This window comes from Pseudomonas sp. PDM31 (assembly GCF_019218965.1).
Taxonomy (GTDB): domain Bacteria; phylum Pseudomonadota; class Gammaproteobacteria; order Pseudomonadales; family Pseudomonadaceae; genus Aquipseudomonas.
Genome location: NZ_JAHUWS010000014.1, coordinates 1 through 57,315 on the forward strand (window position 1 = coordinate 1; position 57,315 = coordinate 57,315).

Consider the following 57,315-nt stretch of genomic DNA (forward strand, 5'->3'; position numbering starts at 1 on the left):
GAGCATTGGAACCACCTGATCCCATCCCGAACTCAGCAGTGAAACGATGCATCGCCGATGGTAGTGTGGGGTTTCCCCATGTGAGAGTAGGTCATCGTCAAGATTAAATTCCGAAACCCCTATCTGCTTATGCAGGTAGGGGTTTTGTTTTTGTGCTTTAAAAACCTTGAACGCGGTCCCCTGATTTCCTGTAGGAGCGAGCAGTCTCCGGGCGGCGTTCCGACGAAGAACGCCAGGGCACCACGGGGACCCAGACAGCCCGCGTAATCGTTGACGTTCTTCGCGAGCAAGCTCGCGCCTACACACATGAATTGATCCAAACGCCAGTTCCGGCGCAGGTTATCCACAAAGGCATCTCGACTGCCGGCTGCAGGCCCGGATGATGATCGCGAAATACGCCGATCGCTTACCGCTGTATCGCCAGGAGCAGGTCTTGGGGCGGGCGAGTCTTGCGACTCCTCATTCAACGCAGGCCAGTTGGGTCGACGTTGTGGCGTGCAATTGCAGCCACGAATCGATGCGCTGCGCGAAGGCGTACTTGAACGCAACGTGGTGTACGTGGATCTGCACGCCGGTGCAGATGCTCGCGAATGACAGAAATGACAAACCACTAATAAGGATGCAAGCACCTCAGGACGCTTGAGATGCTTTGCACCCATTTTAAAACTACTGCGTAGAGTTAGTTTCTCGTGCTTTATTTTGTTCTGCCAAGGCTATTGCTTTGAAATCATACGTAGGAAAAAACTCGGTCCGGTAACTTCCCCAAGCGGTGTTTTCCAGTGCAAGGTTTACCGCTGCGAGGCGCGAAGCAGGTAACCGTAGAACGATGACCTGACCTATACCCATGGTTATATTCCAACTGATGACCTCTACACCAGCGGGGGGAAATACTTTGTAAAATTCTTGTTTGGCGAGTTGCGCTTTCAGCTCCCCTAATGGTCGTGATTGATCGTGCTTCAGGAAGACAGTCAACATAAGTGCATTGTCTGGTGTGGCACTAGCTTCTTTGGCGACCAGTGGGGCCGAGGGTTGGGCATTGGCGCTCACCGAGTATATTCCTGCCAATAGCAGAGTAGACGCTAATACAGCTTTAAGTGTAATGGTCATATTGCACCTTTTTATTGTTAGGCATTCATGAATGCTATCTCAATATCGCATTATTAGAGGCGGATGCTTGGCAGCATGTAATCTATATAATGCTGGTATATTTATTGTGACATTGAGGTTTTTATGGGACCTTTGTAAGGTTCATGGACCACAAAAATTCGGACAGGGGGGTTGGTTTCTTCCATGTCGCGAGGCACCGTTCGTGAGTAGGTAAACTCTTCGTCATTCAGCGCTTCCAATCTCCTGACCACCGTTCTAACGGTTCCCTTGTCCGGGACTAGAATATGGGTTTTTTTATCGCCGGTAACCATGAAGTAACCGCCGCCGCCATTCTCGTATTTTGATCGCCCAGTATCGGTATAAAAAAACTCATAGCGATTGCGCTCTGGATCCCACATTGATATCCCAACAACACCTGGATATTTCTCCTTTACGTCTACTTCCGGCGTTCCTTCTATATAGACTTTGGTTGTCAACCATTGAGGAGATGAAGCCAACGCTTGAGCGTCGGACTTAGCTTCCATCTGCAGTCCGTAGCTTGTGAGTGGGCTGATTAATCCAGCGAAAAGCAAGCCCTTTAATACAGTATTATATTTCCGCATGAAAATATTCCTTGCTGAGCTTTAGTGGTGACTCTTGCTAGTACTTTCATTTGTGTAGAGCGGCGATTAGCTCGATCCACTCATGGAATATAGGATCAATATCAATTGCTCACAATGCCTTCGTATACTTCTGTAATAATTGCAGTGGGAATTTGTTTGATCTATGATTTTAATGTTTCCTGTAGATTCAACAAAGCAGGGGTGTTTAAAAGAGAAGCCAGACTGTACTGAAATACACACTCATAAACTGATCCGGGCCGTTTACCGGGAACTTGGTGAGCTCGGAAAAATCGTACGCCTGGCTTTTCCGGCCGCGTGAATTTACCGCCCTCCAGAGTGCGATTCTGGCGTATCGCTTGCGGCAGTAGGCCAAGGCGCTAAATGCAGCTTCTTAAAGCAGTTTGATTGCACCGCCTGCTCCGATTTCACTGAAATGAAAGCAGGTAGCGTCGCTGGCGACTGATCCCGATACAGCGGCATCCACTGAACAAGCATGCCGATACTGGCTCAATTGCCTATTCAATTATTTGATGGCGCTTGAGGAGAAGTTCTCAAGGGATTGCCACTGCTGGCCGATAAACCGGGAAGTCAGGGACTTTCCTGGTCCCTTGGCAAAATCCGTGTGTCTAGGGCTGCTGATGGCTCAATGCTACCATCCATCATCAGCACGTATAACCAAGGGCCGGCGAAGCTGCGCTCGTCCACGGATTGTCGTTGCTTGTTCTTCTTAAATTGCCTGGAAGTCTTCGATGCTGTCGTATCACCAAAAGCGTTTTCTGATCGTCGATGATTTCTCCGACTTCCGCAGTTCCATCCGGTCGATGTTGCGGGAGCTGGGCGTCAAGGACGTGGACACGGCCGACACCGGTGAGCAAGCGCTGCGGATGTGTTCGCAGAAGCCATACGATTTCATCCTGCAGGATTTCCATCTCGGCGATGGCAAGAAGAACGGTCAGCAGGTGCTTGAAGACCTGATGGTCGAGAAGCTGATCAGCCATGAAGCTGTGTTCGTGATGGTGACCGCCGAGACCAGCCAGGCCATGGTACTCAGCGCCCTGGAGCATGAACCGGATGCGTATCTGACCAAGCCCTTCACCCGCTCCAGCCTGGCCCAGCGCCTGGAACGCCTGGAGCAGCGCAAGACCCTGCTCAAGCCGATCCTGCAGGCGCTGGATCGCGGCAAGCCGATGGAAGTGCTCAACGCTTGCATTGCCCTGTGCAAGCAGGACATCCGCTACTCGCCGTTGTGCCTGCGCTATCGCGCCGATGCCCTGCGTGATTTGAATCAGCACGAGGCGCTGCAGCGTCTTTACGACAGCATCATTGCCGATCGGCCGTTGCCTTGGGCCTATGCCGGGTTGGGCCAACTGCAATTCAAGCGCGGGCACGTCTCGCAGGCCAAGAGCACTTATGAGAAAGGCCTGAAAGTATTTCCGATGATGCCGGCGCTTTACGACGGTATGGCTGACGTGTTGGTCGCCGAAGGGGACACCAGAGCTGCTCAGCAAGTGCTGGAGGAAGCGATTCGGCTGTCGCCGCTGGCGGTGCGCCGTCAGGCGTTGCTGGGTAAATTGGCGATGGCCAACGAGGATTTCGATACGGCCTCCCGAGCCTATCGCCAGGCCGTGACCCAAGGCGCGCAATCACGCTTCAAGGATGCCGAGAGCAACCTTGGCCTGGCCCACGCCTTGATCAGTAAAGGCAGCGAAAGGGGCCTGGATACCCGCACCCGCCTGGAAATCAATACAACCCTGAGTGCCGTAGTCAAAGAAAACCCCAGCGACCCGGGCCTGCAAATTCGTGCGCGCTTGATGAAGGCTACCAGTCTATTGCTCAACGACGCGGAGACCGCTGACAAGCTCACCGAGCAGGCGTTGCTGCGCCTCGATGGCATGGAACAGTTCATGAGCGCCGAGGCAGCGCTGTTGGTAGCCAAACAGTTGAAAATGCTCGGGCAGACCGAGGCCGGTACCGCAATGCTGAAAAACTGCGTGGAAATCTACGGCGACGACCCTGCGGTCATGAAGGACATCGCCAAGCAGACCGATGATCCGACTATTCTCAACTCCGGAAACGATGCCGCCGAGCTCAACCGTCAGGGTGTGCGCGTGTACAAGACTGGTAACCTGGTCGAGGCTCGGCAGGTGTTCCGCAAAGCCCTGGCGCTGCAACCGAAGAACATCAGTATCGCTCTGAATATGGCCCAGTCACTGTTGCATGGCGCCGATACCCGCGTGGCCTCGGCGGAGATGGAAGAGTGCCGCAAGTGCCTGAAAATGGTTGGCCTGATGCCCGACACCGACGCGCGATACGCGCGCTACGAGAAGCTTAAGAGCAAGGCGTTTGGCGCATGAACGACGAACAGCAATCCCTCGATTTCTCCACGGTGATCGCGTCGACCGTCCACGACATGAAAAACTCGCTGGCCATGCTGATGCAGGCCCATAGCCAATGGCTGTCGCGCTTGCCCGAGCCTGTACGGAAGGCGCCGGAGCAGGGCGTTATCGACTTCGAGTTCGCCCACCTCAACGACATGCTGGTGCAGCTATTGGGGCTGTACAAACTCGGTGTCAACCAACTGCCATTGCAACCGGCCTACCATGAGCTGGACGATTTCATCGAGGCGCAACTGGCCGGCCACCATGACGTGTTCGCCAGCCGCGCGATCGTCGTCAGTTATGACGTGGACCCCTTGAGTCCGTTGGGTTTCTTCGACCGCGAACTGGTCGCGTCAGTGCTGGCCAACTGCATTAACAACGCCGTTCGTTATGCACGTCACGCCATCTTGATCAGTGTCAGCGACGAGGCCGGGCAACTGGTGCTGACCGTCAACGACGATGGCGAAGGGTATCCGGCGCAGATGATCGAGCATCAGGCCGATTATGTGCAGGGCATCAATCAAAGCAGCGGCAGTACCGGGTTGGGTCTGTACTTTGCCGGGCGAATTGCCGCATTGCATCAGCGCAATGGCGTCGCCGGGCGCACTGAAATCAACAATGGCGGCCCTTTGGGCGGCGGTGTGTTCAGACTCTACCTGCCCTGACCCTGTAGAAGCAGCCTGCGGCAGCTGCGGTAAGTTGTTTTTTTTGTTTAGCGCTGCTTGATATTCCGAACACGTGGAGCCTATTTTGTACGGTCGCCGTTCGCGGCTCGCACAATAACAAGGATAGCGTCATGACGACCGTTGGCCTGAATTCACTCGCGCAGCGATTGACGGGCATTGATGAGATTGAATGTGTCACGCCGGATCTCAATGGCGTACCGCGGGGCAAGGTCATGACCGCAGAGGGATTTCTGGCGGGGCGCAGGTTGCAGTTGGCGCGTGGTGTGCTGCTGCAATGCATGATGGGCGGGTATCCACCGGCACGTTTTTACGGCAGCGATGATGGCGACCTGGCGCTGGTTGCGGACCCGGCGCAAATCCACCGCTTGCCCTGGAGCAAGCCGGCAAGAGCCCTGGCTATCTGTGATGCAGATGAGTTGGACGGTTCTGGCTCCGGTCTTTCCACCCGCAGCCTGCTCAAAGCGGTGATCGCGCGCTATACGGCCCGTGGTCTGGCACCGGTGGTGGCCACCGAAGTAGAGTTCTTCGTGTTCGCGCCCAATCCCGATCCGAATCAGGCGTTCCAGCCGCCGTTGGGCCTGGACGGTCGTCGCGAGGACGGGCAGTCGGCATTCAGCGTCAGTTCCAATAACGGCTTGCGGCCGTTCTTCAACGAAGTCTACGAGTCCATGGCAGCCCTTGGGTTACCTCGCGATACCTGCATGCATGAGATGGGGGTCAGCCAGTTCGAGATCAATCTGTTGCATGGCGATCCGTTGCTGCTGGCCGACCAAACCTTCCTGTTCAAGCACCTGCTCAAGGAAGTCGCGCTCAAGCATGGCCTGACGGCGGTTTGCATGGCCAAGCCGCTGGCACATACGCCGGGCAGCTCGATGCACATTCACCAGAGCATCGTCGAAATCGCCAGCACACGTAATGTATTCAGTGACGACGCCGGGCTGGAGACCGCGACTTTCCGCCATTTCATCGCCGGTCAGCAGGCCTGCATGGCGGATTTCACCGCGTTGTTTGCACCCAACGTAAACTCCTATCAGCGCTTGTGCCATCCCTACGCTTCACCGAACAATGCCTGCTGGTCCCACGATAACCGGGCGGCCGGTTTGCGTATCCCGGCCAGTGCGCCTGTCGCGCGTCGGGTCGAGAACCGCTTGCCTGGGGCTGATGCCAATCCGTACCTGGCCATTGCCGCGAGCCTGGCGGCGGGGTTGCATGGTATCGAGAACCAGTTGGAGCCGAGCGAGGCCAGCCAGGGTGAATTCGAGGTACCGGATAATCTTTCATTACCCTGTACCTTACATGCGGCGCTTGAGCGTCTGAAAGGTAGCCAGTTGGCCAAGGAACTGCTCGGCACGGAGTTCATCGAAGGCTACATCGCCTCGAAGACTATGGAACTGTCCAGTTTCCTCGATGAAATTACTCCCTGGGAGCGGCGTGTTTTAGCGGCCCAGGCCTGACGATCTGTCGACATGGGCTATCGTTTAGCGGTAGCCCGAACTTCACTGCAAGGAGTCGCTCGTTGCGCCAAATCTGGAAGTCCTTTCGAGGCCTTTATTTCGCCTCGCTGATGATGTTGATCGGCTCGGGCCTGCTGAGTACTTACCTGGGCCTGCGCCTGGCCGCAGACAATGTCGACAGCCTGTGGGTCGGTGCGTTGATGGCCGCCAATTATTTCGGCCTGGTGCTGGGCGGCAAGATCGGCCACCGCCTGATTGCCCGGGTCGGGCATATTCGTGCCTATTCGGCCTGTGCCGGGATCGTCGGTGCGGCGGTGCTTGGTCATGGCCTGATCGACTGGCTGCCCGCCTGGCTGTTCCTGCGGGTGATCGTCGGCCTGGGCATGATGTGTCAGTACATGGTCATTGAGAGCTGGCTGAACGAACAGGCCGATGCCAAGCAACGCGGCCTGGTGTTTAGTGGTTATATGATCGCGTCGTACCTGGGCCTGGTGCTGGGTCAACTGATTCTGGTCATGCATCCGAGCCTGGGCCTGGAGCTGCTGATGCTGGTCGCGCTGTGCTTTGCCCTGTGCCTGGTGCCGGTGGCCCTGACCCGGCGGATTCACCCGGCCCCGTTGCACCCGGCGCCGATGGAGCCGCGGTTCTTTATCAAGCGTGTGCCGCAGTCGTTGAGTACAGTGCTGGGGGCGGGTCTGATCGTCGGTTCGTTCTACGGTCTGGCACCGTTGTATGCCTCGCAGCAAGGGCTGTCCACGGAACAGGTCGGTCTGTTCATGGGTAGCTGTATTTTTGCCGGCTTGCTGGTGCAGTGGCCGTTGGGCTGGTTGTCCGATCGTTACGACCGGGCGCTGTTGATCCGCAGTTTTGCCTTCAGTCTGGCGCTGGCTGCATTGCCCCTGGCGATCATGCCGCAGGTGCCGCTGGAGGTACTGTTCATTGCCGGCTTCCTCTGTTCGCTGGTGCAGTTCTGCCTGTACCCGTTGGCAGTGGCGTTTTCCAACGACCACGTCGAAGGCGATCGCCGGGTGTCACTGACGGCTATGCTGCTGGTGACCTATGGTGTCGGCGCCAGTATCGGGCCATTGGTGGCCGGCGTGCTGATGAAGCTGTTCGGCAGCCAGATGCTGTATGCGTTCTTCAGTTTCTTTGCCTTGATACTGGTATGGCGGATCCGTCCGAAAGCGGTGACCAACCTGCACCAGGTGGACGACGCGCCGCTGCATCACGTGGCCATGCCGGACAGCATGTCGAGTTCGCCTCTGGTGGCGGCGCTTGATCCGCGGGTCGATGAACAGGTGGTGCAGGATCAGATGTGCAATCCGGTGAGTTCGGAGCCGGACGCTGAAACCGAAACCGAAACCGAAACCGAAACCGAAACCGAAACCGAAACAAAGCCGGAATCGGACCCACCGCCAGAAGACCCGGACTCGGGGCGTGAGCAAAGCTTCACCGAGGCCAGGCCGTAATCGCGATGCATAAAAAACGGGCAGTCACCGCCAGGGACTGCCCGTTTTTCATGAAGCGTTGAATCAGATGTCGTCTTTGTCGAAGCGGCGCGCTTCGCGTTGCAGCTGGTAGACGAACCGCTCGACCTGACGCTGCACCAGCCCGCTCATGTTGTGGAAACGAATGCCGGCGAAGGTGGTGGAGATCTTTTCTTCGAAGTGCAGGTAACGCAGCTCGACCGGTGCCGTCATTTTGCCAAAGGGCAACTCGGCGTTGAATCGGTCATAAACCTGACCCAGTTGCAGGCTGCCAGTAATGTCGCCTTCGAAACGCAGCTTGCAGCCAGTCGCGGAGATATCCAGCAGCTTGCCGGGATAGGCTGTCTTGAGCTTCTCGCCGTCCAGGTTTACGTCTACCAGTTGCGCCAGCTTCAACGCCGCCCGGAACGCATTGCGACGCTGGTGGTAGACCACTTCATCCGGCAGGGTGCCGCGATAGCAGCGACCGCCAGCGGACTCATCGATGCTCAACCGGCCATTGCTTTCCCAGGCAATGCGCACGCCTTCGTGGAAGCCTTCGACCTTGAACGGCTCGCCGGCGAGCAAGTAACGTTCGCCATCGCGAGGGACCATTTCGTCCAGCGCAATCATGCCGCCTTCACGGTCCAGATCAACCAGATAGCTCTGGAAGCGCTGGCTGCGTTCATGAAAGGTGATGATCAGGGGGTCGTGGCTTTCAAGTAACTGGCGCAGGTTGCTGGAGATTTCCAGAGGCGTGGAGAGCACCTTGGGTGGCTGCGGGGAATCATCCACATTTAGGGCATTTGACACGGCTAATCAATCTCCAGGCAAATTTGACTACGGCTGGCTATCATTTTGCCAGTATGTTGCGCGTAGTGATAGAGCGGGCTCAACGTGGAGCTAGGCCTGACTGAGTGCGCGAGGCTTGGCAAGCTTGGAGAAAGTGCCGCTGGCGTCGTAAAGCGCCGGGGTTTCACCGCCATTGAGGATTTTCAACTGGGTGGCCGTGGCCATTTGCTGGGTCAGGATCGACTTGCCGTTGTTGGCGTTGATGGCCTGGCATTGCGCGAGTAGATCGGTCAGCGCGTCACTTTGCGCCAGCAACTGTTCGCCAATGCTTGATTGGCTGGCCAACTGCTCCAGACCCTGGCGGCTGGTCGGCAGATTGAGGCTGGAGAGTATTTCACTGCGCTTGCGGCCATGCTGTTCAAGCAAGACGATCAGGGCCTGTTTCTGCGCCAGAATGTCCTCGAGCAATGGCATGTCGCGGCCATGCAAGGCAAGCGATTCGGTCTGCAGCAACTCCAGCAGATGTTGCGTCGGTGCAAAGTCGTCGGTAATCAGTTGCAGTAAATGAGTGTCGTGCATGGCGGGCCTTGGGTTTTAAGCGTCCAAAAGCCTGGCGCCGGCCGGGGCCTAGCGCTGGGCTTCGAAGTTGAGCAGTTTGCTGGCTACGCGGTTGCTGTCGACTTTATAGCTGCCATCGGCAATCGCTGCTTTCAACTCGGCCACGCGGGCTTTGTCGACGGCAGGCTGATCGCGCAGCTTGTCAGTGACCTTCTGCAACTGCTGAGCCTCTTCGCTGAAATGTACCGATTCCCCGCTTTTGACGGTACCGGCCTGTTCGGCCGCGGATTCCAGCGGCGCGGATTTGCCGGCTTCGGCAGTTTCCCTGGCGGCGCTGGTACGTGTACTGCCCGTAGGGGACGAGGAGCTGTTCAAACGGCTGAAATCGATGACCATGATAAAACCTCTGGGAATTTGGACGCTTGCCCTGTTTTCGGCCATACCCTGGAAAACTTTAGGCTCATTTATCAATGAGTCTGCGCGCGTCAACGCTTGCCGTGCATAGGGCACAGTTTAGGGAACCGCTGGGGCCAGCGCCATGTTTTCGCAATCCAGGCGCTTGATGGGCACAGAACATCGCCAAATCAACTCCCTACATGAATACCTCCACCTGCCCGGGCGCGGTCACCTGCGCCTTGATAACCCGTTGAGAGTTCAGGTTTTTCACCCGTATCTGTTCGCTCAGGCCGCCGTTTGAAAGGGCTTCGCCGGGCATTCGCACACTGAGCGTGCCACTGCGGGCGGTAATCACGACCTGATCGCCCTTGCGTATGACTTCCGCCTGTTCGATATGCACCAGGGTAATCAACTGGTCTGCGACCATTGGTCGGGTCAGTCGCTGCCCGATCGCCTGGTCCAGGGAAGTCAGGTAGCCCTGGTTGATCGAGCTGATGTCGCGTTCGCGCAGGATCACGTCTTCAGGCTCGACGATGGCTGCGCGGCGCAATGGCCGGGCGACGGTCACGACATCGCGGAACAGGCGTACTTGAGCGGGTACGAAGACGGTCCAGGGGGTGGCGCCCTCACAACGGACCTTGACCGTGACGCGCCCCAGTGGCTTGGCCGGGCTTTCGAGTGACGCTGTCAATTCCTTGTCACACATGGGCATGCGCAGTCGCGGATCGAGCTGGTTGACCTGTATCTCGTAGCGACCTTCGGTTTGACTGGTAGCCAGATAGTCTTCTACGGTGAATTCAAGAAACCCCTGGGTGACGCCGATAAGCATGTCAGGCAAGGTAACCGCGTCAGCAAGGGCAGGGCTGCCAGCGTTGAACAGGCAAACGGCCGCGAGCACGCCGAATAATTTGCGGCAGGGCGTGGTCAGGTGTCGAAAAAATGTCGGTTCTGTGTTCATGACAGATAAAAAAGCAAGCGCCGTGCCGTTTAGTGATGAAGGTGCGTCGCAACAACACTTGGCGTTGGTGTAGGAGTCTGGGCATGGCTGGTGTAATGGATTCGGTGAACCAGCGCACGCAACTGGTGGGGCAGAATCGCCTTGAGCTGTTGTTGTTTCGTCTCGACGGTCAGCAGCTGTATGGAATCAACGTATTCAAGGTTCGGGAGGTGCTGCAATGCCCCAAACTGACGTTGATGCCAAAATCCAGTCCTGTGGTGTGCGGTGTGGCAAATATTCGCGGGGCGACCATCCCGATCCTTGATCTGGCGATGGCAACCGGCTCTGGTGCTCTGAAGGACAAGAACAATCCTTTCGTGATCATCACGGAGTACAACACCAAGACCCAGGGTTTCCTGGTGCGCTCGGTGGAGCGCATCGTCAACATGAACTGGGAGGAGATCCATCCGCCACCCAAGGGCACCGGTCGCGATCACTACCTGACGGCGGTGACACGGGTCGACAACCAGTTGGTCGAAATCATCGACGTCGAGAAAGTGCTGGCGGAGGTGGCGCCTACTTCTGAGGTGATTTCGGTTGGCGTAGTGGATGTTGAAACCCAGCACAAGGCGTTGTCCTTGCGTGTACTGACGGTCGACGACTCGTCCGTGGCGCGCAAGCAGGTCACGCGATGCCTGCAAACGGTCGGCGTAGAAGTCGTAGCGCTCAATGACGGGCGCCAGGCACTGGATTACCTGCGCAAGCTGGTCGATGAAGGCAAGAAACCGGGGGACGAGTTCCTGATGATGATCTCCGACATCGAGATGCCGGAGATGGATGGGTACACCCTGACGGCCGAGATCCGCAACGACCCGCGCATGCAGAATCTGCATATCATCCTGCACACTTCGTTGTCGGGTGTTTTCAATGAGGCGATGGTCAAGAAGGTCGGTGCCGATGACTTCCTGGCCAAATTTCGCCCTGATGACCTGGCATCCCGGGTAGTCGACCGGATCAAAGCAGCAGACTTCAGCTAGGGGCTCGTTGCTCCTGGCGGTCAACACGATTTTAGAGGCGGACATCATTGTCTACGGGTAATTTGGATTTCGAACAGTTCCGGGTTTTCCTGGAAAAAGCCTGTGGCATTTTGCTCGGTGAAAACAAGCAGTACCTGGTCTCCAGTCGTCTCAACAAGCTGATGGAGCAGCAAGGCATCAAGTCTCTGGGTGAGTTGGTCCAGCGCATGCAAACCCAGCCACGCAGCGGTTTGCGTGAGCAGGTGGTAGACGCCATGACCACCAACGAAACCCTGTGGTTTCGTGACACTTATCCGTTTGAGGTGTTGAAGAACAAGGTACTGCCCGAAGCGATCAAGGCCAGCCCCGGCCAGCGCCTGCGTATCTGGTCGGCGGCTTGCTCGTCGGGGCAGGAACCCTATTCGCTGTCGATGGCGATCGACGAGTTTGAACGTATCAACCTGGGCCAGTTGCGCATGGGGGTGCAGATTGTTGCCACCGACCTGTCCGGCACCATGTTGAACAACTGCAAGACCGGCGAGTACGACAGTCTCGCCATTGGTCGTGGTCTTTCACCCGAGCGCCTGCAGCGTTATTTCGACCCCAAGGGGCCGGGGCGCTGGGCAATCAAGGCGCCGATCAAGAGCCGGGTGGAGTTTCGTTCGTTCAACCTGCTGGACAGCTACGCAAGCCTGGGCAAGTTCGACATCGTGTTCTGCCGCAACGTGCTGATCTACTTCTCCGCCGAGGTGAAGAAGGACATCCTGTTGCGTATTCACAGCACGTTGAAGCCGGGCGGTTACCTGTTCCTTGGTGCGTCCGAAGCGCTGAACGGTTTGCCGGACCATTACCAGATGGTGCAGTGCAGCCCGGGTATCATTTACCAGGCCAAGTGATGTTGTCGGCGTCATCAACGAACGGGAGTCCTCAGGGGCTCCCGTTTTTTTATGCTTGATGATTACTTCAGTGTCGCTTCGATCCAAAAGTGGGAGCGGGCTTGCTCGCGAAGGCGTCCTGCCAGTCGCCATCAACGTTGATTGATACACCGCTTTCGCGAGCAAGCCCGCTCCCACAAGGTCAGTGTTGTTCTCCACACCGAGTCAGGCGGCAGAAAAGCGGCATGCGCCGGAAAACCGTTGCCGCTTTTCTGGCATTGCCACCTTGCCGCTGCTCGCAAAGCCCCGGTTTACGGGCTTGTTTGAATTGGCATGAGGCTTGCTAACTTCAACGTACGAAAAATCAGGTCACCCAAAGGTTTCCCGACATGAGCATCAGCTTCGATAAAGCGCTCGGTATCCACGAACAAGCCCTGGGCTTTCGCGCCCAGCGTGCCGAGGTCCTGGCCAACAACATCACCAACGCCGATACCCCGAACTACAAGGCTCGGGATCTGGATTTTTCGAAAGTGCTCGCCGAGCAGAACGAGAAAACCAAAAACGGCACCTTCGCCCTGAACATGACCAACAGCCGTCATATCGAAGCCGAGGGCCTGGGCAATGGTGACGGGTCGCTGATGTATCGCACGCCGATGCAACCGTCGATCGACCAGAACACCGTGGACGCCCAGATTGAACAGTCGAACTACGCGGAAAACGCAGTTGGCTTCCAGGCCAGCTTCACCCTGCTCAACAGTAAATTCAAAGGGCTGATGTCAGCCCTGCGCGGAGAGTAAGCCATGTCTCTATCCAGTGTTTTCAACATTGCCGGTAGCGGCATGAGTGCCCAGACCACTCGCTTGAACACCGTCGCTTCGAACATCGCCAACGCCGAGACCGTCTCGTCGAGCATCGACCAGACCTATCGCGCACGTCATCCGGTATTCGCCACCATGTTCCAGGGTGGCCAGAGCGGTGGCAGTAATTCGCTGTTCCAGAACCAGGATGCGGCCGGTCAAGGCGTACAGGTGCTGGGTGTGGTCGAAGACCAGAGCAATCTTGAGGCGCGCTACGAGCCGAATCACCCGGCGGCCGATGCCAAGGGCTACGTCTACTACCCGAACGTCAACGTGGTGGAAGAAATGGCCGACATGATTTCCGCGAGCCGTTCGTTCCAGACCAACGCCGAAATGATGAACACCGCCAAAACCATGATGCAGAAAGTCCTGACCCTCGGTCAGTGATAAGGGGCGACTCAGATGAGTGTTACCGATTCCACCGGTGGTTTGAGCCTCAATGACATCCTGGCCAACTCCTCGGTCAAGGCCACTACCACGCAGGACGGTCTGGGGGCAGCTACCGGCAGCGCCACGGGCAAGAAAGCCCTGGGCAAGGATGCGTTCCTGCAATTGTTGGTGACGCAGCTGAAAAACCAGAACCCGCTGGAGCCCCAGGACAACGGCGAGTTCGTCGCTCAACTGGCCCAGTTCAGCAGTCTGGAAGGCATCACCACGCTCAATGACACCGTGACCGGTCTGGCCAGCAACTACAACTCGTCCCAGGCATTGCAGGCTTCGTCGCTGGTGGGCCGTTCGGTCATTGCCCCTGGCGACAAGGCGGTGGTCGATACCACCAAGAGCCTCAGCGGCACGGTAGTGGTACCGGCATCGGTGGCCTCGGCCACCTTGAAAATCACCGACTCCACCGGCACTACCGTACGCACCATCGATCTGGGCGCGCAGAAAGCCGGCAATGCCAGCTTCATCTGGGATGGCAAGAACGATGCGGGTGAGACGGTACCTGCCGGCACTTATACCTTCGGGGCGACGAGCACCATTGATGGCCAGTCGGTAGCGCTGATCACCAACCTGCCAGCCACCGTCAACAGCGTGACCATCAGCCAGACCGGCGGTGAGTTGATGCTTAATCTGGCCGGGCTGGGCAGCATTGCCCTGTCCAAAGTACAAACCATTGGTATGTAGAGCCGACTAACACGGCACAAGGAGTGGATTATGTCTTTCAATATCGGCCTTAGCGGTCTCTATGCAGCCAACAAACAACTGGACGTGACCGGCAACAACATCGCCAACGTCGCCACCACCGGTTTCAAATCGTCCCGTGCAGAGTTCGAAGACGTGTACTCGGTGACTCGCCTGGGTACAGGCAGCAAGACCGTCGGCAACGGCGTGCGTCTGGCCAACGTTTCCCAGCAGTTTACCCAGGGTGACATCAACAACACCGGTAACGTGCTGGACATGGGCATCAACGGCTCCGGCTTCTTCGTATTGAACAACAGCGGCTCGCTGTCCTATACCCGTGCCGGTACCTTCAAGGTCGACAAGGAAGGTTTCGTCACCAACACCGATGGCACCTCGCGTCTGCAAGGTTACGGTGTGGATGCCGATGGCAAGATCGTCAATGGCGTGTTGACCGACTTGCGCCTCGACACCTCCAACCTGGCGCCAAAAGCCACCACCAGTGTCTCCTCGACGATCAACTTGAACTCCACGGCGCCGATCATTGATCAGGCCGTTGTTTCCAACCAGTTTGATCCGACCAAGACGCAAACCTTCACCAAGCAGTTCAGCACCCCGATTTTCGACACTCAGGGTAACCAGCACACCATGGATCAATACATGGTGAAAACCGGTCCCAACACTTGGGATACCTACACGCTGATCGATGGTCGCAACCCGGATGGCAGCGCGCCGACTGGCCCAACTGCGGTCGACCCGGTTCCTTCGACCATGACGTTCGATACGTCTGGCAAACTGGTTTCGGTCAGCACCCCGGTGCCACCAACCGTTCCACCGACCGTGCCGGCACCTGCGCCAGTTATCGGCAGCGATCTCAAGATCAACGGTTGGGTACCAGGCACCGTGACCGCCGGCGTCTGGGCCGCCAACGGCGCAGCCGCCGACCCGGCAGGGTTGAGCATTTCCATGAGCAACACCACGCAGTTCAACGCCGATACCGCTCGTTCGATCCCGGCGCAGAATGGCTACGCCACCGGCCAGATCACCAACCTGACCATCGACGGCAGCGGAGTGCTGCTGGCCAACTTCAGCAACAACCAGACCAAGCCGATCGGCCAGATTTCACTGGCCAGCTTCGCCAACGAACAGGGTCTGCAACCAGTAGGCGGCACCAGCTGGAAGGAAACCTACGTCTCGGGCATTCCTGGTTATGATGCGCCGCAAACCGGCAGCCTGGGTTCGATCCAGTCCAATTCCCTGGAAGAGTCCAACGTCAACCTGACCAACGAACTGGTTGACCTGATCAAGGCGCAGAGCAACTACCAGGCGAACGCCAAGACCATCTCCACCCAGAGCACCATCATGCAGACCATCATTCAGATGACTTGATGTTGGTTGATGCTGCATAAGGAAGCCCCTCGAGAGAGGGGTTTTTTTATGGGTTTTTATCAGGCACCGGGATTTTGTGTTGTCGCCGATGGCCTCTTCGCGGGCAAGCCACGCTCCCACAGGTTTTGTGTCGGTTTTCGTTAGCGGGCGCGCTGCAAAACCTGTGGGAGCGTGGCTTGCCCGCGAAGGCGTCACGCCGGTAACCACTTTCCCTGGGGCAAAAGAAAACCCCCGACCAGCCAGAGGCTGATCGGGGGTTTCAGGTAGGCGCTTTGCAGCGCTTACCGGCTCAGCTTATTGGCAAGCTTCGCAATCCGGCTCGTCGATGGCGCAAGCCTTCGGTACCGGAGCAGGACCTGCAGGAGCTGCCAGGACCGAGTCGTCACCGTGGTTGCCGCCGCTGGAAACAGCGTTCAGCTTGCCGGTGTTGATGGTCGACTTCTCGGTGCTGGTCGCGGCCAGGGCACGGAGGTAGTAAGTGGTTTTCAGGCCACGGTACCAGGCCATGCGGTAGGTCACGTCGAGCTTCTTGCCCGAAGCGCCTGCGATGTACAGGTTCAGCGACTGGGCCTGGTCGATCCACTTCTGACGACGGCTGGCCGCGTCAACGATCCACTTGGTGTCCACTTCGAACGCGGTTGCATAGAGCTCTTTGAGTTCTTGCGGGATGCGCTCGATCTGCTGAACCGAACCGTCGTAGTACTTCAGGTCGTTGATCATGACCGAGTCCCACAGACCGCGAGCCTTGAGGTCGCGAACCAGGTACGGGTTGATCACGGTGAATTCGCCCGACAGGTTCGATTTCACATACAGGTTCTGGTAGGTCGGTTCGATCGACTGCGATACGCCGGTGATGTTGGCGATGGTCGCGGTCGGTGCGATGGCCATGATGTTGGAGTTACGAATGCCTTTCTGTACACGAGCGCGAACCGGTGCCCAGTCCAGGGATTCGTTCAGGTCGACATCGATGTACTTCTGGCCACGGGCTTCGATCAGGATCTGTTGCGAATCCAGCGGCAGGATGCCTTTGGACCACAGCGAACCCTGGAACGTCTCGTAGGCACCGCGCTCGTCAGCCAGGTCGCAGGATGCCTGGATCGCGTAGTAGCTGACAGCTTCCATCGACTTGTCGGCGAACTCGACGGCAGCGTCGGAACCGTAAGGGATGTGCTGCAGGTACAAAGCGTCCTGGAAGCCCATGATGCCCAGTCCGACCGGACGGTGGCGGAAGTTCGAGTTCTTCGCTTGCGGCACCGAGTAGTAGTTGATGTCGATCACGTTGTCGAGCATGCGCACGGCGGTGTTCACGGTGCGTTGCAGCTTGGCGGTGTCCAGCTTGCCGTCGACGATGTGGTTCGGCAGGTTGATCGAGCCCAGGTTGCAAACGGCGATCTCGTCCTTGTTGGTGTTCAAGGTGATCTCGGTGCACAGGTTCGAGCTGTGGACCACGCCCACGTGCTGCTGCGGGCTACGCAGGTTGCACGGGTCTTTGAAGGTCAGCCATGGGTGGCCGGTTTCGAACAGCATGGACAGCATTTTACGCCACAGGTCTTTGGCCTGGATGGTCTTGAACAGCTTGACCTTGCCCGGGTACTCGGTCAGGGCTTCGTAGTACTCGTAGCGCTCTTCGAAGGCCTTGCCGGTCAGGTCGTGCAGGTCCGGAACTTCCGATGGCGAGAACAGGGTCCACTTGCCGTCATCGAAGACGCGCTTCATGAACAGGTCAGGGATCCAGTTGGCGGTGTTCATGTCGTGGGTACGACGACGATCATCACCGGTGTTCTTGCGCAGTTCGATGAACTCTTCGATGTCCATGTGCCAGGTTTCCAGGTAGGCACACACAGCGCCCTTGCGCTTGCCACCCTGGTTAACGGCTACGGCGGTGTCGTTCACTACTTTGAGGAACGGCACGACGCCCTGGGATTTGCCGTTGGTGCCCTTGATGTAAGAGCCCAGTGCACGGACCGGAGTCCAGTCGTTACCCAGGCCGCCAGCGAATTTCGACAGCATGGCGTTGTCGTGGATCGCGTGGTAGATGCCCGACAGGTCATCCGGCACGGTGGTCAGGTAGCAGCTCGACAGCTGTGGACGCAGGGTACCGGCGTTGAACAGGGTCGGGGTCGAGGACATGTAGTCGAAGGACGACAACAGGTTGTAGAACTCGATCGCACGGTCTTCTTTCTGTTTCTCTTCGATCGCCAGGCCCATGGCCACGCGCATGAAGAAGATCTGCGGCAGTTCGAAACGCACGCCATCCTTGTGGATGAAGTAACGGTCGTACAAGGTTTGCAGGCCCAGGTAGGTGAACTGCTGGTCGCGCTCGTGGTTGATCGCCTTGCCCAGTTTTTCCAGGTCGAAGGAGGCCAGCACAGGGTTCAGCAATTCGAATTCGATACCCTTGGCGATGTAGGCAGGCAGGGCCTTGGCGTACAGGTCGACCATCTCGTGGTGGGTTGCGCTTTCGGCGACGCCGAGGAAGCCCAGGCCTTCGGCACGCAGGGTGTCCATCAGCAGGCGGGCGGTGACGAACGAGTAGTTCGGCTCACGCTCGACCAGGGTACGGGCGGTCATCACCAGGGCGGTGTTGACGTCGGTCAGGGCCACGCCGTCGTACAGGTTCTTCAGGGTTTCGCGCTGGATCAGGTCGCCGTCGACTTCTTCCAGGCCTTCGCACGCTTCGGTGACGATGGTGTTCAGGCGGCCCATGTCCAGCGGCGCCAGGCTGCCGTCGGCACGGGTGATGCGGATCGACGGGTGCGCTTGTACCGGCTCCTCGGTGGTGCGAACGGCACGTTCCTTGGAGCGGGCGTCACGGTAGATCACGTAGTCGCGGGCGACTTTCTGCTCACCGGCACGCATCAGGGCCAGTTCGACCTGGTCCTGGATTTCTTCGATGTGGATGGTCCCACCCGATGGCATGCGACGCTTGAAGGTCGCGGTGACCTGTTCGGTCAGGCGGGCCACGGTGTCATGGATTCGCGACGAGGCAGCAGCGGTGCCGCCTTCAACTGCGAGGAACGCTTTGGTGATGGCGACGGTGATCTTGTCATCGGTGTAAGGAACGACAGTGCCGTTACGCTTGATCACACGCAGCTGACCTGGCGCGGTGGCGGACAGATCCGAATTCGAATCGGCGGCCTGCGGCAAGGTACCCTGCGGGTTCTCGCGAGTTGTGTCGGTTTGCATGGGGGAGTGTCTCCACATTCTCTATGTTTGTTTGGGCACCATCACGGTGCCCACCGTTCTGTCCTGAAGCACTACAACCGGCGTGGGGCCGGGCATAACAACTTCGGGACAGTAGGAAAAAGGCTAATGATGCCGCTTCCTTGCCGAAGTCTTTGGCCGCGAGCCTGGGCTCGAGGCCGGATTCCTTTCTGGGGTGTCAGTGATGACTGCAACACCCGTACCGTTTTGACCCTTCTGGCCAGAAAAAACGGTGCCCTCCGCGCACGCGGTTTGGGCTTGTAAAAACGTGCTTGGTTCAACCATAAACTGGCAATAAAAGCGCTTGAGTTTGTGGTCTGAAATGTGGTTGGGCTTTTAAGCTAAAACCCTACATGTAGGGTTTTTTTAGCGCCGAGGTACAAGATAATGCGTTTTGGAGGGGGTTGCAACGTACTACCTGTGGATAAACCTGTGCGTAAATTGTGTGTGAAAGAGCGAACGGGCGTGTAGGCCGCGACCTAGCTGGAGCGGACTGTTTTTCACTGGTTTTCAATGATCGAAAACAGTCGTTCTGATTTTTAAGGGCGCGAACCCTATCACAAAAGAGCCCGTTGTCCGAACGCATTTGCCCGCTTGTGTTCTCGGCGGGTGGCGTTTATACAATCGGCCAGCATGTACAGCGTTTTATCCTCCCCAATCATTACAAAAAGACGGGCGGATCCTTCCTTATTAGTGTTTTTGGCAAGCAGAGGTCACCGTGGAACAAGAAGCCTGGCAGGTATTGATTGTGGAGGACGACCAGCGACTGGCCGAACTGACCCGCGATTACCTGGAGGCCAATGGCCTGCGTGTTTCAATCGAAGGTGATGGCGCACTGGCCGCGGCACGCATCATCAATGAGCAGCCGGACCTGGTGATCCTCGACCTGATGCTCCCGGGTGAAGACGGTCTGAGCATTTGTCGCAAGGTCCGCGCCCGGTATGACGGTCCGATCCTGATGCTCACCGCCCGCACCGATGACACCGACCAGATCCTTGGCCTGGACCTGGGTGCCGATGACTATGTGTGCAAACCGGTGCGCCCGCGCCTGTTGCTGGCGCGTATCCAGGCTCTATTGCGACGCAGCGAAACCCCTGAGGCAATCCCGGAAAAACAACGGCGCCTGCAGTTCGGTCCACTGATCGTGGATAACGCTTTGCGCGAGGCCTGGTTGCAGGGCAACGGCATCGAACTGACCAGCGCAGAGTTCGACTTGCTCTGGCTGCTGGTGGCCAATGCCGGGCGCATCCTGTCCCGGGAAGAAATCTTCACCGCGTTGCGGGGCATCGGTTATGACGGTCAGGACCGTTCCATCGACGTGCGCATTTCGCGCATCCGCCCCAAGATCGGCGACGACCCGGAGCACCCGCGCCTGATCAAAACCGTGCGTAGCAAAGGCTATCTGTTCGTGCCCGAAGCCTGCGTAGACCCGTCCCTGTGAATTCAATCTTCCTGCGCATCTATGGCGGCATGTGCGCCGCGCTGATTCTGGTGGCGGTGCTGGGCGTGCTGGCCTTGCATCTGCTCAACCAGGTTCGCAGCGAGCAGTACCGCGAGCGTCTGGCCCACGGCACGTTTTCGCTGATGGCCGACAACTTGCAACCGATGAACCAGACCGAGCGCCACCGGGCCTTGCTGGTGTGGGAACGGCTGCTGGGGATTCCGCTGGGGCTGAAAACCTTTGCCGAAACCGACCTTGACCTGACCCAGCGCACTCGTGTGTTACGCGGCCAGGCATTGGTCGAACAGATCGGCCCGCATGCGGCGAAGGTATACAAGCTGGTCAGCGACAAGGAACAGTTGATGCTCACCGGGGAAGTGCAGCAGATCAGCGAACAACTGGCCCGGGCGACCATCTACCTGTTGACCGATGAACTGGTGCGCACCCCGGTAGCCGATCAGCCCATGCGCCTGGCGCAATTGAAGGAAAGCAAGGGGTTCGGCTTCGACCTGCGGCTGGTCACGGTGGATGAAGCGGACATGGACGAGGACCAGAGCCGCCGGGTGTCCGAGGGGGACACCGTGATGGCGCTGGGCAAGGGCGGCGACTCGATCCGCGTGTTCGCCGGCATGGTCGGCACGCCGTGGGTCCTGGAAATCGGTCCGTTGTATCAGATGAATCCTTATCCGCCTGAGTGGCTGGTGCTGATTGCCGCCCTCGGGTTGACGCTGATCGGTTTGATTGTCTACCTGCTGGTTCGCCAACTGGAGCGGCGCTTGCGGGGCCTCGAAGCCGCCGCGACGCGCATCGCCCAGGGCAGTCTGGAAACCCGTGTGCCGACCCGCGGTGCCGACTCCGTGGGGCGCCTGGCGTCGGCATTCAACGGGATGGCCGAGCACTTGCAACAGTTGCTCGCGATCCAGCGTGAACTGGTGCGCGCGGTATCCCACGAGTTGCGCACGCCGGTGGCGCGCCTGCGTTTTGGCCTGGAAATGATCGGCTCGGCCACCACGCCGCAAGCCCTGGAAAAATACTGTCAGGGCATGGACAACGACATCGAGGATCTCGACCGCTTGGTGGACGAGATGCTGACGTACGCACGGCTGGAGCAGGGTTCGCCGGCGCTGAATTTTCAGCGTATCGATCTGGACGCCTTGGTCAATCAAGTGATCGAGGAACTCGCGCCCTTGCGTGCACAGGTCACGGTGCAACGGGGCTTGTGCCTGTCGGCCGCCGATTGCGACGACGCCTGGGTCGAGGCCGAACCGCGCTACCTGCACCGGGCGATCCAGAACCTGGTGACCAACGCCATGCGTCACGCGCAATCACGGGTGACCATCAGTTACCAGGTCGGGCAGCAACGTTGTCGGGTGGATATCGAAGATGACGGGCCGGGTGTGCCGGAGTCGGCGTGGGAAAAAATCTTCACGCCATTCCTGCGCCTGGACGACAGTCGCACCCGTGCTTCGGGTGGGCATGGGCTGGGGTTGTCGATCGTGCGGCGGATCATCCATTGGCATGACGGGCGCGCCTTGGTCGGCAAGAGTAAAAGCCTGGGCGGGGCGTGTTTCAGTTTGAGCTGGCCAAGGAATCAGGAGCGACGTTGATATTTGTGTGCGTTGCGACCTGGGGGGGGGCAGTGCCCTGATAGACTTCAGGCCTTGATGCTTACCAGACTCAACAACTGCCCGTCCCTGACTGCGAACTGCGCATCCAGTTCGGTGCCATTGCGCCATTCATTGGACAGGTCGGTCAACAAGCGCAAGCGTACTTCCCCCGTCTCGTGCCACTCCAGCACTTCGGCATGTTCAAAATAAAAACGCTGCTCAACGATCGGATAAAGCGCCTTGAACAGGCTTTCCTTGACCGAGAAGGTCAGGGTTACCAGCAGGGCCAGATGGTCTCGGGGGCCGGCCGCCATGCGCTGTAGCTCCGCGGGGTTGAGGATTTCCCCGGCCAGGCGCTCGGCCCGTTCGGCATTCAACAGGTTTTCCAGGTCCATGCCCAAGCCGCGCCAATGGCGCTTGTTGGCGACGATTGCAGCTGCCCGGCCGGTGCTATGGGTGATCGAACCTGCGATATGGGCCGGCCAGACCGGAGCGCGGTCCTCACCTATGGCGGGAGTGAAGTTCAATCCTTCCAGTCGCTGCAATGCGGCCCGGGCGCAAACCCGTCCGGCAAGAAACTCCGCCCGGCGTTTGGCGACCGAACGCTGGATGCTCGCCGGCACCTCGACAGCACTGCGCTGAAAGTCATCAGGCGCCAATTGCAAACTGTCGAAATGAGTACTCAACAGCACTGTATCCGGCAGCAGCAAAGGCAACGGCCAATGGTCATCAAGTGGGGTGCAGCAGAGGGGCAGGGCGGGGACATGATTCATGGCGGGTATTTTGCCGGGTTGCCTTGACGGTGGGTAGTTCTGAAATCGTGTACCGCCAAGCTCAATTCTCCTGTTGAAAACTATTGAGACATTCAGGCCGGGTTGGTTCAGCCCAGGTTCAGAGTGCGTTCAGGGGGAGTTCAGGGCTCCGTGGGTAATCTTGCCCCGTACCCAAAAGCAACTACCCCCAACAGGAACGACACCAATGACTACATTGAAGAATCTGCTTCTGGCTTTCACCGTAATGGGCGCCAGTGCCGCCGTTCAGGCCAACGATAACTTCGCGGGCCTTACGCTTGGACAGACCAGTGACAAAGTGAAAAAGTCCCACGCACTGAACGATAACCTCAATAGCCCGAACGCCGATGGCGTGATCGGCAAGGACACCACCTGGGGTGTGCGTGCGGGTCAGCAAAACAGTCAGGGCCGCTACTACGCTACTTACGACAACGTGTCGGGCTCGCACAATGGCATTAAACTGCGTCAGGAAAACCTCCTGGGCAGCTACGACCTGTTCTATCCGGTAGGCAGCGACACCAAGCTGTTCGGCGGTGCCACTGCCGGTCTGACCAAGCTGACACAGGAGTCGTCTGGCTTCAGCCGCGACAGCAACATCGGATACGCCCTGGGCGGACAAGTCGGTGTCCTGCAACAGGTTTCAAAAAACACGTCGGTTGAACTGGGTTATCGTTACCTGCGCAGCAATGCCAGCACCGAGATGGTTCAGCGCAGTGGCAGCAAACAAGGTTCGCTGGATCTGACCAGCAGCGCCCAGACTTACCTGGCAGCCAACTTCGCTTTCTAAAAAGTGTATTGCAATGGTCTGCGCCGGATCGCCTCAGTGGCTGATCCGGCATAGTCCTGTTAGCCGCCGAGGTACACTGTCGCACCTTTGCAGATGTTGATTTGCCTGGAGAGCGTTATGAAATTGCTGGTCGTCGAGGATGAAGCGCTATTGCGTCATCACCTGCAAACCCGCTTGACCGATAGTGGTCATGTGGTCGAGTCCGTTGCCAATGCCGAAGAGGCGCTGTATCAGACACAGCAGTTCAACCACGACCTGGCGGTGATTGACCTGGGCCTGCCGGGAATGGGCGGCCTCGACCTGATCCGACAACTGCGCTCCTCGGGCAAGACCTTTCCGATCCTGATCCTTACGGCTCGAGGCAACTGGCAAGACAAGGTCGAGGGCCTGGCCGCCGGTGCCGACGATTACGTGGTCAAGCCGTTCCAGTTCGAAGAGCTGGACGCCCGGCTGAATGCCTTGCTGCGTCGCTCCAGCGGATTCACCCAGTCGACCATTGTCGCCGGCCCCTTGTTGCTCGATCTCAATCGCAAACAGGCGTCCCTCGACGAACAACCCCTGGCGTTGACCGCGTATGAATATCGCATCCTCGAGTATTTGATGCGCCACCATCAGCAGGTGGTGCCCAAGGATCGTCTGATGGAGCAACTCTACCCGGATGACGATGAGCGTGATCCGAACGTGATCGAGGTATTGGTCGGCCGCCTGCGCCGTAAACTGGAAGCCCCGGCGGGGTTTAAACCGATCGATACCGTTCGAGGCCTCGGTTATCTGTTCAATGAGCGTTGCACTTGATTCGCTCGCTTCGCGTTCGTCTGATGCTCGCCGCCACGCTCCTGGCGGTGTTGTTCATGCTGGCGTTGTTGCCAGCGATGCAGGGCGCGTTCAGTCTGGCGCTGCAGGATTCCATCGAGCAGCGCCTGGCGTCGGATGTCACCACGCTGATTTCCGCCGCCCGGGTTGAAAACAACGGCCTGCAGATGCCGGCGCAATTGCCTGACGAGCGTTTCAACCTCACCGACAGCCGTTTGCTCGGCTACATCTACGACCGCGAAGGTCAACTGGTTTGGCGCTCGAAAGCCACGCAGGAAGAGCACATCAATTACAAGCCGCGTTATGACGGACGTGGCAATGAGTTCGCGCGAATCCGCGAAGCCAACGGCCAGGAATTCTTCGTCTATGACGTCGAGGTCAAATTGCTGGGCGGCAAGAGTGCTGCGTTCAGCATTGTTGCGCTGCAACCGGTTCGCGAGTATGAAATTACCCTCGAAGGACTGCGGGAAAATCTCTATCTGGGCTTCGGCGCTGCATTGCTGGTGCTGCTGGCGTTGCTGTGGATAGGTTTGACCTGGGGCCTGCAGGCGTTGCGTCGCTTGAGCCAGGAACTGGACCAGATCGAAGGCGGTACGCGCGAAAGCCTAAGTGAAGAGCATCCCCGGGAACTGTTGCGCCTGACCGGTTCCCTGAACCGTCTGCTGCACAGCGAACGTGAGCAGCGCAGCCGCTATCGGGACTCTCTCGATGATCTGGCCCACAGCCTGAAAACTCCGCTGGCGGTGCTGCAAGGTGTCAGCGAGGACATGGCTCAGCGTCCGGAAGATCGTGATCAGGCCTGGGTGCTGCAGACCCAGATCGAACGCATGAGTCAGCAGATCAGCTATCAGTTGCAGCGCGCCAGCCTGCGCAAAAGCGGTCTGGTGCGGCATCAGGTGCGGCTACGGCCGGTGCTGCAAAGTCTGTGCGATACGCTGGACAAGGTCTACCGCGACAAACGGGTGAAAGTCGCTTTTGATCTGCCGGAGCCCTGTTATGTGCCGATCGAGCAGGGGGCCTTGCTGGAAATGCTGGGTAATCTGCTGGAAAACGCCTATCGCCTGTGCCTCGGTGAAATTCGTATCAGCGTGCGCCAAACCCTTGGCGGCACCGAATTGTGTGTCGAGGACGACGGTCCCGGTGTACCACAGGATCAGCGCGCGCGAATCCTGCAACGTGGTGAACGCCTGGATCGTCAGCATCCGGGGCAGGGGATTGGCCTGGCGGTGGTCAAGGACATCATCGAGAGTTACAACGCCAAGCTGACCCTGGAGGACTCGTCGATGGGCGGGGCGGCGTTCAGGATCCATTTTCCGGTGGCGTGATTCAGGCGCGAGCCTGTCGCGTCAACCCTCGCAGGAGCCTGGCGTGCAGCGGTGCTCCTACATTTCCTGCGCCCGATAGGCGCCCGGTGTAAGCCCTGTCCACTTCTTGAACGCGCGGTGAAACGCCGAAGGTTCGGAAAAGCCGAGTTGTTCGGCAATCTGTTGCAATGACAAATCGGCGCGGTTCAGGTGATAAATCGCGATATCCCGGCGCAACTGATCCTTCAGCTCCTGAAAACTGGAACCTTCCTCACGCAGGTGCCTGCGCAATGTCTGCGGGCTGATGTGCAGATGTGCCGCCACGGCTTCCAGATCCGGCCAGTGCGAACTGTCGCGGCTGAGCAGGCGCCGCAACTGGCTGGTCAGGCTGTCGCCGTCGTCCGGGCGCGACAACAGGTCGGCGGGGGAGCGCTCAAGGAAGTGCTTGAGCGTACGTTCGTCCTGGAGCAGTGGCATGTTCAGGTAGCGACTGTGAAAGCGCAGGCTGCTGCGGTCAGTGGAAAACTCGAGCGGGCAGGAGAACAGTAAATCGTATTCGGCACCGTGGTCGGGCCTGGGGTAACCGAAGGTGGCCTGCTCCAGACGAATGCGCTGGCCGATCAGCCAGCTGCCGAAGCGGTGCCAGATCACCAGCAGACTCTCGCTAAGGAAGTGGTCCGGGTCCCACAGTTGTGAGTCGTCCAGGCTCAGGCACACCCAATCGTCCTCCTGGCTCAGGGTCAGGCGCGGAGCCCCGGGGAATAGGCTATAAAACAATAAGCCGCGACGCAGTGCCTTTTCCAGATTGCGGCAGTGAATTACGGCATGACACATCATCGCGAAGCTGCCTGGTCTGCTTGGGGCTTGCCCAAACCCCAGGTATTCGTCGTCCAGTGCCAGCCATAACCCTTGTATCAGTTGGGTGAACTGCTCTGGCGCAATGCGCGCCCTGGGCTCCTGGAGCAACTCGGGACTGATCCCCAGTTGCTGCAACAGGCCCGAATAATCGTAGCCGTGCCGACGCGCACCGCCGAGAGCGGCCCGGGCGAAATGACTGGCGATGGTACGTTCGCGCATAACAGGCAGATCCATCCATTGAGCGACGGATGGTAGCTGCTCGGCAGCTGGTGTGAACAGGGCGGATATCCGCCAATTTGCAGGACCGGTTTTAGTGGAAGGGCGGATATCCGCCACCTGGATGTAACTGTCAGGCGACCTGGGAAACCCTGCAACCCTTGATGGCATGAGGCTGGCGGAGTTTTCGCATTAAGTGGCACGGGCCTTGCGATGCCATGAGCAGATGCCTGCCATGGTGCAGCTCGGAAAAACAAATCCCTCCAGTGCAGGAGGGTTCGCAATTGAGGTGTCACGTGCAACAGATGGATGTTGTCACCGGGCACCCTTGAGGAACTTTGCAATGACGACTCGTCAGCCACTGTACAAATCCCTGTATTTCCAGGTGATCGTTGCAATTGTCATCGGTATTTTGCTCGGTCACTTCTATCCACAGCTCGGTGTGGCCGTAAAGCCGCTGGGTGACGGGTTCATCAAGCTGATCAAGATGATCATCGCCCCGATCATCTTCTGTACCGTGGTCAGCGGTATTGCCGGCATGCAGAACATGAAGTCAGTGGGCAAGACTGGCGGGTATGCGTTGCTGTACTTCGAGATCGTGTCGACCATTGCCCTGCTGGTGGGGCTGGTTGTGGTCAACATCGTGCAACCGGGCAACGGCATGCATATCGACGTGACGACCCTGGACACCTCGAAAATCGCCAGCTACGTCGCAGCCAGTGCTGATCAAAGCGTTGTCGGCTTCCTCCTCAATGTGATCCCGAACACCATCGTCGGCGCATTCGCCACCGGTGACATCCTGCAAGTGTTGATGTTCTCGGTGATCTTCGGTTTCGCCCTGCATCGCCTGGGCGCCTACGGCAAGCCACTGCTGGACTTTATCGATCGCTTCGCCCACGTGATGTTCAACATCATCAACATGATCATGAAGCTCGCGCCACTGGGTGCCTTTGGTGCCATGGCGTTCACCATCGGTGCCTACGGCGTCGGCTCGCTGGTGCAACTGGGCCAGTTGATGATCTGCTTCTACATCACCTGCCTGTTGTTCATCCTGATCGTGCTGGGTTCGATTGCCCGTATGCACGGCTTCAGCGTGTTGAAGATGATCCGCTACATCCGTGAGGAACTGCTGATCGTACTGGGTACTTCCTCTTCGGAGTCGGTGCTGCCACGCATGCTGATCAAAATGGAACGCCTGGGCGCGCAGAAGTCCGTAGTTGGCCTGGTGATCCCGACTGGTTACTCGTTCAACCTCGACGGTACGGCGATCTACCTGACCATGGCTGCGGTGTTCATTGCCCAGGCAACCGACACCCAGATGGACCTCACCCACCAGATCACGCTGTTGGTGGTACTGCTGTTGTCCTCCAAAGGGGCTGCAGGCGTGACCGGTAGCGGTTTCATCGTCCTGGCTGCCACCCTGTCCGCCGTGGGCCACCTGCCGGTTGCCGGCCTGGCGCTGATCCTCGGTATCGACCGCTTCATGTCCGAAGCCCGGGCCCTGACCAACCTGGTGGGCAACGCGGTTGCGACCATCGTTGTGGCCAAATGGGTCAAGGAGCTGGATACCGACGTGCTGCAAGCGGAACTGGCTTCCGGCGGTCGCGGCATCGCCGACGAGCGTGAGCAAGACGACCTGGGTGTGGCCGAGGGCCCGACCCCGAGCAACGTCAAGTAAGACAGGCTGCAATGAAAAACCCGCTTCGGCGGGTTTTTTCATGAGCAGGATTTGAGCGTTACGGTCATTGCAACTGGCGCATAAGGTGATTGCCGCAACGCCTTCGGCTGCCTAGGCTGGGGCATCGTAAAGGGAGAATTCTCATGCTCGGTCCACTGGCGTCACTCAAGGTTCTGGATTTCTCGACATTGCTGCCGGGGCCGTTCGCCTCCTTGCTGCTGGCGGACATGGGCGCCGAGGTGTTGCGCATCGAATCGCCGACCCGCATGGACCTGCTGCGGGTCCTGCCGCCCCAGGATCACGGGGTGTCGGCCAGCCATGCCTATCTCAATCGCAACAAACGCAGCCTTGCCCTGGACCTCAAGCAGCCTGAGGCACTGGAGGTGATCAAGCAGTTGCTCGAAGACTACGACATCGTGCTCGAGCAGTTCCGCCCTGGCGTCATGGATCGATTGGGCCTGGGCTATGAAGTCCTGAAGGCGATCAATCCGAAGCTGATCTATGTGTCGATTACCGGTTACGGTCAGACCGGCCCCTATAAGGACCGCGCCGGCCATGACATCAATTATCTGGCGCTGGCCGGGCTGGCGAGCTACACCGGTCGTGCCGACGCGGGGCCGCTGCCATTGGGTATGCAGGTGGCGGATGTCGCCGGTGGGTCGCTGCACGGGGTTATCGGCCTGCTGGCGGCGGTCATCGCCCGGCAGCAAAGCGGTCTGGGGCAGCATCTGGATGTGAGCATGACCGACTGTGCGTTCAGCCTCAACGCCATGTCGGGTGCCGGGTATCTGGCCTGTGGCGTTGAGCCGGGGCCGGAGGAGCAGCTCCTCAATGGCGGCAGTTTCTACGACTACTACCGCTCCCGGGATGGGCGCTGGCTGTCGGTGGGTAGCCTGGAACCGGCATTCATGAAACCGTTGTGCGCGGCGCTGGGGCTGGAGGAACTGGCCAGTCTGGGTCTGTCAGCGCAACCGGCGCAGCAGAAAAAGCTCAAGGACGCGCTGAAGGTCGAGTTCGAAAAGCACGACTTCGCCGATTTATGCGCGTTGTTCGCCGAACTTGATGCCTGCGTCGAGCCGGTGTTGAGTCTGGGCGAGGCAGTGCTGCATCCGCAGTTGCAGGCGCGGGAACTGGTGACGCAAGTGCCGCGAGGTGATGGTTCGAGCCAGGCGCAGATGGCGTGTCCGTTGAAGTTTTCGCAAGGTTTGCCTGAGCCTCGGCATATTGGCGCGGCGCTGGGGCAACATACCGATCAGGTGTTGGGGGAGTTGGGGTTCAGTGCGCAGCGGATTGAGCAATTGCGGCGAGCCAAGGTAATTCTCTAGCGCCTGCTCTGGCCCCATCGCGAGCAGGCTCGCTCCCACACGGGTTCTGCGCCGTACACAAAATTTGCGTCTGATAGAAATCCAATGTGGGAGCGAGCCTGCTCGCGATGGGGCCCGACCAGACACCGCAAATCTGCTTTACTCAACCCGCATCTCCCCACTGAACACCAGCGTATTGCGACAGCGCCGGCACAAATACCGCCGCCCCTTTCTCACCAAACCATGGCGCTGGGCCGAGAAGGGAAAGTCGCTGTCGGCGCACGGGCACTTGTAGATATAGCGGGTCACGCTGCGGCGCTTGACGTCGTAGGTGTGGCAGCGATTGGGCGGCAGTTCATACACGCCGCGCATGATTAATTGCCACTCTTCGCCGTGGGGCTGGATGCGGTCGCCGAACAATTGATGGGCGATCAGGTGCGCGACTTCGTGGGCCACCGTCTGCTTGAGGAAGTCTTCGCTGTTTTCCCGGTACAGCTGTGGATTGAAGCGCAGCAGGTTTTCGTGCAGGTGGGCGACACCGGCTTTTTGCCCGCGCAACTTGAGGCTGACCACCGGGCGTTTGAACGATCGTTTGAAAAAGGATTCGGCTTGTTGGAAGCAGTCTTCGACGCGGGTATTGAGTTGCTCGGGCATGCTTGATGGATCTCCAGAGCAATCGAGTATGCCGCAACCTTGGGGTCTTGCGAATCGTCCGGGCGCCGAATGGTTATTCACCTTGCGATTAACCGGGGAACGAAAAGGCCGCCTTGCGGCGGCCTGTGTCGGCAGATCTGAGTTTTTTGTGGTGAGTTGCTAATTGGTATAGACCGGGCCCACGCCGAGTCCCCAGACAATCACGGTGAATGCCATGATGGCCACCAGCACCACCAGGCCAACGGCGAGCACCGAACTGGAAAACAGGAAGCCCTCGTCGGATGGAATGTTCATGAACGTTGGTAGCCCGACATAGAGCAGGTACACCGTGTAGCAGATGGCCGCGGTGCCGACGATCATCCCCAGCCACAGGTGCGGATACAGGGCCGCGAGGCCACCGATGAACAGAGGGGTCGCGGTATAGGTGGCAAAAGCAATGCAGCGTGCCAGGCTCGGATTGGCGTCATAGGTGCGAGCCATCCAGTGGATGAACGCGCCCATCACCGCGACTCCACCGATCATTGCCAGATACGACATGACCGTCATCCACAGCGCACTCTCCATGGTCAGCATCACCGGTGGCCGATTGCCGATCACCCAGCCGACCTGCGTGGTGCCGATAAAGGCCGACACTGCGGGAATCGCTGCCAGGATGAGGGTATGGGTCAAGTACATGTGGCTGATGCTTTCCTCCTGGTCGCCACGAATATCTTTCCATTCTTGGTCAGGGTGGGTGAAGAGCCCCACTACGTGATGGATCATGCCAGTCACTCCTCTTGTTTTTACCGTCGCCCCCCAGCGGAGCGCCTACGGGCCAAGGTGGCCAAGTAAGTTGCAGGTCTCGTGCGACCTTATGTCGCAGTATAGAAAGGAGTTCCCCCGAGGGCTTAGAGCAAATTGCGCTGTAAAGCCCCCAGGTAATCGCGGTTGTGTCTGTAGAGTCACCACAGGAGCCGGCTGTGTTCGGCAGCTCTGCACAGGTTCGGATTTTTGCGTAAAATGCCGGCCTTTCGTCACACCTCACGGATTTCGCGTCATGGGCACTCTTACGGTCAACCAGAACAAACTGCAAAAGCGCCTTCGCCGTCAGGCCGGTGAGGCTGTCGCCGATTTCAATATGATTGAAGACGGCGACAAGGTCATGGTCTGCCTGTCCGGAGGCAAGGACAGCTACACCATGCTCGATGTGCTGATGCACTTGCAGAAGGTCGCCCCGATCAAGTTCGAGATCGTGGCCGTGAACATGGACCAGAAGCAGCCAGGCTTCCCCGAGCATGTGCTGCCGGCCTACCTCAAGGAACTGGGCATCGAGTATCACATCGTCGAGAAAGACACCTACTCGGTGGTCAAGGAGCTGATCCCGGAAGGCAAGACCACCTGTTCGTTGTGCTCACGCCTGCGTCGCGGCACGCTCTACACTTTCGCCGACGAAATCGGTGCGACCAAGATGGCGCTCGGTCACCACCGTGATGACATCGTCGAAACCTTCTTCCTCAATATGTTCTTCAACGGTTCGCTCAAGGCCATGCCGCCAAAACTGCGCGCCGATGACGGTCGCAACGTGGTGATCCGCCCGCTGGCCTACTGCAACGAAAAAGATATCCAGGCCTATTCGGACCTCAAGCAGTTCCCGATCATCCCGTGCAACCTCTGTGGTTCCCAGGAAAACCTGCAGCGGCAGGTGGTCAAGGACATGCTGCAGGATTGGGAACGCAAGACCCCGGGTCGTACCGAGAGCATATTCCGCAGCCTGCAGAACGTGATCCCCTCGCAATTGGCGGACCGTAATCTGTTCGACTTCACCAGCCTCAAGATCGACGAAACGGCGGCCTCGCGGTTCGTCAATGTTGTAAACCTCTGATCTAACCTGTGGGAGCGGGCTTGCTCGCGAATGCGTAGTGTCTTCAACATATTTGTCGACTGACACTACGCATTCGCGAGCAAGCCCGCTCCCACAAGTTTTTTGCTTCGTTTCAACTTTCAGGAGAGGGCATGCGCGACTACAAGTGGCTGAATGAATACTGCTTGAACCGCTTCGGTTCGGCAGCAGAGCTGGAAGCCCATCTGCCCGTTCCCAAGACGCCCGTGCAATTGCGCAAGATCAGCGACGACCGTTACCTCTCGACCATGGCTTTGCGCGTTTTTCGGGCCGGGCTCAAGCACAGCCTGGTGGACGCCAAATGGCCGGCCTTTGAGGAAGTGTTTTTCCGCTTCGATCCGGAAAAGGTCGTGCTGATGAGCGCCGAGCACCTCGAACGCCTGATGCAGGACACGCGGATCATCCGCCATCTGGGCAAGCTCAAGAGCGTGCCGCGCAACGCGCAGTTCCTGCTGGACATTGCCCATGAAAAGGGCAGTTTTGGTGAGTTGATCGCTGAGTGGCCGGTGACCGATATTGTCGGGCTCTGGACCTTCCTGAAAAAACGCGGTCATCAGCTGGGCGGTCTGTCAGCTCCACGCTTCCTGCGCATGGTCGGCAAGGATACTTTTGTGCCGAGCTATGACGTGGTGGCGGCGTTGAATGCGCAGAAGATCATCGACAAGGTGCCGAGCAGCCTGCGCGACCTGGCGTTGGTGCAGGATGTGTTCAACCAGTGGCATGAGCAAAGTGGCGGCCGGCCGATGAGCCAGATTTCGATGATGCTGGCTTACACCGTTAATCATTGAGACCGGCCAATCGCCAGCAGGCTGGGATCTGCGGCATACACAGGTCCCCTGTGGGAGCCAGCCTGCTGGCGATTGCGTTGTGTCAGGCGACGGAAATTTCGCCCTCGCCAGCCAGCTTGCGGTTCAACTGATACCGCCAGCGCACATACATCAGTGCCGAGCAGAACACCGCCAGGCTCGCGCCCATCTCCAGCAAACCGAAGATCTGCCGGTTCGGATCGTAGGCGGCCAGTGCACCCTTGATGAAATACAGGTTCACCACAAAACACATCCACGAATGCCCCCGGGCACTGCCGACGATCATCCCCGGCGCCAACAGCAGCAGCGGCACCAGTTCGATCAGCAGGATCACCCAGGGGCGCGCGCCATGCAGATCGGCGACCAACAGGTAGTAAACGCAGAGCAGTCCCGCCAGGCCGAAAAAGCACAGCAGGCTGATGATGCGCATCGCCCGCACCCGGGGCTCCAGCCACTCGATGGCGGGCAGAATCTTCGGCTTTTTCGCCACCTCAGCTCTCCAGTTTCTGTGCAGTCTTCGCCAACCGCAGGCCCAGCGCCCGGCATAGCGCCACTTCATGTTCATTCAAACCGAGCTTGCCGTCCGCCCCGGCGTGATGACTGGCGCCATACGGCGTGCCGCCGCCACGGGTTTCCAGCAGCGCCGACTCGCTGTAGGGCAGGCCGGTGATCAGCATGCCGTGGTGCAGCAATGGCAGCATCATCGACAGCAGGGTGGTTTCCTGACCGCCGTGCAGGCTCGCCGTGGAGGTGAACACACCGGCGGGTTTGCCCACCAGCGCGCCAGTCAGCCACAGGTTGCTGGTGCCATCGAGGAAGTACTTGAGCGGCGCCGCCATGTTGCCGAAGCGGGTCGGGCTGCCAAGCGCCAGGCCGGCGCAGTTTTTCAGGTCGTCGAGGCTGGCGTACAGCGCGCCTTCATCCGGAATGTCCGGTGACACAGCTTCGCATTCGGTGGAAATCGCCGGCACCGTGCGCAACCGCGCTTCCAGCCCGGCCTGTTCGACGCCCCGGGCAATCTGCCGGGCCATTTCGTTGGTCGAGCCGTTGCGGCTGTAGTACAGAACCAGAATGTACGGCGCACTCATGGCAACAGTTCCAGGATCTGCTCCGGTGGACGGCCAATGACGGCTTTGTCGCCGACTTCAAGAATCGGACGTTCCATCAATTTCGGGTGGGCGGCGATGGCAGCGATCAATTGCGCTTCGCTCAGGCTGCTGTCGGCCAGGTTGAGGGCTTTGTACTCGTCTTCGCCGGTGCGCAGCAGTTGCCTGGCGCTCAGGCCGAGCTTGCCCAGCAGGCTGTGGATTTGTGCGTCGTTCAGCGGAGTTTCCAGGTAGCGCACCACGGTCGGAGTCAGGCCGCGGGCTTCGAGCAGTTCGAGCGCACCGCGCGATTTCGAGCAGCGCGGATTGTGATAAAGCGTCAGATCGGTCATGAGCGGGTCGCATCTTGCGTAAGGTGGCGGCTATTCTAACTGTGCAGCGCGCATTCCAGAACCTTGAGAGGCGATGGGTCGCAGGCGCATTCAATTTTTCACAAGGAATACGACATGACTAGGCGACTGGCAGCAGCATTGACGATCATCGGGACGTTGATGCTGGGGGGCTGCGGTAATGACTATGGCATCGACCAGAACGGTCAGAAAGTAGTCGCCGAGCGTCTGGACGACAAATGGCTGGTGCTCAATTACTGGGCCGAATGGTGTGGCCCGTGCCGAACCGAGATTCCTGAATTGAACACATTGGCCGAGCAGCTCAAGGACAAGAAGATCGGGGTATTCGGGGTCAATTTCGACAATGTGCAGGGCGAAGAGCTGAAAAGCGCGAGCGAGAAGCTCGGGATCAGGTTCACCGTGCTGGCCCAGGACCCTGCCGAACTGTTCGAATTGCCACGCAGCGAGGCGTTGCCGGTGACCTACATCATCGATGACAAGGGCAAGGTGCGTGAGCAGTTGATGGGTGAGCAGACGGCGGCGGGAGTGATGGCGAAGCTTGAGGCGTTGCAGGCGAAGAATTGACGGGGAAGTGTAAAGAGCCTCCCCTAACCCCAGCCCTCCCGAAACGTCGGACCGCCCGTGGGAGAGGGGGGGGCGTTCGAACCTGAGTTCGACCCGGTCGTTCAGGTCGATGTATAGCGAAAGAACGACTCCGTCGGTCCCCTCTCCCCCTGGGAGAGGGTTAGGGTGAGGGCCAGCGGTCTACCGGCTCAACCCTCTTCCAGCCACCACCTTAACGGCTTGCCTTCAGCCGGCCAGAAGCGCATCTGGTCGATCGACGAGACGTCCCAGCGCTGCACATTCTCCAGCGCTTGCAGGAAACGCTTCTCCTGTTCCATCAGCGCCGGCGCGCAGAGCTTGCGGGTGCTGCCGACTTTGCCGAAGCTCAGCTTGTTGCCTTCAAGGGTGTATGGGGCGAACCAGTGGTTGCAGCCGCCGTTACCGTAGGCCCGGCCGTCTGCACCGAGGGTGATGGTCAGGTGGCTGTAGTCCATCAACGGACGCTCACCGATCCACTCCAGGATGTAGCTGCGGTTCTGTTCGAGCTGCACCGGATCGGCGGCGCAGCCCAGCAGACTGGCGCCGACCATACCGGTCAGAGCGAGGTGTTTCATCACGCGGGCTCCTGGCATTTCGGGCACAGGTGTTTCTCGGCGACGCTGGTCCAGCCCAACTCGGCGATCCGCGCGGTGGCCGCAGGCTTTTCAGCCTTGTTGCCCAGTTTGGCGTCGACCGCAAACTCGAAGCTCAGCTCTTTGGCGCAGCTGTCGCAATTGACTTGCCAGGTGTGGATCGCCAGTTCACCGAACACCGGACCGCTGGCCACCGCGACCCATTGACCGGGCGGGTTGATCAAGTGGCGAACGGTTTCGACGGTCAGGCGCATGGACAGGTCCTTGGCACCTTTGAGGGTCACTACCAGCACGTCGTTGTTGCGAATCGAGCCGCCGTTGCCGGTGACTTGATAACGCCCCGGCACCAGAGCGCGGCATTCAGTGAGGGTGTGTTGCGGGTTCATCAGGCTGTAGCGGAAATCGTGTTCGACCATGGGTCCTCCAAATATGCGCGATATGCTAGCACGGGCTAACACGCGGTATCGCGCAGGAGGATGACCTTCGATCCGTTTCAGTCGTCTGGAACCTGATTTTGTGGCGTGCCCGCCGCCCAGGCCGCGATGTTCTGCAGGGTGGTATCTGCAATCGCTCCCAGTGCTTCACGGGTCAGAAATGCCTGGTGCGCCGTGACGATCACATTCGGGAAGGTCAGCAACCTTGCCAGCACATCGTCTTGCAGCGGCAGGTCGGAGCGGTCCTCGAAGAACAGTTGTGCCTCTTCCTCATAGACATCCAGCCCCAGATAACCCAGGCGACCGTCCTTCAAGGCATCGATCAGGGCCGGCGTGTCGACCAGGCCACCACGCCCGGTGTTGATCAGCATCGCTCCCGGTTGCATGTGGGCCAGTGACTGGCGGTTGATCAAGTGCTTGCTCTGCTCGTTGAGCGGACAGTGCAGGCTGATGATCTGCGACTCGGCCAGCAATTGCGGCAGGCTCAGGTACCGCGCGCCGAGGGCTTCGACCTGTGGGTTGGGGTACGGGTCGTAAGCGAGCAACTGGCAGCCGAAACCGTTCATGATTTTGGCGAAGGTCGCGCCGATCTGTCCGGTGCCGACCACGCCGACAGTCTTGCCCCGCAGATCGAAGCCGGTCAGCCCGTGCAGGCTGAAATCCCCTTCGCGGGTGCGATTGTAGGCGCGGTGCAGGCGGCGATTGAGCGCCAGGATCAGCGCTACCGCATGCTCGGCCACCGCGTGGGGCGAATAGGCAGGAACGCGCACGATGGTCAGCCCCAGGCGCTTTGCCGTCGGCAGGTCGACGTGGTTGAAACCGGCCGAGCGCAATGCAATCAGGCGGGTGCCACCGGCGGCCAGGCGTTCGAGCACGGCGGCACTCAGGTCATCGTTGATGAACGCGCAGACCACTTCATGACCCTGGGCCAGCGCTGCAGTGTCCAGACTCAGGCGTGCCGTCTGAAAATGCAGTTCGATGCCGGCCGGTAGCTGGGCACCGAGGAAGCTGTCCTGGTCGTAGGTCTGGCTGCTGAAAAGAATCGTACGCATGACTTCCTCCTTGTCCGGTTCCTGTAGGAGCGAGTTTGCTCCGGGCGGCGTTCCGACGATGGACGACAACGAAAGTGCGGGCATCCTGAATGCCCGCGGCGCCCTCAGGTTTTTCGCGAGCAGGCTCGCTCCTACAGGGTTTGCGTTGAGTTTACGCGGTTGCGTGGCAACGCCATTGCTGTGAATCAAGCATTCATGCGCGACTGGGCAGCCAGGCGATTGATTGCCCGGTCCAGCTCTTCCAGGGCAATGGCAGCTTTCGGGTCCTGTTGCTTGAGCAGGGTCTCGCTGCGCTGGCAGGCGGCGCGCAATTGCGGTACGCCGCAATAACGCGTCGCGCCATGCAGGCGATGCACCCGTTCGATCAGCGCGTTATGGTCGGCGGCGTGGCGAGCGCTACGTATGGCTTCGCGGTCGGCTTCCAGTGACGCCAGCAGCATTGCCAGCATGTCCGCCGCCAGATCCGCCTTGCCGGCGGCCAGGCGCAAACCTTCTTCGTGATCGAGCACCAGCAGGTCATGGGTTCCACCATGGCTATCACTGGCGCGATCCAGGCGGTGATCGCGCAGCGCCAGGCCACTCCACTTCAACACGACCTGAGCCAATTGCCGTTCGCTGATCGGTTTGGTCAGGTAGTCGTCCATGCCGCTTTGCAGCAGCGCGCGTTTTTCGTTGGCCATGGCGTGGGCGGTGAGGGCGATGATCGGTAGCGGTGTGCAGTGCCGTTCACTCTCCCATAGACGGATCGCCTCGGTGCTCTGGCGTCCGTCCATGCCCGGCATCTGTACGTCCATCAGCACCAGGTCGAATGTCTCGTGCTGAACCGCCTTGATCGCAGCGTAACCGCTGTCCACGGCGAGCACCTTGGCCCCCATGTCTTCGAGCAGGGTCTGCACCAACAGCAGGTTGGCCGGGTTGTCGTCGACGCACAGCACCTTCGGCGCACGGCTGGACAGCGGTTCGCCAGGCTCGCTGCGCGGGGGGCGCGGGCTGACCAGATCGGACAGGGCCCGGCGCAGTTTGCGGGTGCAGGCCGGTTTGGCCTGTAGCTGGCTGTGCGGGTTGGGCACCGAGAGATGGAATAGCGTCTGTTCAGTGGTCGGGCACAGTACCAGCACTTTGCAGCCGAGGTGTTCGAGGTCCCAGATATGCTGGTTGAGGCGCTCCGGCGGCATATCGTTGCTGGTAATTCCCAGCACCGCCAGATCGATGGCCTGATCGGTCTGATGGGCGCTGGTAACCCCGTTGGTCAGACTTTCCAGGGTATTGAACGGGATGACCGAGAGGCCGCAGTCTTCCAGTTGATGCTGCAACGCCTGCCTGGCCAGTTCGTGGTTTTCCAGCACCGCCACGCGGCGGCCGAACAGCGGCGCTGCGGGCAGGTCTTCGGCATCGTCACGGGTTTTGGGCAGGCTCAGGCTGATCCAGAATTCCGAACCTTCGCCCGGCGTGCTGTCTACGCCGATTTCGCCGCCCATCTGTTCGATAAGACGCTTGGAAATCACCAGCCCCAGGCCGGTACCGCCAGGTTGGCGCGACAGTGAATTGTCCGCCTGGCTGAAGGCCTGGAACAGGGCGCGCACGTCCTGGCTCGACAGGCCGATGCCGGTGTCTTGAATGCTGATGCGCAGTTGCACGGTGTCGTCGTGATCTTCTTCGAGCATGGCACGGGCGACGATGGTGCCTTCACGGGTGAACTTGATCGCGTTGCTCACAAGGTTGGTGAGAATCTGCTTGAGCCGCAGCGGATCGCCCACCAGGGACAGCGGTGTGTCGCGATAAACCAGGCTCACCAGCTCCAGCTGCTTGGCGTGGGCGGCGGGGGCGAGGATGGTCAGCGTGTCCTGTATCAAGTCGCGCAGGTTGAACGGAATATGGTCCAGGACCAGCTTGCCGGCCTCGATCTTCGAGAAGTCGAGGATCTCGTTGATGATCCCCAGCAGGCTGTCGGCGGATTTTTCGATGGTGCCCAGATAGTCCAGCTGACGCGGTGTCAGTTCGCTTTTCTGCAGCAGGTGGGTGAAGCCGAGGATGCCGTTGAGTGGTGTGCGGATTTCATGGCTCATGTTGGCGAGGAATTCGGACTTGATCCGGCTCGCTTCCAGGGCTTCCTTGCGCGCCAGGTCCAGTTCGATGTTCTGGATCTCGATGGTTTCCAGGTTCTGGCGCACGTCTTCGGTGGCCTGGTCGATGCTGTGCTGCAATTCTTCCTGGGCGTTTTGCAGGGTGCCGGCCATGCGGTTGATGCCGGAGGCCAGCTCGTCCAGTTCCTGGCTGCCCAGGGGTGGCAGGCGGGTTTCCAGATGCCCGTCCTTGAGCTGGGCCACCGCTTGCTTGATCTGGCCCAACGGGCGATTGATCGTGCGGCCCATGCGTAACGCCAGCAGCGCCGCGCCCAGCAGCCCGATACCGATCAGCAGCAGGCTGGCGAACAGGCTGCGGTAACCGCGTAACAGCATGCCGTTGTGCGACAGTTCGATTTCCACCCAGCCCAGCAGGCGTTCCGCTTCTTCGGGGATCACGTCGCCCGCCAGATTGCGGTGTTTGCCGAACACGGGAAGCAGGTAACGTGTCGCATCGTTGCCGCTGCGGCGCAGCATCTGCGTGCCGTCGCCCGAAGGCGCCGCATTGAGCATCGTCGGGCCGGCATGGGCCAGGAGAGTGCGGTCGGGCGCCAGGAAGGTGACTGCGCGCACATCCGGATGCTCCAGGGCCTGAGTGGCGATACGTTCGAGCAACTCATTGTCCTGGTGGCCCATGGCCGGGGCCACCAACGGGGCGAGTTGCTCGGTGAGCATTTCACCGTGCTTCAGCAGTTGGGTTTGCAGGTCCGATTGCTGCATCCAGGTAAAATAGCCGCCCAGGACCAATGCCATCAGGCTGGTCGGCAGCAAGGTCAGCATCAACACGCGGCCTTTGATTCCCAGTTTCTTGTGCACGCCTCTCTCCTGCATCCGGCTATTCATAGACCTGCACATGCGTCCGGCATGCACCACTTGCGCAGTGTAGCGATTTGCATGCGGGCGATCCTGGCAAAATTAATGTTGTCACGGGTAACGCTGGACCGCTCTTTTGCCATACCGGCAAACCTTGGGTTGCTCCTGGCGAAGCAATCTTGAATAATTGCATAACTGAGAATTATTAGCAGATAGTCATGAATCCCATTGCTGCCGGCCATCCTCGAATCCTGTCCATCGAAGACGACCTCGTGCTGGGCGCCTATGTTCACGAGCATCTGGACCGCAGCGGTTTCCAGGTGACCTGGTGCCAGAACGGCCAGGAAGGCCTGGCCTTGGCCCGCGAGCAATCGTTCGATGTTGTGTTGATGGATATCCTGTTGCCGGGCATGGACGGCCTGGCGGTGCTGACTCAATTGCGCCAGAGCCATTCCACCCCGGTTTTGCTGATGTCCGCCCTTGGCGCCGAGGCGGATCGCATCAGCGGTTTTCGCCTCGGCGCCGATGACTACCTGCCCAAACCCTTCAGCATGGCGGAGTTGCGAGTTCGTATCGAGGCGATTCTGCGACGGGTGGCGCTCGATCGGCGGCCGGCGCCGGCAGTGCCAGCACCCTCGACGGACAGTCTGCGATTCGATGATGAGTGTGGCGAGGTTTTCTACGGCGAGCAGGCGGTTGGCCTGACGCGCAGCGAGTATCGGCTGCTGGAAACACTCAAGCGCGCCGATGAGGTGCTGAGCAAGGCCTTTCTTTACCAGCATGTGCTCAAACGCGGTTATGCAGCGCATGATCGTAGCCTGGACATGCATATCAGCCAGATCCGCCGCAAGCTCAAGGCCGTCGGCTACACCGAGCGCGAAGTGCTTACGGTCTGGGGCAAGGGTTACATCCTGAGCGCAGCCAATGAGTTGTAATCTGCCGGGCCGGCATTCACTGTTCTGGAAGCTGGCCTGCCTGCTGGTGGCGTTCTGTCTGCTGATGATCTGGCTCAGTTGGTCCTGGGGGCGCTACATGGAACAGCGCAACCAGTTTCTGTCGGATGGCGCCCGGGGCACACTGACGCGTTATGCCGCCGAGGCCGAGCAGGCGTGGCGGCAAGGCCAGGAGTCAGGCGTCGATAGTTGGTTGCAGGCGACGCGTGAGCGCGAAGCAGTCTGGGTAGGCGTGATCGACGGGAACTTGCAGTCGTTGAGCAGTCAGCCGCTGACAGACGATGAGATCCGCCACCTGACCTTCCTGCGCGGCCTCGACTGGCCAATCCACAAGAAAGGCCAGCCCTGGATGCGCGTGCCGTTTCCCGGTGACCCCTCCGACGGCAGCCTGGTCATCGAGTTGCCCCAGCGCTTCGTGCCCGGGCAGTACCGGGTGTTCTGGCGCGTGATCACCAATGGTGTCATACCAGGGCTGTTTACCTTGCTGCTGTGCGTCGGGCTGTACCGCCTTCTGGTGGTGCCGCTCAATCACCTGCGTGAACAGGCCAATGCCTGGCGCGCCGATCAATTGAATGTGCGGCTGTCGAGCAGCACTACCAGGCGTTCCGATGAGCTGGGCGAACTGGGCCGGGCGTTCGATCACATGTCCGAACGTTTGCAGAATACCGTGGCGTTACAGCAGCAGTTGCTGCGCGACCTTTCCCACGAATTGCGTACGCCGCTGAGCCGCCTGCGGGTGGCCAGCGAAAGCGAGCAGGGGCTGGAGCAACTACGCGAGCGCATCGGTCGTGAAGTCGATGGCATGCAACGCCTGGTGGAGGACACTCTGCAACTGGCCTGGCTCGACACCGAACGCAAACGATTACCCGACGAGGCGATCCAGATCCAGGCCTTGTGGGAGATGCTCACGGAAAACGCCTGCTATGAATGCGGCTGGCCTTCTGCCCAGTTGCAATGCACGGTGGATGCGTCCTGCTGGGTTCGCGGGAATCTCAATACCCTGGCCCAGGCACTGGAGAACATCCTGCGTAACGCCATTCGACATTCACCTGATGGCGGCATCGTTCACCTCGGTGGGCGGCGTGAGGGCACGTTCTGGCATTTATGGCTGGAGGACCAGGGCGGTGGCGTGGCTGAAGCTGATCTGGAGCGCATCTTTCTACCTTTTACCCGACTCGACGGTTCGCGCCCGGGGGATGGTGGATTCGGCCTGGGCTTGAGCATTGCGAGGAATGCGGTGCGGCGGCAGGGTGGCCGGCTTTGGGCGCAGAACACGGGAGCCGGGTTGCGCCTGAATATGTGTCTGCCGGCGGATTTCGATAGTGCAGGTGACGACGCCTTCGCGAGCAAGCCCGCTCCCACGCTGACCGTGTTCCAGTCGTCGAATGTGTGAGCAACCTGGTCCCGCTGTGGGAGCGGCGGTGCGGCAAGCCGGCTTGCCCGCGAAGCGGCCCTTGCTCCCATCACAATACTCCCCTGTTTTCTTGCCCCCAGAGCCACCTCCAATGTCGCTTGCCGCTCCAGGCTTGCTGCTTATTCCCATAAACCATAAGCACCGCACTTTGCGTGATATGGCCTGCGAACGTTTGCCGGTATGATAGTCGCCCCCGCAGTCTGGATTGCGAATACGCCATGACCTTGCAGTACCCAACCATCGCCGATTGCGTCGGCAACACTCCGCTGGTCCGTTTGCAGCGCCTGCCCGGCGCCACCAGCAACACCCTTTTGCTCAAGCTCGAAGGGAACAACCCGGCGGGTTCGGTCAAGGACCGTCCGGCGCTGTCGATGATCACCCGTGCCGAGTTGCGCGGGCAGATCCACGCCGGCGATACGCTGATCGAAGCGACTTCCGGTAACACCGGGATCGCCCTGGCCATGGCCGCCGCGATCAAGGGTTATAAAATGATCCTGATCATGCCGGACAACTCCAGCGCCGAACGCAAGGCAGCCATGACCGCGTATGGCGCCGAGCTGATCCTGGTCACTCAGGAAGAAGGCATGGAAGGCGCCCGCGACCTCGCTCAGCGAATGGAAGCCGAAGGCCGTGGCAAGGTGCTGGATCAGTTCGCCAATGGTGACAACCCCGAGGCGCACTACACCACCACCGGCCCGGAAATCTGGCGCCAGACCGAGGGCACCATCACCCATTTCGTCAGCTCCATGGGTACTACCGGTACCATCATGGGCGTCTCGCGCTACTTGAAAGAGCAGAGCGAGAGCGTGCAGATCATCGGCCTGCAACCGATGGAAGGCTCGGCGATTCCGGGCATTCGTCGCTGGCCCGAAGAATACCTGCCGAAAATCTACCAGGCCGACCGCGTCGATCGCATCGTCGACATGGCGCAAAGCGAAGCCGAAGACGTGACCCGTCGTCTGGCCCGCGAAGAAGGCATCTTCTGTGGTGTGTCCTCGGGCGGTGCCGTGGCAGCGATGCTGCGCCTGTCCAGAGAAGTTGAAAACGCGGTGATCGTCGCGATCATCTGCGACCGTGGCGACCGATACCTGTCGACCGGCATTTTCGACGCGCCCAACTGATGGCCAAACATGAAAGAGGTCTGCGCTTCCAGCCCACCGGCGGCAGCAAGGCCCCGCAAGTCCCGACCGGCAAAAAGCAGCGCCTGAGCATCGAGCGCCTGGCCAATGACGGTCGCGGTATCGCGTTTTTCGAAGGCCGCACCTGGTTCGTCATCGGCGCATTGGCCGGTGAGGAGATCGAGGCACGCGTGCTCGGTGCCCACGGCAAAGTGGTTGAAGCGCGCACCGAGCGGGTGTTCAAGGCCAGCGAATTGCGCCGCCCGGCGCCGTGCGCCCATGCCGGTCGTTGCGGCGGTTGCAGCGTGCAGCATCTGCCGCATAACGAACAACTCGCCCTGAAACAGCGCATGCTCGCCGAGCAGTTGTCCAAGGTCGCCGGTGTCGAGCCCGAAGAGTGGGCTGCGCCATTGAGTGGTCCGGAGTTCGGCTACCGTCGTCGCGCCCGTGTCGCCGTGCGCTGGGACATGAAGGCAAAGAAACTCGAAGTCGGTTTCCGCGCCGCCGGCAGCCAGGACATTGTTGGTATCAATGAATGTCCGGTGCTGGTACAGCCTTTGCAACCGATCATGACCCGCTTGCCGGAAATGTTGCGGCGACTGAGCAAACCTCAGGCACTCGGGCATGTGGAGTTGTTCAGCGGTTCCTCGCTGGCGGTGTTGCTGCGGCACATGGCGCCGCTGTCTGAAGCCGACCTGACGATCCTCAAGGATTTCTGCGCGTTCCATGAAGCCCAGTTGTGGCTGCACGGCGACGGTGAGCCGCAGCCGGTCGAGGCCGGTCAATCGCTGGGTTATCGTCTGGAGCAGTGGGACCTGGAACTGGCGTATCGCCCGGGGGATTTCATCCAGGTCAATGCCGGCGTCAACGAAGCGATGGTTGCCCAGGCGCTGGACTGGTTGAAGCCGGCGGCGGATGAACGGGTACTGGATCTGTTCTGCGGGCTGGGCAACTTTGCCTTGCCGCTGGCCCAGGCTGCTCGTGAAGTGGTGGCGGTCGAAGGTGTGCAGGTGATGGTCGACCGCGCAGCGGCAAACGCCGCCAGCAACAATCTGCATAACGCGAAGTTTTTTCAGGCCGATTTATCCCAGCCTTTGGCTGACGCCGAATGGGCCGCCGAAGGCTTTTGTGCGGTACTCTTGGACCCACCGCGTGACGGTGCTTTCGAGGCTGTGCGCAAGCTCAAGACCCTGGGCGCCGAACGGTTGGTGTATGTGTCGTGCAACCCTGCAACTCTGGCGCGCGACACGGTCGAATTGATCAAGCAGGGCTACCGGTTAAAACGTGCCGGGATTCTCGATATGTTTCCTCAAACGGCACATGTCGAGGCCATGGCGTTATTTGAAGCGAGCTAGGATGCTCGTCTGGTCCGACTGGCCCGTCCGTGCAGCCGCACTCCAGCCCGGCGTGGCGCACGGGCACCGAAGGTCAGCGATTTGACGCATTGAATCTGCGTCGTAGGGAAGGTAAGCAAGATGGTACAGGTGAGAGCACACCAGCCGATCAACACCGACGGCAGTATCAATCTCGAGGCTTGGCTCGATCATGCGGTCAGTGTCGATCTGGCACTGGATCGCGAAGCCTTGAAGGAAGCCTGCGAGTACGCTCGCGAGGCCGAACAACAAGCCAATGCGGCACAGAATCTGTGGTCGGAAGGCAACTCGACTTTCCGCACCGGCCTTGAGATCGCCGAGATCCTCGCCGACCTCAAGCTCGATCAGGACTCACTGGTCGCCGCGATCCTGTATCGGTGCGTGCGCGAAGACCAGATCAAGCTGCCGGCCGTCAGCCAACGCTTCGGCCCGGTGGTCGCCAAGCTGATCGACGGCGTGTTGCGCATGGCTGCGATCAGCGACAGTCTGAGCCCGCGCAAATCCCTGGTGCTGGGCACACAGGGCCAAGTGGAAAACCTGCGCAAAATGCTGGTGGCCATGGTCGACGACGTGCGCGTTGCCCTGATCAAACTGGCCGAGCGAACCTGCGCGATCCGCGCGGTGAAAACCGCCGACGATGAAAAGCGCAACCGCGTGGCCCGTGAAGTTTTCGACATCTACGCGCCGCTGGCCCATCGCCTGGGTATCGGTCATATCAAGTGGGAGCTGGAAGACCTGTCTTTCCGTTACCTGGAGCCGGACCAGTACAAGCAGATCGCCAAGTTGCTCCACGAGCGGCGACTGGATCGCGAGCGCTTCATCAGCGACGTGATGAGCCAGCTGAAAAACGAACTGCACGCCACCGGCGTTGATGCGGACATCAGCGGCCGGGCCAAACACATCTATTCGATCTGGCGCAAAATGCAGCGCAAGGGTCTGGAGTTCAGCCAGATCTACGACGTGCGCGCCGTTCGCGTGCTGGTGCCGGAAATGCGCGACTGCTACACCGCGCTCGGTATCGTCCACACCCTGTGGCGGCACATCCCGAAAGAGTTCGACGACTACATCGCCAACCCCAAGGAAAACGGCTATCGCTCGCTGCACACCGCGGTGATCGGGCCCGAGGGCAAAGTGCTGGAAGTGCAGATCCGCACCCACGCCATGCACGAGGAAGCCGAACTCGGTGTGTGCGCGCACTGGCGCTACAAGGGCACCGACGTCAAGTCTGGCTCCAATCACTACGAAGAGAAAATCTCCTGGCTGCGTCAGGTGCTCGAGTGGCATGAGGAGCTGGGCGACATCGGTGGCCTGGCGGAACAGCTGCGGGTCGATATCGAGCCTGACCGGGTGTACATCTTTACCCCGGACGGTCACGCCATCGACTTGCCGAAGGGTGCCACACCGCTGGACTTCGCCTACCGCGTACACACCGAAATCGGTCACAACTGCCGTGGTGCGAAGATCAACGGGCGCATCGTGCCGCTCAACTACAGCCTGCAAACCGGTGAGCAGGTCGAGATCATCACCAGCAAGCACGGCACTCCGAGCCGTGACTGGCTGAACCCGAACCTGGGTTATGTCACGACCTCCAGGGCGCGGGCGAAGATCGTTCACTGGTTCAAGCTGCAGGCCCGCGACCAGAACGTCGCGGCCGGTAAAACCTTGCTGGAGCGAGAACTCAATCGCCTCGGTCTGCCGGCGGTGGATTTCGACAAGCTGGCTGACAAAGCCAACATGAAAACCGCCGAAGACCTGTTTGCCGCCCTCGGTGCCGGTGATTTGCGCCTGGCGCAACTGGTCAATCTGGCACAGCAACTGGTCGAGCCGGAGCGCGGAAACGAGCAACTGGAACTGATTCCACGCAAAGCTACCGGCTACAAGCCGGGCAAGCGCGGCGACATCCAGATCCAGGGTGTTGGCAACCTGATGACCCAGATGGCCGGCTGCTGCCAGCCGTTGCCGGGTGATGCGATCGTCGGTTACATCACCCAGGGTCGAGGCGTGAGCATTCACCGTCAGGACTGTGCTTCGGTGCTGCAACTGTCGGGTCGCGAACCGGAGCGAATCATCCAGGTCAGTTGGGGGCCGGTACCGGTGCTCACCTATCCGGTGGACATCGTTATCCGCGCCTACGACCGTTCGGGGTTGCTGCGTGACGTCTCGCAAGTGCTGCTCAACGAGCGGATCAACGTGCTAGCGGTCAATACCCGCTCGAACAAGGAGGACAACACCGCGCTGATGTCCCTGACCATCGAGATTCCGGGGCTGGATGCACTGGGGCGGTTGCTGGGGCGGATTTCCCAGTTGCCGAACATCATCGAAACCCGGCGTAACCGAACCCCCTGAAGAACGACGCCAATCAACTGTGGGAGCGGGCTTGCTCGCGAAGAGGGCGTGTCAGTCGGAATGTGCACTGAATGACACACCGCATTCGCGAGCAAGCCCGCTCCCACATTGGTTTTGTGTAGAGACATGACAGATGTATTCACTCGAAGACCTGCTGCACCTGATGAACCGCCTGCGTGACCCGCAGTACGGTTGCCCGTGGGACATCAAGCAAACCTACGCCACCATCGTCCCGCACACCCTCGAAGAAGCCTATGAAGTGGCCGATGCCATCGAGCGCGGTGATTTCGATCACTTGCAGGGCGAGTTGGGCGATCTGTTGTTTCAGGTCGTCTATTACAGTCAATTGGCTCGGGAAGAAGGGCGCTTCGAGTTTTCCGGCGTGATCGACAGCATCACCCGCAAGCTGATCCGCCGTCATCCGCACGTATTTCCCACCGGTGATCTGTATGCGCCGCTGGATGTGCCGCGCCTGAATGAAGAGCAGGTCAAGCAGCGCTGGGAGGAGATCAAGGCCGAGGAACGCGCCGAGAAATCCATCGCACCGCAGCAACTGTCTTTGCTCGATGATGTGCCTGCCGCGTTGCCGGCGCTGTCGCGTTCGGCCAAGCTGCAGAAGCGCGCAGGGCAGGTCGGTTTCGACTGGCCCGATGCGCTTGCGGTGCTGGACAAGGTGCGTGAAGAGCTCGATGAAGTGCTCGAAGCCATGTCCGAAAACGATCCGCAAGCTGTGGCCGAGGAGATCGGTGACCTGCTGTTTTCCGTGGTCAATCTGGCGCGGCATCTCAAGGTCGACCCGGAAACCGCATTGCGGGGCGCCAACGGCAAGTTCGAAAGGCGCTTCCGTTTTATCGAACAGGCATTGCGCGATACCCTGCGTCCCATACAAGATTGCACCCTCGAAGAGTTGGACGCCCTGTGGGGCGAGGCCAAACGACAGGAAAAGAATTTGCCCAGCTGCGGTTGAGCAGTTGCCTAAGTGAGTAATAAGCACCATGAGCATTTCCCTTCGCGACCAGTTGCTCAAAGCAGGGCTGGTCAACCAGAAGCAGGCCAAGCAGGTCAGCAAAGACAAACAGAAACAACAGCGTCTGGCTCACAAAGGCCAGATCGAACTCGATGACTCCCAGCAGCGTGCTGCACAGGAAGCCATGGCCGAGAAGGTCAAACGCGACCAGGAGCTCAACCGCCAGCAGCAGGAGAAAGCCGAGGCGAAAGCCCGCGCCGCTCAGGTCAAGCAACTGATCGAAGTCTCGCGCCTGCCGAAACTGACGACCGAGGACTACTACAACTTCGTCGACGACAAGAAGGTCAAGCGTATTTGCGTCAATACGCTGATGCGCAACAAGCTCAGCAGCGGCTCGCTGGCCATCGTGCATCATGCCGGGGGCTATGAAGTGATTCCCCGTGAAGCTGCGCTGAAGATCCAGGAGCGCGACCCGCAGCGTATCGTGCAGCTGAATGTGCAGACCGAAGAAGTCATCGCCGAGGACGATCCGTACGCGGCGTACAAGATTCCGGATGATCTGATGTGGTAAGCGGCCAATGACAACACCCCCATTGTAGGAGCGAGCCTGCTCGCGATGGACTCAAGAGCACCGCGGGGAATCAGACTTCCCGCGTTATCGTTAGCGACCATCGCGAGCCTGCTCGCTCCTACAGGGGGGCGTTTTTTATGCAGGTTGTGCCGATTGCAGCTCGCGTTGCCACTCCTGTACTTCCAGTTCGGCCTTGTAATTGTGGGCGTCGATCTCGTTGTGGAACATCCCCACCAACAAATCCTGTTGATGCACATCCCAAATCCGTACCCCGGCGGCTACGCCTTCATGGGACATGTGTGAATCGTCGCGTTCAGTCACTTTTACAGTCATCTGCTAGCTCCAATCTCTGATATCTGCAGCAAGGCGTGTGCAGGACTCAGTTATAGAGTTTGTTAGCTTGCTAAGTAAACCTTCGCTTTGTGCAATGTATTTTTGCGAAAACCGCAACAGTGCTGCAGCCCGCTAAATCCGCGACATTCGGTCACAGGGCGATTGGTTGCATGACAGAAGTTTCATTTTCAGCACGCCACAGACCCTTGTAGGAGTGAGCCTGCTCGCGATGACGGAGTGTCAGACACCGATGATGGTGGCTGATCCACCGCTATCGCGAGCAGGCTCACTCCTACAGGGGGTTTGTGTTGGGGCATGATGTTTTCGCAGACCAAAAAAAACGCCCCGAACCAGTCGGGGCGTTTTCATGTGCGGCTCAGCGGCTGGGAATTACTTGCCTTCCCAGCGCTTCAGTACCAGCGTGGCATTGGTGCCACCGAAACCGAAGCTGTTGCTCATCACTGTGTTGATGGTGGCGTTTTCGCGGGTCTTGGTCAGCACCGGCAGGTCAGCCACTTCCGGATCCAGCTCGTCGATGTTGGCGGAGCCGGCAATGAAGTTGCCTTCCATCATCAGCATGCAGTAGATCGCTTCGTGAACGCCGGCGGCGCCCAGGGAGTGACCCGACAGGCTCTTGGTCGAGCTGATGGCTGGAGCCTTGTCGCCGAACACTTCACGCACACCTTTCATTTCCGCAACGTCGCCGACCGGAGTCGAGGTGCCGTGGGTATTGAGGTAGTCGATCGGGGTGTCAACGGTGGACAGCGCCTGCTGCATGCAGCGGATCGCGCCTTCGCCACTTGGGGCAACCATGTCGTAGCCGTCGGAAGTCGCGCCGTAGCCAACGATTTCGGCGTAGATCTTCGCGCCGCGAGCCAGAGCGTGTTCCAGCTCCTCAACCACAACCATGCCGCCACCGCCGGCGATGACGAAGCCGTCACGGTCGGCATCGTAGGCGCGGGAAGCTTTTTCCGGCGTGTCGTTGCGCTTGCTGGACAGGGCGCCCATGGCGTCGAACAGGAACGACTGGCTCCAATGCTCTTCTTCACCGCCACCGGCGAAGACGATGTCCTGCTTGCCCATCTGGATCTGTTCCATGGCGGTACCGATGCAGTGAGCACTGGTGGCGCAGGCAGAAGCGATGGAGTAGTTCAGGCCCTTGATCTTGAACGGCGTGGCCAGGCACGCGGAAACGGTGCTGCTCATGGTCCGCGTTACACGGTATGGGCCGACGCGCTTGACGCCTTTCTCACGCAGGATGTCCAGCGCTTCCATCTGGTTGAGGGTCGATGCGCCACCGGAACCGGCGATCAGGCCGGTGCGCGGGTTGGACACCTGCTCTTCGGTCAGGCCGGAGTCGGTGATGGCGTCTTTCATGGCCAGGTAGGCATAAGCTGCCGCGTGGCCGACGAAGCGATAGATCTTGCGATCGATCAGCTCTTCAAGGTTGAGGTCAATGGAGCCGGAAACCTGGCTACGCAGACCCATTTCGGCATATTCCGGGTTGAACCGGATGCCAGGGCGGCTTGCACGCAGGTTAGCGGAGACGGTCTCTTTGTCATTGCCCAGGCACGAAACAATGCCCAGACCAGTGATAACGACGCGGCGCATGCGAATAACCCTTAGAAGTTGTCAGTGGAGGTGAATACGCCGACCCGGAGGCCTTCGGCGGTGTAGATTTCGCGACCGTCGACGGTAACCGAACCATCGGCGATGGCCAGGTTCAGCTTGCCCTTGAGGACGCGCTTGATATGAATGTTATAGGTGACTTTCTTGGCGGTTGGCAGGACCTGGCCGAAGAATTTCACTTCGCCCGAACCCAGCGCACGACCACGGCCCGGCAGACCTTGCCAGCCGAGGAAGAAGCCGACCAGTTGCCACATGGCATCGAGGCCCAGGCAGCCTGGCATCACCGGGTCACCTTCGAAGTGGCAGGCGAAGAACCACAGGTCCGGGGTGATATCCAGCTCGGCGACCAATTCACCTTTGCCGTACTTGCCACCTTCTTCGCTGATCAGGGTGATGCGATCGACCATCAGCATGTTCGGGGCGGGCAGTTGCGCGTTACCAGGGCCGAACAGCTCACCGCGACTGCAGCGCAGCAGGTCTTCCCGGGTAAAGGCGTTTTGTTTGGTCATGCGAGCTCCTCAATAATCCCATGCGGCAGGTGGGGCAGATCTTCCCGGCCGATCGACGCGTTCATGCCTCGAATCGGCAGCCTACTCATAGACTATTGCGTTGTGGTGAAAGTCACAGTACCAAGGACATGAATGTACACTTGTGCACTGAAATTATTATTCAAGCCCATTTTCGGGCCAGTCGAGGTGCCTAAGACTGCCGCACTTTCGCCTTTCACGCCAGTCGCAGATGGTCGAAAGGCCTGCACTACTGCACCCAACGCTGCAGAATTTGCTGCAAATCAGTGCGTTTGAACGGCTTGGCCAGGTAATCGTTCATGCCCACTGACAAACAGGCTTCGCGGTCGCCCTGCAAGGCGTTGGCGGTCAGGGCAATGATTGGCACATCGGAGCATCCGGGCAACTGGCGGATTTGCCGAGTAGCCTCATAGCCATCGATGATCGGCAACCGGCAATCCATCAGAATCGCCTCGAAAATCAGACTCTCGGCACTGCGTACCGCCTGCGCGCCGTCGCCAGCAATGCTTACCTTGAAACCCAGGCTGCGCAACATGGCTTCGATGACCGTCTGGTTGACCGGATTGTCCTCGACCAGCAGTACATTGCGCCCCTCACCGTCGCTGTTGCCGCTTGGCGCGCGCGGGGCCGGGGTCGGTTGCGTGTGTTGATCGAGTGCCAGGGGGATTTCCAGGGTGAACGCCGAACCCAGACCTTCCTCGCTCCGGGCGCGCAGCGTGCCACCCATGCGTTCGGCGAGGGTGCGCGCAATCGGCAAGCCCAGGCCGGTACCGCCATAGCGCCGGGAAATGGAGCTGTCGGCCTGCTGAAAGGCGTTGAACATCAATTCCAGGCTCTCGGCCGGGATGCCGATTCCGCTGTCACGGACGGTGCAGGTGAACCACAGCAATTCGTGATCCAGCGACTGCCACTGCGCTTCGATGCTGATGCTTCCCTGCTCGGTGAACTTCAGCGCGTTGCCGATCAGGTTGACCAGTATCTGGCGGATGCGCGTCGGATCGCCTTTCACCTGCAACCCGCGCATGTCTTCGGGGACTCTCAATTGCAGATCGAGTCTGCGTTGCGCAGCGCTGTGATGGAACGACTGGGCGCAGCTGGCGATCAGGTCGGCGAGGTTGAACGCAATGTGTTCGAGCTCCAGTTCCGAACGCTCGATACGGGAGAAATCCAGAATGTCGTTGATGACCTTGAGCAGATGTTCGGTGGATTCGCAGGCCAGCGCCGCGTATTCGACCTGCTCTTCGGTGAGGTCGGTGGTTTCCAGCAACTGCAGCATGCCCAGCACGCCATTCATCGGCGTGCGCAATTCATGGCTCATCATGGCGAGGAAGTCGGACTTGGCGTTATTGGCCATTTCCGCTTCTTCACGGGTCTGGATCAACTGAGCCATTGCCTGATGCTGTTCGCGACTGGCCTGTTCAAGGGCTCCGGCGAGGTTGTTGATGTGTTGCGACAACGCTCCCAGCTCGGTGTCGTCGACGATGGGCAGCGGTCTTTTGTAATCACCTTGCTGGATCGCCTTGACCGCGTTGCCGATATCGCGGATCGGTTGCGACAGACTGCTGGCCAGGCGCCGGGCCACCAAAAATGTGAACAACAGTGCGAATAGCGCCAGTATCGCCGCCTTGAGCAGGATTTCCTGCTGGCGCCGACTGAAGGCATCGTTGGAAAGCCCGACAATGACCCGGCCCAGATAGTCCTCGCCCGGGGTGGTTGTGGCGACTCTGCCGCCCTGCAGAAAATCGTTTTGCAAGGCGATCCGTTGCAGCCGGACAGGCGCCTGGAAGACTTCCACCTGTTGCGCGCGATTGTGGTGTGCGGTGGGTTGCTCGACGTACACCAGCACCCGGTTGGCACTGTCCTGGACCTCCAGAAAACGCACGTTGGGCGTGGCCAGGGTGGCTTTGAGCAGACTTTCAAGCACTTCGTTATTGCCCGAGATCACTCCGTACTCGGTGGCGGGGGCCAGTTGGTTGGCGATCAACTGACCCGTGTGAGTGATCTCCTGACGCAAATCCTGAATGCGCACGAAGGTGAAGAAGCTGATCAACATCAATGTCAGCAGCAGGGCAGGGCCGAGGCTGATGAGCTGGGTGCGGGTATTGATGTCCCAGCTGCGACGCAAGCTCATGGGCGGCGTTCTCCTTCGGCCAGCAATTTCGCGACTGACGCTTCGTTTATCTGTTCGATGCCTAATGAGCGAGCTACCTGCGGGTTGCTTGCGACCTTGAAACGGTGCGGGTATTGCGTGCGCGGCCAGGTCGCTGGCGGGCGGTCGAGCAATTCGTCGAGGATGGCCAGCCAATCGCTCTGATCACTGTAAGTGCTGGCCAGGCTGCCGGCCTTGACGAAACCGGCATTGGGACCGATCAGCGCCAGCTGGCGTGCATAACTGCTCAGCAGCAGGTTTTTCGCGGTCAACGAGTTGTACAGGTCGGGGTCGTCCAAGCCGAGCAGGACTTCGCATTTTCTCAGCAGTTTGTTTAATGGACGGCTGTCGCGGGTATCGTCCCAGCGCTGAGGGACCACCTCCAGACCCAAGGGGTGGGCCGACTCCCGCAATTCGCTCAAAAGGAATTCGCTGTGCGTGTCATAGAGCACGCCGACCCGTTTGACCTGAGGCAACAACAGGCGGGTCAGGCGCAACTGACGTTCCAGCGGGGGATCGCTCCACAGCAGGCTGAGCCGGGGTGGCAGGCTGGTGCTCAGGCGTTGCCGTGCTTGCAGGCGGCTGATGCGCAACACCAGCGTGGCCGGGCCCTGTGCATCTTGAAGGCGCCAATCGAGGCTCGGCAGGTCGAGTAAAATCAATCGGGTATCGTCAGGCAGTTTGCCTGGCCCAGGTAAGTTGGCCAGCACCTGGAAGCGCACGCTGTCGCTCGGCCGCAACTCGGCCAGGGCTTGAGTAAACGCCTGCATACCGGGGGTTTCTTCGGCAGCGGTCAGCAGAATGTCCGCAGCATGACCTGGCGGGCTGCCTGCAAGACTGCTCAGCAGCAGGCATAGCACCGCCATCAGGCGCCCCAGGCCTGGCGTTCGCCATGATCGGCAATGCAGCATCTTAAAGCTCCAGCTCGGCGCTGAAGTACATCACCTGGCGTTCGTCATAATTGTTATCGACGAAAGTGGTCGGTTGGTTGTCCAGGCGTTGCTGGAGCACGCCGGCCAGTTCCAGGTTGGCCTTGCCCAGGCCGATGCGCTTGGCGATGCGTGCATCGACCCGTTCGAAGCGGTAGCCATTGAGGGCATCGTCACCATAGTAGAAGAGCGCGCTGTTCCAGCCCCGCCCCCAGTCGCGCAGCCAGCCGGCAGAACCGCTGTTGCGCGCAGTCTGCCTGGCGTCCAGAGGATCGCTGGTGTCGGCATCGACATAGGCATACGTCAGCCGCAGGCGATCGGCATTGCCGAGCCGCCAGTCGAACTGGGTTTCGGCGCCTGAGAAGCGTGATTTGTTCGAGTTACTGGCAATGTACTGATTGTTGCGCAGTGGTTCGCTGATCATGCCGGTGATTTCGTCGTGGAACAGCTTCACATCCAACGCCAGCCCGATCTCGGCAAAATAGCCGTTGTAGCCCAGTTCCCGCGAGCGCATGTGCTCTTGTTCGAGGTCACCGGGACCGCGGGTTCTGACGAAGTAACGGGCACTGGACTGGCCAAAGGCCCCGGGTCGCAGATTGCTGACCCGATAGCTCCAGTTGACGTTGTCCTCGAACATGTCCGGCGAACGGATCGCTTCAGAATACACCGCACGCAAGCCGTGGCGCGGGTTGATCAGGTAATTGACGGCGACGCGCGGGGTCAGTGAGCTGCCGATCAAGCGGGTGTCTTCGTACATGGCGCCGCCTTGCAGCAGCCAGTGTTGCGTGGCGCGCCACTCGAATTGGCCGAATGCCCGCCACGTCGTGTCATCGAGCGTGCCATCGAAATAGGTCTCGGAATCCGCCCGGTCGTAACGATAGTTCAAGCCGCTGACCAGTCGCAGGCTGTCGGACAGGCTCAGGGTGTCCTGCAGTTCCAGGTCGTAGCGCGATTCGCGCACACTCTGGTCAATGTCACCACAGACGGTCTGACTGGCACCGTTGCGCCATTGCTCGAGTACCTGATTGGCCAGCGCCTGCTCGGCCGGGGTGCCGGGTGGTGCGCCGGAGCCGATGAACCGGGTGATATTTCGGGCCAGGCGTTCGGTGTAGTTCGGGTTGAGCTGCCACAGTTCGGTCAGTTGCGGGCTGAACGAAATCTCGGCATCACAGGCACGCCAGGTTTGCTGGCGATCCCAGTGCTGGGCCGAGCCCTGGACATACAGACTGTGATCGGGGTTGAAGTCCAGATTCCAGCGCAAGGAGCCGGCGTAATCCTTGGAGGTAACGTCGGAATTGTCGCCGGCTCTGGTTATCCCGGAAAACACCGGACGGTAGTCATAGGGTCGCTGATTGGTGCCGTCCTTGGCATTCAATTGCCAATCGAGGCTCTGGCGTTCGTCTAGTGTGTGACTGACCGCGAGGTTGAAGCGCTCCAGGCGACGGCTGTCATGGTAATCGGCGCCCCTGCGGTCGTAGTCGAAGCCATCGTCCTGCTGGCCGGACAGGGACAGTCGCAAGTCACCGTCATCCCAGCCGACACCCTGGCTGGCGTAAAAATCGTTGATGCCACGCTGCCCCCGGGTCACCTTCAGGCGCGTGCCGTGGCTGTCGGCCGGTCGCCGGGTGATGATGTTGACCACCGCCATCAGCGCATTGGCGCCGTAACTGACCGTGTTCGGGCCGCGAAACACTTCGATGCGCTCGATGTCTTCCATGGCTACCGGGATGTCACTCCAGTCCACCACCGCCAGGCCGGCGCGGTAGACCGAGCGGCCGTCGATCAATACCTGCATGCGCCGTGCTTCGGTGGCATTGGTGCCGTGATAGTTCACTGCCGCCTGATTGCCACTGATGTTGCCGACCATCATTCCTGGCACCAGACGCAACAGTTCGCTGACGTCCCTGGCGCCACTGGCGCTAATCAGCGCGCTATCGATCACGGTCATGCTCCCCGGCACGGCAGCCGGCGACTGCTTCAGGCGCGTGGCCGTCAACACTTGCGGCATTTCCTCACCGTCGAGAAACAGGTCGTCGGCCAGCAATGGCGAACTGAAGATCAGCGCCAGCACCAGCGGCGAACGTGATGAAGCGAAATCCGGGGTCACAGCACATCCCTGTCAACGATGGATGGCGCGCATGTTAACCGAGCTGATCGACTTTTCCATTGATGATGCTGGCATTTTCCGCGGATCTATCGGGCTTCTTCCTACAAAAGTCGGTAATTAACAGCGGGGCTGGTCGAGGATGGGCCGCTCCGTATAATGCCAACATCGCCACTGGTATGGATTAACGGATTGCATATGACTGAACAGCGCCCAATTGCGGTCCTGGGAGGCGGAAGTTTTGGTACCGCCGTGGCTAATCTGCTGGCCGAGAACGGGCATCAGGTGCTGCAGTGGATGCGTGACCCCGAGCAGGCCGAGGCCATTCGGGTCAATCGCGAGAACCCGCGCTACCTCAAAGGCATCAAGATTCTGCCCGGCGTCACGCCGGTCACCGACCTTGTGGCCACCCTCGAAGCCTGCGAGCTGTGTTTCGTTGCACTGCCGTCCAGCGCGTTGCGCTCGGTGCTGGTGCCCCATGCCGAACGCTTGACTGGCAAGTTGCTGGTAAGCCTGACCAAAGGCATCGAAGCCCAGACGTTCAAACTGATGAGCGAGATTCTCGAAGAGATCGCTCCGCAAGCTCGCATCGGTGTGTTGTCGGGGCCCAACCTCGCGCGGGAAATCGCTGAACACGCGCTGACCGCGACTGTGGTTGCCAGTGAAGACGAAGAGCTGTGCCGGCAGGTCCAGGCGGCTTTGCATGGCCGGACTTTTCGCGTCTACGCCAGCGCCGACCGTTTCGGCGTGGAGTTGGGTGGGGCCCTGAAGAACGTCTACGCAATCATCGCCGGCATGGCGGTGGCGCTGGGCATGGGGGAAAATACCAAAAGCATGCTGATCACCCGGGCGCTGGCGGAAATGACCCGCTTCGC

53 protein-coding genes and 1 rRNA gene (1 of these 54 only partly in view) are annotated in these 57,315 nt (G+C 59.5%); 30 read left to right on the forward strand and 24 right to left on the reverse strand.

What is annotated here, in order from left to right:
• Both rrf and KW839_RS23385 read left to right on the forward strand, forming a co-directional pair.
• Window positions 1-103 (forward strand): 5S ribosomal RNA (gene rrf / locus KW839_RS23380); the annotation flags it as partial.
• Between the two features lie 279 nt (window positions 104-382).
• Window positions 383-643: a transposase gene (locus tag KW839_RS23385; RefSeq protein ID WP_371318104.1), complete on the forward strand. Its 261-nt coding sequence runs from the start codon at window positions 383-385 to the stop codon at window positions 641-643.
• Window positions 644-666: 23 nt separating this feature from the next.
• Here KW839_RS23385 and KW839_RS23390 read toward each other — a convergent pair whose 3' ends face one another.
• Window positions 667-1,107 (reverse strand): hypothetical protein, encoded by a 441-nt coding sequence (locus KW839_RS23390; protein WP_060540794.1) that lies wholly within the window; start codon window positions 1,105-1,107, stop codon window positions 667-669.
• A gap of 101 nt (window positions 1,108-1,208) precedes the next feature.
• A complete protein-coding gene (locus KW839_RS23395) occupies window positions 1,209-1,709 on the reverse strand; it encodes a DUF4822 domain-containing protein (protein WP_218425635.1) in 501 nt (166 codons plus the stop codon).
• Window positions 1,710-2,458: 749 nt separating this feature from the next.
• On the opposite strand from KW839_RS23395, the gene KW839_RS23400 reads away from it, so the two are divergent.
• From KW839_RS23400 to KW839_RS23415, 4 genes are all read left to right on the forward strand, one after another.
• On the forward strand, window positions 2,459-4,063 hold the full coding sequence (locus tag KW839_RS23400) for a tetratricopeptide repeat-containing response regulator (protein WP_060540792.1): 1,605 nt from the start codon (window positions 2,459-2,461) through the stop codon (window positions 4,061-4,063).
• The gene (locus KW839_RS23405; protein ID WP_060540791.1) at window positions 4,060-4,752 is read left to right on the forward strand and encodes a sensor histidine kinase KdpD; all 693 of its coding nucleotides are present in this window, start codon (window positions 4,060-4,062) and stop codon (window positions 4,750-4,752) included. The genes KW839_RS23400 and KW839_RS23405 overlap by 4 nt, the downstream gene beginning before the upstream one ends.
• Before the next feature lie 233 nt (window positions 4,753-4,985).
• Complete coding sequence (locus KW839_RS23410) at window positions 4,986-6,227, forward strand: glutamine synthetase family protein (RefSeq protein WP_177336954.1); 1,242 nt, start codon at window positions 4,986-4,988, stop codon at window positions 6,225-6,227.
• Between the two features lie 62 nt (window positions 6,228-6,289).
• Entirely contained in the window at window positions 6,290-7,696 is a 1,407-nt protein-coding gene (locus tag KW839_RS23415) for an MFS transporter (RefSeq protein WP_218425636.1), read from the forward strand.
• A gap of 63 nt (window positions 7,697-7,759) precedes the next feature.
• Here KW839_RS23415 and KW839_RS23420 read toward each other — a convergent pair whose 3' ends face one another.
• From KW839_RS23420 to flgA, 4 genes are all read right to left on the reverse strand, one after another.
• Complete coding sequence (locus KW839_RS23420) at window positions 7,760-8,506, reverse strand: flagellar brake protein (protein WP_060540788.1); 747 nt, start codon at window positions 8,504-8,506, stop codon at window positions 7,760-7,762.
• Between the two features lie 90 nt (window positions 8,507-8,596).
• Window positions 8,597-9,064, reverse strand: a complete 468-nt coding sequence (locus KW839_RS23425) for a flagella synthesis protein FlgN (protein WP_060540787.1) — start codon at window positions 9,062-9,064, stop codon at window positions 8,597-8,599.
• Window positions 9,065-9,112: 48 nt separating this feature from the next.
• Entirely contained in the window at window positions 9,113-9,439 is a 327-nt protein-coding gene (gene flgM, locus KW839_RS23430; RefSeq protein WP_060540786.1) for a flagellar biosynthesis anti-sigma factor FlgM, read from the reverse strand.
• A 196-nt stretch (window positions 9,440-9,635) separates the two neighbouring features.
• Complete coding sequence (flgA, locus tag KW839_RS23435; RefSeq protein ID WP_060540785.1) at window positions 9,636-10,397, reverse strand: flagellar basal body P-ring formation chaperone FlgA; 762 nt, start codon at window positions 10,395-10,397, stop codon at window positions 9,636-9,638.
• A gap of 83 nt (window positions 10,398-10,480) precedes the next feature.
• Between flgA and KW839_RS23440 the strand changes: the two genes are divergently transcribed.
• The 6 genes from KW839_RS23440 to flgE all read left to right on the forward strand — a co-directional run bounded on the left by KW839_RS23440 (window position 10,481) and on the right by flgE (window position 15,632).
• Window positions 10,481-11,413, forward strand: coding sequence for a chemotaxis protein CheV (locus KW839_RS23440; protein ID WP_060540784.1), 933 nt, complete (start codon window positions 10,481-10,483; stop codon window positions 11,411-11,413).
• Window positions 11,414-11,460: 47 nt separating this feature from the next.
• Window positions 11,461-12,288: a protein-glutamate O-methyltransferase CheR gene (gene cheR, locus KW839_RS23445; RefSeq protein WP_060540783.1), complete on the forward strand. Its 828-nt coding sequence runs from the start codon at window positions 11,461-11,463 to the stop codon at window positions 12,286-12,288.
• A gap of 368 nt (window positions 12,289-12,656) precedes the next feature.
• A complete protein-coding gene (gene flgB, locus KW839_RS23450; RefSeq protein WP_218425637.1) occupies window positions 12,657-13,064 on the forward strand; it encodes a flagellar basal body rod protein FlgB in 408 nt (135 codons plus the stop codon).
• Window positions 13,065-13,067: 3 nt separating this feature from the next.
• Entirely contained in the window at window positions 13,068-13,511 is a 444-nt protein-coding gene (gene flgC / locus KW839_RS23455) for a flagellar basal body rod protein FlgC (protein ID WP_054593596.1), read from the forward strand.
• Between the two features lie 15 nt (window positions 13,512-13,526).
• Entirely contained in the window at window positions 13,527-14,249 is a 723-nt protein-coding gene (flgD, locus tag KW839_RS23460; protein ID WP_060540781.1) for a flagellar hook assembly protein FlgD, read from the forward strand.
• A 30-nt stretch (window positions 14,250-14,279) separates the two neighbouring features.
• Window positions 14,280-15,632 carry a flagellar hook protein FlgE gene (gene flgE, locus KW839_RS23465; protein WP_218425638.1) on the forward strand — a complete coding sequence of 451 codons (1,353 nt, stop codon included), beginning with the start codon at window positions 14,280-14,282 and terminating at the stop codon, window positions 15,630-15,632.
• A 294-nt stretch (window positions 15,633-15,926) separates the two neighbouring features.
• Here flgE and KW839_RS23470 read toward each other — a convergent pair whose 3' ends face one another.
• Window positions 15,927-18,818, reverse strand: coding sequence for a ribonucleoside-diphosphate reductase subunit alpha (locus KW839_RS23470; protein ID WP_060540779.1), 2,892 nt, complete (start codon window positions 18,816-18,818; stop codon window positions 15,927-15,929).
• 736 nt (window positions 18,819-19,554) lie between these two features.
• On the opposite strand from KW839_RS23470, the gene KW839_RS23475 reads away from it, so the two are divergent.
• Together KW839_RS23475 and KW839_RS23480 are read left to right on the forward strand one after the other, a co-directional pair.
• Window positions 19,555-20,277 carry a winged helix-turn-helix domain-containing protein gene (locus KW839_RS23475; RefSeq protein WP_060540778.1) on the forward strand — a complete coding sequence of 241 codons (723 nt, stop codon included), beginning with the start codon at window positions 19,555-19,557 and terminating at the stop codon, window positions 20,275-20,277.
• Complete coding sequence (locus KW839_RS23480) at window positions 20,274-21,884, forward strand: ATP-binding protein (RefSeq protein ID WP_060540777.1); 1,611 nt, start codon at window positions 20,274-20,276, stop codon at window positions 21,882-21,884. Before KW839_RS23475 ends, KW839_RS23480 begins: the two co-directional genes overlap by 4 nt.
• Window positions 21,885-21,931: 47 nt before the next feature.
• On the opposite strand, the gene KW839_RS23485 is transcribed toward KW839_RS23480, so the two are convergent.
• Window positions 21,932-22,657: a 4'-phosphopantetheinyl transferase gene (locus KW839_RS23485; protein ID WP_218425639.1), complete on the reverse strand. Its 726-nt coding sequence runs from the start codon at window positions 22,655-22,657 to the stop codon at window positions 21,932-21,934.
• A 205-nt stretch (window positions 22,658-22,862) separates the two neighbouring features.
• Between KW839_RS23485 and KW839_RS23490 the strand changes: the two genes are divergently transcribed.
• From KW839_RS23490 to KW839_RS23500, 3 genes are all read left to right on the forward strand, one after another.
• On the forward strand, window positions 22,863-23,462 hold the full coding sequence (locus KW839_RS23490; protein WP_060540775.1) for an outer membrane beta-barrel protein: 600 nt from the start codon (window positions 22,863-22,865) through the stop codon (window positions 23,460-23,462).
• Between the two features lie 117 nt (window positions 23,463-23,579).
• Window positions 23,580-24,257: a response regulator gene (locus tag KW839_RS23495; protein WP_060540774.1), complete on the forward strand. Its 678-nt coding sequence runs from the start codon at window positions 23,580-23,582 to the stop codon at window positions 24,255-24,257.
• On the forward strand, window positions 24,254-25,600 hold the full coding sequence (locus KW839_RS23500) for an ATP-binding protein (RefSeq protein ID WP_218425640.1): 1,347 nt from the start codon (window positions 24,254-24,256) through the stop codon (window positions 25,598-25,600). The genes KW839_RS23495 and KW839_RS23500 overlap by 4 nt, the downstream gene beginning before the upstream one ends.
• 57 nt (window positions 25,601-25,657) lie before the next feature.
• Here KW839_RS23500 and KW839_RS23505 read toward each other — a convergent pair whose 3' ends face one another.
• The gene (locus tag KW839_RS23505) at window positions 25,658-26,656 is read right to left on the reverse strand and encodes an AraC family transcriptional regulator (RefSeq protein WP_218425641.1); all 999 of its coding nucleotides are present in this window, start codon (window positions 26,654-26,656) and stop codon (window positions 25,658-25,660) included.
• A gap of 340 nt (window positions 26,657-26,996) precedes the next feature.
• Between KW839_RS23505 and KW839_RS23510 the strand changes: the two genes are divergently transcribed.
• Both KW839_RS23510 and KW839_RS23515 read left to right on the forward strand, forming a co-directional pair.
• Complete coding sequence (locus KW839_RS23510) at window positions 26,997-28,331, forward strand: dicarboxylate/amino acid:cation symporter (RefSeq protein WP_218425642.1); 1,335 nt, start codon at window positions 26,997-26,999, stop codon at window positions 28,329-28,331.
• Between the two features lie 143 nt (window positions 28,332-28,474).
• Window positions 28,475-29,656: a CaiB/BaiF CoA-transferase family protein gene (locus KW839_RS23515; protein WP_218425643.1), complete on the forward strand. Its 1,182-nt coding sequence runs from the start codon at window positions 28,475-28,477 to the stop codon at window positions 29,654-29,656.
• A 138-nt stretch (window positions 29,657-29,794) separates the two neighbouring features.
• Here the strand turns inward: KW839_RS23515 and KW839_RS23520 are convergent, their stop codons facing one another.
• Together KW839_RS23520 and KW839_RS23525 are read right to left on the reverse strand one after the other, a co-directional pair.
• On the reverse strand, window positions 29,795-30,289 hold the full coding sequence (locus KW839_RS23520) for a SprT family zinc-dependent metalloprotease (RefSeq protein WP_060540769.1): 495 nt from the start codon (window positions 30,287-30,289) through the stop codon (window positions 29,795-29,797).
• Between the two features lie 159 nt (window positions 30,290-30,448).
• The gene (locus KW839_RS23525; RefSeq protein WP_060540768.1) at window positions 30,449-31,051 is read right to left on the reverse strand and encodes a Yip1 family protein; all 603 of its coding nucleotides are present in this window, start codon (window positions 31,049-31,051) and stop codon (window positions 30,449-30,451) included.
• Between the two features lie 274 nt (window positions 31,052-31,325).
• Here KW839_RS23525 and ttcA point away from each other — a divergent pair, with 274 nt between their 5' ends.
• Both ttcA and KW839_RS23535 read left to right on the forward strand, forming a co-directional pair.
• Entirely contained in the window at window positions 31,326-32,150 is an 825-nt protein-coding gene (ttcA, locus tag KW839_RS23530) for a tRNA 2-thiocytidine(32) synthetase TtcA (protein ID WP_060540767.1), read from the forward strand.
• Window positions 32,151-32,281: 131 nt separating this feature from the next.
• The gene (locus tag KW839_RS23535) at window positions 32,282-32,956 is read left to right on the forward strand and encodes a DNA-3-methyladenine glycosylase I (protein WP_218425644.1); all 675 of its coding nucleotides are present in this window, start codon (window positions 32,282-32,284) and stop codon (window positions 32,954-32,956) included.
• An 82-nt stretch (window positions 32,957-33,038) separates the two neighbouring features.
• Here the strand turns inward: KW839_RS23535 and KW839_RS23540 are convergent, their stop codons facing one another.
• The 3 genes from KW839_RS23540 to arsC are packed head-to-tail and all read right to left on the reverse strand — an operon-like array spanning window position 33,039 to window position 34,412.
• Complete coding sequence (locus tag KW839_RS23540) at window positions 33,039-33,464, reverse strand: DUF2069 domain-containing protein (RefSeq protein WP_060540765.1); 426 nt, start codon at window positions 33,462-33,464, stop codon at window positions 33,039-33,041.
• Between the two features lies 1 nt (window position 33,465).
• Window positions 33,466-34,062: an NAD(P)H:quinone oxidoreductase gene (gene wrbA / locus KW839_RS23545; protein WP_060540764.1), complete on the reverse strand. Its 597-nt coding sequence runs from the start codon at window positions 34,060-34,062 to the stop codon at window positions 33,466-33,468.
• Window positions 34,059-34,412, reverse strand: a complete 354-nt coding sequence (arsC, locus tag KW839_RS23550; RefSeq protein WP_218425645.1) for an arsenate reductase (glutaredoxin) — start codon at window positions 34,410-34,412, stop codon at window positions 34,059-34,061. The genes wrbA and arsC overlap by 4 nt, the downstream gene beginning before the upstream one ends.
• A 114-nt stretch (window positions 34,413-34,526) precedes the next feature.
• Between arsC and KW839_RS23555 the strand changes: the two genes are divergently transcribed.
• Complete coding sequence (locus KW839_RS23555; protein ID WP_060540762.1) at window positions 34,527-34,994, forward strand: TlpA disulfide reductase family protein; 468 nt, start codon at window positions 34,527-34,529, stop codon at window positions 34,992-34,994.
• Window positions 34,995-35,182: 188 nt separating this feature from the next.
• On the opposite strand, the gene KW839_RS23560 is transcribed toward KW839_RS23555, so the two are convergent.
• From KW839_RS23560 to KW839_RS23575, 4 genes are all read right to left on the reverse strand, one after another.
• Complete coding sequence (locus tag KW839_RS23560) at window positions 35,183-35,587, reverse strand: META domain-containing protein (RefSeq protein ID WP_060540761.1); 405 nt, start codon at window positions 35,585-35,587, stop codon at window positions 35,183-35,185.
• On the reverse strand, window positions 35,587-36,021 hold the full coding sequence (locus KW839_RS23565) for a hypothetical protein (RefSeq protein ID WP_060540760.1): 435 nt from the start codon (window positions 36,019-36,021) through the stop codon (window positions 35,587-35,589). The genes KW839_RS23560 and KW839_RS23565 overlap by 1 nt, the downstream gene beginning before the upstream one ends.
• Window positions 36,022-36,098: 77 nt before the next feature.
• Window positions 36,099-37,091 carry a 2-hydroxyacid dehydrogenase gene (locus KW839_RS23570; RefSeq protein WP_060540759.1) on the reverse strand — a complete coding sequence of 331 codons (993 nt, stop codon included), beginning with the start codon at window positions 37,089-37,091 and terminating at the stop codon, window positions 36,099-36,101.
• Between the two features lie 185 nt (window positions 37,092-37,276).
• Window positions 37,277-40,030, reverse strand: coding sequence for a response regulator (locus tag KW839_RS23575; protein WP_060540757.1), 2,754 nt, complete (start codon window positions 40,028-40,030; stop codon window positions 37,277-37,279).
• A gap of 215 nt (window positions 40,031-40,245) precedes the next feature.
• On the opposite strand from KW839_RS23575, the gene KW839_RS23580 reads away from it, so the two are divergent.
• From KW839_RS23580 to KW839_RS23610, 7 genes are all read left to right on the forward strand, one after another.
• Entirely contained in the window at window positions 40,246-40,962 is a 717-nt protein-coding gene (locus KW839_RS23580; protein WP_218425646.1) for a response regulator transcription factor, read from the forward strand.
• The gene (locus KW839_RS23585) at window positions 40,952-42,373 is read left to right on the forward strand and encodes a sensor histidine kinase (protein WP_218425647.1); all 1,422 of its coding nucleotides are present in this window, start codon (window positions 40,952-40,954) and stop codon (window positions 42,371-42,373) included. The genes KW839_RS23580 and KW839_RS23585 overlap by 11 nt, the downstream gene beginning before the upstream one ends.
• A gap of 239 nt (window positions 42,374-42,612) precedes the next feature.
• The gene (cysM, locus tag KW839_RS23590) at window positions 42,613-43,515 is read left to right on the forward strand and encodes a cysteine synthase CysM (RefSeq protein ID WP_060540754.1); all 903 of its coding nucleotides are present in this window, start codon (window positions 42,613-42,615) and stop codon (window positions 43,513-43,515) included.
• Window positions 43,515-44,867: a 23S rRNA (uracil(1939)-C(5))-methyltransferase RlmD gene (gene rlmD / locus KW839_RS23595; protein ID WP_218425648.1), complete on the forward strand. Its 1,353-nt coding sequence runs from the start codon at window positions 43,515-43,517 to the stop codon at window positions 44,865-44,867. The genes cysM and rlmD overlap by 1 nt, the downstream gene beginning before the upstream one ends.
• A gap of 120 nt (window positions 44,868-44,987) precedes the next feature.
• Window positions 44,988-47,231, forward strand: a complete 2,244-nt coding sequence (gene relA / locus KW839_RS23600) for a GTP diphosphokinase (RefSeq protein ID WP_060540752.1) — start codon at window positions 44,988-44,990, stop codon at window positions 47,229-47,231.
• 133 nt (window positions 47,232-47,364) lie between these two features.
• Window positions 47,365-48,198, forward strand: coding sequence for a nucleoside triphosphate pyrophosphohydrolase (mazG, locus tag KW839_RS23605; protein WP_218425649.1), 834 nt, complete (start codon window positions 47,365-47,367; stop codon window positions 48,196-48,198).
• A gap of 28 nt (window positions 48,199-48,226) precedes the next feature.
• Complete coding sequence (locus KW839_RS23610) at window positions 48,227-48,769, forward strand: DUF2058 domain-containing protein (RefSeq protein ID WP_015096441.1); 543 nt, start codon at window positions 48,227-48,229, stop codon at window positions 48,767-48,769.
• Between the two features lie 135 nt (window positions 48,770-48,904).
• On the opposite strand, the gene KW839_RS23615 is transcribed toward KW839_RS23610, so the two are convergent.
• The 6 genes from KW839_RS23615 to KW839_RS23640 all read right to left on the reverse strand — a co-directional run bounded on the left by KW839_RS23615 (window position 48,905) and on the right by KW839_RS23640 (window position 56,443).
• Complete coding sequence (locus tag KW839_RS23615; RefSeq protein WP_218425650.1) at window positions 48,905-49,102, reverse strand: hypothetical protein; 198 nt, start codon at window positions 49,100-49,102, stop codon at window positions 48,905-48,907.
• Between the two features lie 390 nt (window positions 49,103-49,492).
• Window positions 49,493-50,713, reverse strand: a complete 1,221-nt coding sequence (gene fabB / locus KW839_RS23620; RefSeq protein WP_007974551.1) for a beta-ketoacyl-ACP synthase I — start codon at window positions 50,711-50,713, stop codon at window positions 49,493-49,495.
• Between the two features lie 11 nt (window positions 50,714-50,724).
• Window positions 50,725-51,240 carry a 3-hydroxyacyl-[acyl-carrier-protein] dehydratase FabA gene (gene fabA / locus KW839_RS23625; RefSeq protein WP_003179264.1) on the reverse strand — a complete coding sequence of 172 codons (516 nt, stop codon included), beginning with the start codon at window positions 51,238-51,240 and terminating at the stop codon, window positions 50,725-50,727.
• A 247-nt stretch (window positions 51,241-51,487) separates the two neighbouring features.
• Window positions 51,488-53,389 (reverse strand): ATP-binding protein, encoded by a 1,902-nt coding sequence (locus KW839_RS23630; RefSeq protein WP_218425651.1) that lies wholly within the window; start codon window positions 53,387-53,389, stop codon window positions 51,488-51,490.
• On the reverse strand, window positions 53,386-54,318 hold the full coding sequence (locus tag KW839_RS23635; protein WP_218425652.1) for an ABC transporter substrate-binding protein: 933 nt from the start codon (window positions 54,316-54,318) through the stop codon (window positions 53,386-53,388). Before KW839_RS23635 ends, KW839_RS23630 begins: the two co-directional genes overlap by 4 nt.
• A 1-nt stretch (window position 54,319) precedes the next feature.
• Window positions 54,320-56,443: a TonB-dependent receptor domain-containing protein gene (locus KW839_RS23640; protein WP_218425653.1), complete on the reverse strand. Its 2,124-nt coding sequence runs from the start codon at window positions 56,441-56,443 to the stop codon at window positions 54,320-54,322.
• 195 nt (window positions 56,444-56,638) lie between these two features.
• Between KW839_RS23640 and KW839_RS23645 the strand changes: the two genes are divergently transcribed.
• Window positions 56,639-57,315, forward strand: partial view of an NAD(P)H-dependent glycerol-3-phosphate dehydrogenase gene (locus tag KW839_RS23645; protein WP_218425654.1) — the 5' portion only. Its footprint extends 349 nt past the window's final position; 677 of the gene's 1,026 nt are visible here — the first part of the coding sequence; the start codon lies at window positions 56,639-56,641; its stop codon lies beyond the right edge, outside the window.

Coding starts and splice junctions, on each gene's coding strand:
- KW839_RS23385 (WP_371318104.1), top strand. CDS start 383: ATGATCGCGAAATACGCCGATCGCTTACCGCTGTATCGCCAGGAGCAG.
- KW839_RS23390 (WP_060540794.1), bottom strand. CDS start 1,107: ATGACCATTACACTTAAAGCTGTATTAGCGTCTACTCTGCTATTGGCA.
- KW839_RS23395 (WP_218425635.1), bottom strand. CDS start 1,709: ATGCGGAAATATAATACTGTATTAAAGGGCTTGCTTTTCGCTGGATTA.
- KW839_RS23400 (WP_060540792.1), top strand. CDS start 2,459: ATGCTGTCGTATCACCAAAAGCGTTTTCTGATCGTCGATGATTTCTCC.
- KW839_RS23405 (WP_060540791.1), top strand. CDS start 4,060: ATGAACGACGAACAGCAATCCCTCGATTTCTCCACGGTGATCGCGTCG.
- KW839_RS23410 (WP_177336954.1), top strand. CDS start 4,986: ATGACCGCAGAGGGATTTCTGGCGGGGCGCAGGTTGCAGTTGGCGCGT.
- KW839_RS23425 (WP_060540787.1), bottom strand. CDS start 9,064: ATGCACGACACTCATTTACTGCAACTGATTACCGACGACTTTGCACCG.
- flgM (WP_060540786.1), bottom strand. CDS start 9,439: ATGGTCATCGATTTCAGCCGTTTGAACAGCTCCTCGTCCCCTACGGGC.
- flgA (WP_060540785.1), bottom strand. CDS start 10,397: ATGAACACAGAACCGACATTTTTTCGACACCTGACCACGCCCTGCCGC.
- KW839_RS23440 (WP_060540784.1), top strand. CDS start 10,481: ATGGCTGGTGTAATGGATTCGGTGAACCAGCGCACGCAACTGGTGGGG.
- flgB (WP_218425637.1), top strand. CDS start 12,657: ATGAGCATCAGCTTCGATAAAGCGCTCGGTATCCACGAACAAGCCCTG.
- flgC (WP_054593596.1), top strand. CDS start 13,068: ATGTCTCTATCCAGTGTTTTCAACATTGCCGGTAGCGGCATGAGTGCC.
- flgD (WP_060540781.1), top strand. CDS start 13,527: ATGAGTGTTACCGATTCCACCGGTGGTTTGAGCCTCAATGACATCCTG.
- flgE (WP_218425638.1), top strand. CDS start 14,280: ATGTCTTTCAATATCGGCCTTAGCGGTCTCTATGCAGCCAACAAACAA.
- KW839_RS23470 (WP_060540779.1), bottom strand. CDS start 18,818: ATGCAAACCGACACAACTCGCGAGAACCCGCAGGGTACCTTGCCGCAG.
- KW839_RS23485 (WP_218425639.1), bottom strand. CDS start 22,657: ATGAATCATGTCCCCGCCCTGCCCCTCTGCTGCACCCCACTTGATGAC.
- KW839_RS23490 (WP_060540775.1), top strand. CDS start 22,863: ATGACTACATTGAAGAATCTGCTTCTGGCTTTCACCGTAATGGGCGCC.
- KW839_RS23495 (WP_060540774.1), top strand. CDS start 23,580: ATGAAATTGCTGGTCGTCGAGGATGAAGCGCTATTGCGTCATCACCTG.
- KW839_RS23505 (WP_218425641.1), bottom strand. CDS start 26,656: ATGCGCGAACGTACCATCGCCAGTCATTTCGCCCGGGCCGCTCTCGGC.
- KW839_RS23510 (WP_218425642.1), top strand. CDS start 26,997: ATGACGACTCGTCAGCCACTGTACAAATCCCTGTATTTCCAGGTGATC.
- KW839_RS23515 (WP_218425643.1), top strand. CDS start 28,475: ATGCTCGGTCCACTGGCGTCACTCAAGGTTCTGGATTTCTCGACATTG.
- KW839_RS23520 (WP_060540769.1), bottom strand. CDS start 30,289: ATGCCCGAGCAACTCAATACCCGCGTCGAAGACTGCTTCCAACAAGCC.
- KW839_RS23525 (WP_060540768.1), bottom strand. CDS start 31,051: ATGATCCATCACGTAGTGGGGCTCTTCACCCACCCTGACCAAGAATGG.
- ttcA (WP_060540767.1), top strand. CDS start 31,326: ATGGGCACTCTTACGGTCAACCAGAACAAACTGCAAAAGCGCCTTCGC.
- KW839_RS23535 (WP_218425644.1), top strand. CDS start 32,282: ATGCGCGACTACAAGTGGCTGAATGAATACTGCTTGAACCGCTTCGGT.
- wrbA (WP_060540764.1), bottom strand. CDS start 34,062: ATGAGTGCGCCGTACATTCTGGTTCTGTACTACAGCCGCAACGGCTCG.
- arsC (WP_218425645.1), bottom strand. CDS start 34,412: ATGACCGATCTGACGCTTTATCACAATCCGCGCTGCTCGAAATCGCGC.
- KW839_RS23555 (WP_060540762.1), top strand. CDS start 34,527: ATGACTAGGCGACTGGCAGCAGCATTGACGATCATCGGGACGTTGATG.
- KW839_RS23560 (WP_060540761.1), bottom strand. CDS start 35,587: ATGAAACACCTCGCTCTGACCGGTATGGTCGGCGCCAGTCTGCTGGGC.
- KW839_RS23565 (WP_060540760.1), bottom strand. CDS start 36,021: ATGGTCGAACACGATTTCCGCTACAGCCTGATGAACCCGCAACACACC.
- KW839_RS23570 (WP_060540759.1), bottom strand. CDS start 37,091: ATGCGTACGATTCTTTTCAGCAGCCAGACCTACGACCAGGACAGCTTC.
- KW839_RS23580 (WP_218425646.1), top strand. CDS start 40,246: ATGAATCCCATTGCTGCCGGCCATCCTCGAATCCTGTCCATCGAAGAC.
- KW839_RS23585 (WP_218425647.1), top strand. CDS start 40,952: ATGAGTTGTAATCTGCCGGGCCGGCATTCACTGTTCTGGAAGCTGGCC.
- cysM (WP_060540754.1), top strand. CDS start 42,613: ATGACCTTGCAGTACCCAACCATCGCCGATTGCGTCGGCAACACTCCG.
- rlmD (WP_218425648.1), top strand. CDS start 43,515: ATGGCCAAACATGAAAGAGGTCTGCGCTTCCAGCCCACCGGCGGCAGC.
- relA (WP_060540752.1), top strand. CDS start 44,988: ATGGTACAGGTGAGAGCACACCAGCCGATCAACACCGACGGCAGTATC.
- mazG (WP_218425649.1), top strand. CDS start 47,365: ATGTATTCACTCGAAGACCTGCTGCACCTGATGAACCGCCTGCGTGAC.
- KW839_RS23610 (WP_015096441.1), top strand. CDS start 48,227: ATGAGCATTTCCCTTCGCGACCAGTTGCTCAAAGCAGGGCTGGTCAAC.
- KW839_RS23615 (WP_218425650.1), bottom strand. CDS start 49,102: ATGACTGTAAAAGTGACTGAACGCGACGATTCACACATGTCCCATGAA.
- fabB (WP_007974551.1), bottom strand. CDS start 50,713: ATGCGCCGCGTCGTTATCACTGGTCTGGGCATTGTTTCGTGCCTGGGC.
- fabA (WP_003179264.1), bottom strand. CDS start 51,240: ATGACCAAACAAAACGCCTTTACCCGGGAAGACCTGCTGCGCTGCAGT.
- KW839_RS23630 (WP_218425651.1), bottom strand. CDS start 53,389: ATGAGCTTGCGTCGCAGCTGGGACATCAATACCCGCACCCAGCTCATC.
- KW839_RS23635 (WP_218425652.1), bottom strand. CDS start 54,318: ATGCTGCATTGCCGATCATGGCGAACGCCAGGCCTGGGGCGCCTGATG.